Origin of the sequence: Streptomyces sp. NPDC088794, assembly GCF_044750545.1 — a bacterium.
Classification (GTDB): Bacteria; Actinomycetota; Actinomycetes; order Streptomycetales; family Streptomycetaceae; genus Streptomyces.
The window spans coordinates 1-56,941 of the sequence record NZ_JBIVKB010000018.1 but is presented as its reverse complement, the minus strand read 5'-3'; the positions used below and the strand labels follow the sequence as shown (position 1 = coordinate 56,941).

The following is a 56,941-nucleotide window of genomic DNA, read 5'->3' as shown; positions in this document are numbered from 1 at the left end:
GCCCGCCTGCGACGGCGGCGCCTCGCTCAGCATCGACTCGTACGCCCCGAAGAGCGTCGTCTCCAGACCGAACCCCAGCAACAGGAACCCGACCAGCAACAACCCCGTGTTGTCGGCGCGGCCCATCGCGGTCAGCAGCAGCACCGCCCCGGCGGTCGCGAGGAACCCGACACACACCATCCGACGCGGCCCGAACCGCCGTAGCATCCGCGCCCCCGCCAGCCCCGCCGCCATCGCGGCGAACGTCAGCGGCAGCAGTCGTAGACCGGTCTCCAACGGCGAAAGCCCCAGCACCAGTTGGAGATACTGCGCCGCGATCAGCTCAAGTCCCACCAGCGCCAGCATCGCCAGCACGATGCAGCCCACCGACGTACTGAACGCCGGCCGCGAGAACATCCCGAGGTCCACCAGCGGATGCGTACGCCGCCGTTGCCGTCGTACGAAAAGAACCAGCAGCACCGCGCCCAGGACCAGCGGCGCCACCGTGAACACGCTGTCCACCGGCTCCCCGCCACCCAGCCGCTTCACACCGAAGACCACGCCGAACAGCCCGGCCGCGGCCATCAACGCGCCGACCACGTCCCACGGCCCGTCGCCCGCGCCCCGCGACTCGGGCAGCAGCAGCCGGCCCACCGGCAGGCTGACCAGCATCAGCGGGATGTTGACGAGGAAGACCGAACCCCACCAGAAGTGTTCGAGGAGGAAGCCGCCGAGGAGCGGGCCGACCGCCGCACCCACCGCCGCGACCGCGCTCCAGATGCCGATCGCCAGCGCCCGCTCCCGCCGGTCGGGAAAGACCTGGCGCAGGATCGACAGCGTGGCCGGCATGATCATCGCCCCGCCGACACCGAGCAGCGCCCGCGCCAAGATCAGCACCTGCGCGTCGTGCGCGAGCGCCGCGAGGCCGGAGGCGATGCCGAACAGGCCGTACCCGAGCAGCAGGATCCGTCTGCGGCCGACCCGGTCGCCGAGCGTGCCGAAGAGGATCAGCAGCGAGGCGCAGACGAGGGGGTAGACGTCGACGATCCAGAGCAGCTCTATCGCGCCGGGCTTCAGATCCTCGGTGACCGCGGGAACCGCCACGTGCAGCACGGTCGCGTCGACCGCGACCAGCAGCAGGCTCACACAGAGGACGACGAGGACGACCCAGCGGTTTGCACCGGCCCCGGCCGCCCGACGGCGCAGCGCAGCGGCGGCCGTGGTCGTCCCGGACATGCACGTACCTCCCAGATGTTCCCTCGCGTTCGGCGGGCACACAGGGTGGGGACTCCCCGTGATCTCGGTCGGAGAGGAGCGGTGGTCTCCGACCCGCGCAACGAAGGCGAGTGACACGTCAGCGTACGCGAGTTCGCGCCACGGTCACGTGGCGGACCTCTCAGACTTGGCACCTAACCCGTGTGGCGTACGCCACTCCCCCTCCTTTCGTCCACGCCGCGCCGGGCTCCCCGGTTCCGGGGCCGTCGATAATCGAGCCCGTGACCGATCTTGAAACGCGCGCGACGAGCGCCGGCCCCGGGGCCGCCCTGCGCCGCGCGGCCCCGGCCCTCCTCGGGTACGCGGCCGTACGCGCCCTGGGCCTGCTCGTGCTGGCCCTGTGGAGCGCCGCGCGCGGCAAGAGCGCGTACACGCTGCTGACGGCCCGCTGGGACGCGCTGTGGTACGTCCGGGTCGCCGAGGGGGGCTACGGCTACGAGGTGCGCCTGCCGAACGGCGACGTCCACTCGAACCTGGCCTTCTTCCCGCTGCTGCCCTGGCTGGAAAGGGCGGTCGCCGCGGTGTCCCCGCTGTCGTACGCGGATGCCGGCTTCGTCGTCGCGCTGCTCGCCTCGCTGGCCGCGGCCTGGGGGATCTTCGCGGTCACCGACCACGTGTACGGCCCTCGGGCCGGCGTGTGCGCGGTCCTGGTGTGGGCCGTACTGCCGGTCGGGATCGTGCAGTCGATGGCGTACAGCGAGTCGCTGTTCACCGCGCTGGCCGCCTGGTCGCTGTACGCGGTCCTGACCGGCCGCTGGCTCACCGCGGGCACGCTGGCGCTGCTGTCCGGCCTGACCCGCCCGGTGGGGCTCGCGGTGGTCGCGGCGGTGTGGACGGCGGGAGTCGTCTCCTTCATGTCCTCCACGTCCTTCACGGCCTCCACGTTCTCCATGTCCTCGACGTCCTCCACGCGGGCACGGCACCCTTTCGGGCGGGAGCGAAGCACGTCCGCCGCGCACGGCGTGCGAGACGCGGCATGCGCCCTCTCCGCCGGGGACAGCCGTACCCACCCCGGCGCACCCGCCTGGCGACGCGCCCTCGCCATGCTCCTCGCGCCTCTGGGCGCCGCCGGTTACGTCCTGTGGGTCGGCCACCGCACCGGCAAAGGCCCCCTCGGCTATCTCGACGTCCAGGCGGGCTGGCGCAACGGATTCGACGGCGGTTACGCCTTCGCCCGCTTCGTCGCCGACAAGTTCACCTCGGTCCCGGGAGCGCTCGCCGGCGTGGGGCTGATCGTCGGAGTCGCCCTTGTGGGGTGGCTGTACGTCACCTGTGTGCGGCAGCGTCAACCGCTCCCCCTGCTGGTGTACGCGGGTGTCGTCACCGTGCTCGCCCTGTGCGCGTCGAGCTACTTCGGCTCGAAACCGCGCCTGCTGATGCCCGCCTTCCCCCTGCTGCTGCCCCTCGCCCTGGCCCTGGCCCGGCTGCGAACGCGCAGGTCGGCGCTGGTACTGGGCGGCATCGCGGCGGCCTCGGCCGTGTACGGAGCGTTGTGGCTGAACGGCTCGGGACCACCGTGATCGGCCGCGACGGCCGGTGAGAGCCAGGCCAAATCAACACCATCTCCAGGTGAACGAATTCATAAGTCCCTTTTAACCGAACCCTGGAATGATCAAAGGAATTGAAGGAACCGGTCATCCAACATTGCGGATTCCTCGGAAATAAACCCGCCCTTGAGAGGAATCCCACATCACATCGTCATCACAAAGCCGCTGATTCGCCCGGGAACTGAGCTCACTCGCTGTAACGTCGATTGGGTGCGTACCGAACGAACCCTCACCCGTCTGGACCGGGTGTTCGCCAGGCTCGACCGAGAGCCGGAACGCCCGGCCCACATCGATGTGCCGAAGATGAGCAGGCACAGGGTCGCCCTCCTCACCGGCACCCTGGCCTTCTATCTGGCGATCGTGTGGGCCGTGGTGACCACCTCGTGGCTGGTCCGCCTCGACTGGCAGGTCATGTTCTTCCGCCCGTACCAGCAGTGGCAGGGCATCCACTGGTTCGTCGACTACTACGTGGTGCTCGGCCAGCGCGGCCCGACCGCCGTGATGGTCGCGGCCTGGCTGGGCTGGCGCTCCTGGCGGCAGCACACGCTGCGCCCCATGCTCACCCTGGGCGCCTCGCTGCTGCTGCTGAACATCACCGTCGGCGCCGCCAAGCTCGGCATGGGCCGCCTCGGGCCGCACTACGCGACCACGATCGGCTCGAACGAGATGGGTCTGGGCGGCGATATATTTCCGAGCGGTCACACCGCGAACGCCGTGGTCACCTGGGGAATCCTGGCCTATCTGGCCTCCAGCCCGAGGACCCGCCGCTGGCTGTCGGCCGTCTCCGCGGTCACCTCGCTCGGCGTCGGCATGGCCACCGTCTACCTCGGTACGCACTGGCTGAGCGACGTCCTTCTCGGCTGGGCCGCCGGTCTGCTGGTCCTGCTCGCCCTGCCCTGGTGCGAGCCGCTGATCACCCGCGCCGAGACCGCGATCTTCGACCTGCGCGACCGCTGGCGTGCCCGCGCTCCCGCCGGGGTACCCGCACCGGCCCTCCCCGTGGGGGCACCCGTGCTGGTCAAGCCGCACTCGACGGCATCGGACGAGGCCGCGGCGCACGAGCCGGCCTCGGTCTCCCGCGCCGCCCGCGCGCCCGTCTATCTGGCCCCGGGCCCGCACACCACGCGCGCGGAGCGCACACCGGTCACCCCGATCGGCAGCCGCCGCCCACCGCACGCGGACCGGGTGCCGCGCGGCACCCCGACCCCGACTTCGGCCCGCCCGGCGACGGGCGGCTGACCGGCATCCGGTCGGCGACACGACCGGCGACACGGACTGCGGGGTCGGTACGCACCACCATCCCCGCACGGCGAAGGCCCCGGTTCCTGTCCAGGAACCGGGGCCTTCGCCGTGTCCGTATATCCGTGCGCCTGTCGGCCCTTGTGCCCGTCAGCCCTTCCAGGCGCGGGCCACGCTGCCGTTCCTGACCTCGAAGTTCAGCCGGCCCACGCGGTACTCCATGGTGATGATCGCCCCCGGTGGCAGCGAGCGCACCGTGGACCACCCCCGCTCGCGCGCACGCCGTTCGGCGTCCGTCGCGGCGAGGCCGACGTATCCGTCCGGACTGTCCTGGGGCTCCGCTGGAGGAGTCGGAATCGGTGCCATGCCGCCACGCTAGGCCCTGCCGGGCGGGCAGGGAAGCCGAGGCCGCGGCCACGGGTCCCGTATCCGCCTCCGGTCACGCTTCTGTCACAGGATCACGACACTCGTTTCGTCCGAACTCCGCCATCCGGACGAGCGGTTCGGTACGCCTTCCACCGGTAATCGAACGTAATTCCCGAGGGCCGTGAGGGCTCTTCTTATAGTCCGTCGGAAAGCGCCGCGAGAACCCCTCGCGACCGCCCCGCGGACACCGTCCGGAGCCGATTCCCGGTCGATTCCGCGCGGTCCGGCGGGAGCTGACGGCGCATAGGAAATACACGGCTCCGGCACACAATCGCCGCACCGCCGCACGGTGTCCGACCGGCTCAGGACCGGGCCAGCGAACGGGTCAGCCGGTCACGGGCCGTCCTGATCGCCTCGGTGAGCTCGACCGGCTCCAGCACCTCGAACTCGAAGCCCGTCAGCATCACGTGAATGACCATCACGTCCAGGCTCGCGGCCCCGGTACGCAGGATGCAGGCGTCGGGCCCGTCCGCCTCCAGCTGCCCGGACGAGGGCGAGATGCGCTCCGCCGCCTCCGCCAACGGCACCAGCAGCCGGACGACGGCGTGCGTGGCGTACGCGCGTGTGGAGACGCCCTTCGAGACGTACGCGGCGAGGTCCTCGGCAGGCGGGGTGCGCGGGGCGAAGCGCGGGCCGTGCGGCGGCTTCGGGGTGATGCGGTCGACGCGGAACGTACGCCAGTCCGCGCGGTCGAGGTCCCAGGCGACCAGGTACCAGCGGTGCTCGGTGCACACCAGGCGGTGCGGTTCGACGGTGCGGCGGGTGGGGGCGCCGTCGTGGCTGCGGTACTCGAAGCGCAGGCGTTCGGAGTCCCGGCAGAGGTGGGCGATCTCCGTCAGGACGGCCGGGTCCACGGCGGAGGGCCGGGGGCCGCGGAGCATCGGCACGGTGAACGCGTTCAGGGCGCCGACGCGGCGGCGCAGCCGGGTCGGCAGGACCTGCTCCAGCTTGGCGAGCGCCCGTACGGACGTCTCGCCGATGCCCTCGATGCCCTGCCCGGCGGCCGTGCGCAGGCCGACGGCGACCGCGACCGCCTCGTCGTCGTCCAGGAGCAGCGGCGGCAACTCGGCGCCCGCGCCCAGCTGGTAGCCACCGCCGGTGCCCGGGCTGGCGTTGACGGGGTAGCCCAGCTCACGCAGCCGGTCGACGTCCCGGCGCACGGTGCGCGGGGTGACACCGAGCCGGTCGGCCAGGTCGGCGCCGGACCACTCGCGGTGGGCCTGGAGGAGCGAGAGGAGGCGCAGGAGTCGTGCCGAGGTCTCCAACATGGTCGAAGTCTCTATCAAGGGCTGTACGGCAGTTGCGGCACCTCGAAACAAGTGCTGTTCATGTCCCCCTGCGCCACCCACCCCTCGCCGTCCTGCCAACGGGCCACCGACAGACACGTCCTGCGCGTCCTGGGCGGTTCGGCGAGCCGCTCGAAGGAGACGGGAACCAGGAGACCGCCTGCGGTGTAGTGCTCGCTCCGGTTCATGAAGCCGTCGACGCACGCGCGCGTGACGCCGGTCTTCGTCCTCGCGCAGGACGTCGCCGCGTCCGTGAACCACATCCCGGCGGCCCAGCCCTCCACCTGCCACTGGGAGTGCGTCTTCAGGCCCTTGGTGGCGTCCCGGAACTCCCGCACCGCCGCGTTCCCGGTGTCCTCGAAGTCACGGCTGGACCCGGTCGCCCACAGCGCGTTGCGGCAGCGCGGCGCGTCCTTGTAGTCGTCGTCGACCGTGGACGTCCAGTTCTGCACGTTGGTGACCTTGGCGATGACCTGCGCGCCGACCGCGTCCATGGCCTCGCACAGCTGCGCGTTGCCGTGCGTGTCGATGGCGTCGAAGACCAGGTCGGCGCCCTGCTGCTTCAGATCGGCCGCGGCGGCGCGGAAGTTGGGCAGCGCGAAGTCCACCTGCTCGGTGACGACCTTGTAGCCCTCGGCCCGCAGCCCCTGCTCGACCAGGCGCGCGTAGGAGGCGGACGCGGCCTGGTTGTACGACACGACGGCGGCCGTGCGGGCGCCCTTCTCGCGCTTGAAGTACCGGTAGACCTCCGTGCCGCCGTACAGCTTCCCGCCCCAGCCCGGGGTGCCGTTCCGGGGCGCGAGGCTGCCGTAGATGCCGTAGAGGTGCGGCCAGGTGTCGTAGGCGGCGCCGATGGGCTGGCCGCCGATGTCGGGCACGCGCGCGTGGGAGACGCGGGAGGCACCGGCGTAGTCCAGCGCGGTGGTGGCGACCAGGGCGACCACCTTGTCCTCGTCGATCAGCCGGTGCACGCAGGTGTTGTTGCCGACCCCGCTGCCGCCGTCGTCGCACACCCGCACCTCGACGGGACGGCCGTCGATGCCCCCGCGCGCGTTGAGGCGGTCGAACCAGGCCTTGGCGCCGTCGCGCGGGCCGGTGAAGGTGTCGCCGCCGACCGGGCTGGTGGCGCTGGTGATGATGCCGACCCGGATCGGCGCGGTGTCGGTGCGCGCGGGCCCGGGCGTACGCGTGCCGGACCCGAAGTCGCTCTCCGGCAGCCGGCTGCCGCACGCCGTGCCCAGCAGGAGCAGCGCCGCGGCAGCCGCCGCCTCAGCAGCCCGCCGCGGGCGACTGCGAGGCATCGCCGCTCAACGCCACCAGCGCGCACAGCGTGTTGACGGACACCTTCCAGGTGCCGTCCTGCTCGACCGAGGTCCCGGAGGCCTTCGGCAGGGCGGTGGCGCCGTTGAGGGTCAGGTTGTACGTCACGGTCGCCTCGTCCGCCTTGGTGAACTCGACCTTGGTGACCTCCGCCTGCACCTGTCCGCCGCGTTCGTCGCCGTTGAAGGCCCGCAGGACCGGTCCCATCTCGTCGCCGTTCTCGAGGACGGCCTGTTTGTCCTTCGTGGAGAACTTCGGGTCGAAGAACTTCTCCCAGTTGGCCTTGACCTCCGCCGTGGCCGCCGCCGGATCCGCGGGGGCCGTCGCCGGTGCGCTCGTGGTCCGCTCGACGGACGGAGTGGGCGGTGCGCTGGCGCTCCCGCCGCCGCTGTCGTCGCTGCACGCCGCCAGAACCGGAGCGAGCGCCAGGGCCAGGGCGACCGCACCCGCCCTCCAACGACCGTTCCCCCGCCTGAGGTCGCTCCCGAGAACCATCTGGCTCACCACCGGGTGTCGGTCCGGGCAAGGCGCGCCCGGTGCTTTCAGGGTCAGCTGACAGAAGGCATAGTGCAAGCCATTGGCTGACATGGACAGACTCATGACGTGTGGGAGCCAGAAATGCGGACAGCCCGACTGCGGAGTGTGCATCCCGTCCTGTGGGCCGGCTGGGCCGCGCTCGCCGCGGGCGCGGTGCTGTGCGTGATCGGCTGGTACGGCATCTCCGGCGAGCGCTACGCCGAGCGGCAGCTGCCCTATCTCGCGTCCTGCACGATTCCCGGCGCGGCCCTGCTCGTGGCCGCGGCGGTGCTGCTCACCCACGGCCGCACGACGGCCGCCGCCGCGCGCGTGGACGAGCTCCACGGCCTCCTGGTCGCCGCCGGTCCCGCCGACGCCGACGAGTCCGGGCCGGTGGTCACGGCGCCGCTCGCAGTCAGCGGGGATCTGCTGATGGTGCCGGGCGGCACGCTCTTCCACCGCGCGGACTGTCCGCTGGTGGCCGGGAAGGCGGAGGCGGTCCCGGTGGACGCCAAGCTCCTGGCGAGCGGCGAGCTGGGGCCCTGCCCCATCTGCGAGCCCGCCGAAGAGACCGACTGATGTCGTCACTGACGTACGACCTCACGCTGGCCGGACTCTCGGTCGGCAGCGCCGCCGCGCTCACCGGGATCGGCCTGATCGTGACGTACCGCGCGACCGGGGTGCTCAACTTCGCGCACGGGGCGATCGCCATGGTGTGCGCGTACGTGCTGCGGCAGTGCGTGGTCGAGTGGGGCTGGCCGCTGTGGTGGGGCGCGACGGTGACGCTGGTGGTGCTGGCGCCGGCGCTCGGGGTGGTGCTGGAACGGTTCGTCTTCCGCCCGCTGGCGATCCTGGGCGGCGACCCCGCGCAGACGCTGGTCGCCTCGATCGGGGTCTTCGTGCTGCTGGTCGGCGGGGCGGCGCTGGTGTGGGGCCAGGGTGCGCGGGACGACGCTCCGGAGCTGGTCTCGGCGGACCCGTGGGGGCAGTTGGCCGTCGTCGTGGTGCTGGCCGCCGGAGTCGGTACGGTCATCCGCTGGACGCGCTTCGGGCGGGAGCTGCGGGCCGTGGTGGACGACCGGCGGCTCGCGGTGCTCGGCGGGATCGACGCGGACCGGGTGGCCGCGGCGGGCTGGGCGTTCGGGGCGTTCACGGCGGGCCTGACGGGCGTCCTGCTGGCGCCGTACGTCCGCCTCGACCCGTACGGACTGCCGCTGCTCGTCATGGAGGTCGTGGCGGTGGCGGTGGCCGCGCGGATGCGGAGCCTGGCGGTCGCCGTCGTGGTGGCCCTCGGAATCGGCGTGGCGCAGAGCCAGTTGACGCGGCTGCATCCCTCCGGCTGGAGCGAGCAGCTGCTCCAGGCGGTCGGCGCGAACCTCTTCGTCGTCGCCCTGCTGGTGGCAGCCCTGGTGCTGCCCCGCATCGGCACCCGCGACGCCCTCCCCCGCACGGCCACCGCGCGCGTGTCCACCCCGCCGGGCGCGTGGATCGTGGCGGCGGTGCTCTTCCTCCTCCCGCTCGGCTTCGCGGGCTCGGATCTGCATACGTCCGTCCAGGTGCCGGCGCTGGGCGTGGTGCTGCTCTCCCTGGTGGTCGTCACCGGCCGCGGCGGCCAACTCTCCCTGGGGCAGGCGGCGTACGCGGGCCTGGGCGCCCTGTTCACGGCCCTGCTGGCGGCCGGCCGCTTCCCCGGCCTGCCCCGTCTGCCCGAACTGGCCGCGCTCGCGCTGGCGGTCGTCCTGGTCGCCCCGTTGGGCCTGCTGACCGGCTGGCCCGCGATCAGCCGCCAGGGCCTCGCGCTGGCGCTCGCGACGTTCGCGGTGGGCGTCGGCGTGAGCCGGTTCGTGTTCGCGCAGCCGTACGCCACGTCCGGACTCTCCCTGGACCGCCCGGCGGGCTTCGACGGGGACCGCGCGTACTACGTCCTGGAGTTGGCCCTGCTGGCGGCCGCCCTGCTGGCCACGCGCGCGTTGCGCAGGGGCCGTACCGGCCGGGCCCTCGCGGCCATGCGGGACCACGAGTCGGGCGCGTCGGCGGCGGGCGTAAGCGTCCCGTCCCTCAAACTCCTCGCGTTCGTCTCCGGCGCCGCCCTGGCCGCGCTCGGCGGCGGCATGCTCGGCATGGGCCTGCGCGCCTTCGACCCCGGCGCCTACGACCCCGTACGCGGCCTCCTCTGGTTCGCCGCGGTCGTGGTCCTGGGCGCGGACAGCACCCTGGGCGCCCTGGCCGCCGCGGCTCTCCTGGTCGGCCTGGACGCGGGCGCCCGGGGTGGCGTGGCGGCGGCCCTGATCGGCGTACTGGCGGTCCTGGTCGGCCGCTTCCCGGGGGGACCCTACGAGGCCCTGCGGACGGCTGCGGGGCGCCTGCGGCCGCGGCGGGAGGCGACGCTGACCGCGATGGGAGTGCGGGTACGGGCGAGGGTGCGGTCGGTGGGGCCGCAGGCGGACGACTCGCGCACCCCGGCCCCCGGCACCGCCGCCTCGGCCACGCTCACGACCCCCGACTCCCGGATCGTGCCCACCCTGCCCACCGCGTCCATCTCGACTCCCGCCGTCTCCACGCGCTCCCCCGTCCTCTCCGCCCCCACCCTCTCCGCCCGCGCCCTGCACGCCCGTTACGGCGGCTTCACCGCGCTCGACGGTGTCGATCTCGATGTGCGGCCCGGTCAGGTCACCGCGGTGGTCGGGCCCAACGGGGCCGGGAAGAGCACCCTGTTCCACTGTCTGGCCGGGACTGTGCGGCCCACGCGCGGGGAGGTGCGTTTCGGGGGGCTGGACATCACGCGGCTCGCGGCGCACGCCCGGACCCGGCTCGGTATCGCCCGGACGTTCCAACAGCTCGCCGTCTTCCCGTCGTTGACCGTCGCCGAGAACGTCCGCGTGGGCGCCGAGCAGGGTCGCCTCGCCGATCCGGACGCCGTGGAGCGGGCCCTGCGCCTGTTCGGGCTCGACGGGCCGGTACGGGCCCTTCCCGCCGCCGGACTGCCCACCGGCACCCTGCGCCGCGTCGAACTGGCCCGGGCCCTCGCCGGCAGCCCGCGCGTGCTGTTGCTCGACGAGCCCGCGGCCGGCCTCGACGACGCCGAAGTCGCCGCCATGGCCCGGGTGCTGAAGGCACTGGCCGCCGACGGCACCGCCCTCCTCGTGGTCGAGCACGACCTCGATCTCGTCGCCGACCTGGCCGACGTCGTCCACGTGATGGCGGCAGGCCGCATCGTCGCCTCGGGCCCCGCCGACCACGTCCTGGAGACACTTGGCACGCCCGGCATCCGTGAGGCCGGCGTATGACCGGCTCCCGCGCAGCCGCCACCGCCGTCTCGCTGCGCCACGCACGCGTGCGCTACGGCCCCCTGGAGGCCCTGCACGGCATCACCCTCGCCGCGCCCGGCCCCGGACTCACCGTCCTGCTGGGCCGCAACGGCTCCGGCCGTACGACCGTGCTGCGCGCGCTGGCCGGGACCGTGCCGTTGTCCGGCGGGGCGGTGGTGTGGGACGGCGTCGACGTGACACGGCTGCCGGCGTTCGAGCGGGCCCGCCGCGGGCTGTGCCTGGTCCCGGAGCGGCAGGCCGTGTTCGGCTCGCTCACCGTGCGCGAGAACCTGGAGCTGACCGCGAGCGACCACGCCCCCGCCCTCGACGCCTATCCGCAGCTGCGCCCCCTGCTCCGGCGCCGTGCCGGCACGCTCTCGGGCGGTGAGCAGCGCATGCTCGCCCTCTCCCGCGCCCTGCTGGCACGCGCACGCGTGGTGCTCGTCGACGAACCCGCGCAGGGCATGTCACCGACGGTCGCGGCCCGCACGTACGACCTGCTGGCCGCGCTGGACGCGTGCGTGGTCGTCGCCGAACAGCGGCTGCCGCCCGGGCTCCAGGACCGCGCGACCGTCTTCGTGCACGAACTGCGGCGCGGCACGGTCGTGTTCAGCGGCGAGGCGGGCGAACTGGAGCGACGGGCGAGGGGTCCTGCCCGGTCGGCCGACCGGGCAGGACCCCCTGATACCTGATACCTGACACCTGACACCTGATACGAGACGCGCGATCTGAGACCGGGTCGGATCGTTCAGAACGTGAGGCGCTGGCCGGGCACGATCAGATCGGGATCGGCCCCGATGACGGCCTTGTTGGTCGCGTACAGCCGCTGCCAGGTGGTGCCGTGCCGGGCGGCGATCTTGCTCAGCGTGTCGCCCTGGCGGACGGTGTAGTCACCGCGCGAGGTGCCGCGGGCCGGGTGGCTCGACGAACGGGCCGGCTTCTTCGACGGCTTCGCCGCGGTGGACTCGGTGGTGGAGCCGGAGGTGGACCTGGGTGTCGACTTCGGCGTCGACTTGGTGGCCGGTGAACCCGCGGCGGGTGCGCCGCCGTACGCTCCGGCCCGGGTCGAGCAGGTCGGCCAGGCGCCCCAGCCCTGGGCGCGCTGGACCTTGGTGGCGACGGCGATCTGCTGCTCCCTGGAGGCCTTGTCGGCGGTCGGCGCGTACGCCGTGCCGCCGTACGCGCGCCAGGTGCCGGCGGAGAACTGGAGCCCGCCGAAGTAGCCGTTGCCGGTGTTGATGTGCCAGTTGCCGCCGCTCTCGCACTGGGCGATGCGGTCCCACACTCCCCCGTCCGCCGCCACGGCGTTGCCGGTCGCTGCGAGCAGTCCGAGCGGGGCGAGCAGAGCCGCCCCGGCGAGGACCGCCGTCGTGCGCTTGCGGGTCGGACGGTTGGTATCAACACATTCGGACATGTGAATCCCTCTCCACAAACCCGAGGTCCCCCAAGGCGGGACGCGTGCCGTGCACTGGGGCGCGGTTGGCGCGTTCCACCCCGTCCGCCTCGGGGCTGGTGCTGGATTCTGCTGGCTTGGTGCGGTCGGCGGACGTACCCGAGCGGTGCTCTGTGCACACGGCCGAGGAATCTAGGGAGCCGGGCCGGTTGGTATCAACCAACTCCTTGTCATTCCAGGCCAGTTCGCCGTTACCGCGGGTATCGGCTATTTTCGGACACCCACTTCATTCGCCGATTTCATGATTTGTCGACCAGTGACCCGGACGTCCTGTGACTCAGTTCACCCAACCAACTTCCTTTGATTTCCAAGGAATTGACGATGAGTGCCCGATTCCGCACGTGCGGTGACCCTCCGCGCTGGATGGGTCGATTCCGTTCGCCCTGGGGCGTGACTCCCGCCACAGATCCTCCGTTGTCTTCTTCATGAGCCCGGGACCCACCGGGCACCACATCCTGAGGGAGCCACCCGTGCCGCGCATGCTCGACGTCAGCGACGAGGTACGCGCCGAGATCGGCGACGAAGAAGCCGACCGGCTGCTCGCCGGAGAGAACGCCCCCGGCAGCTACGACTGCACGTCCTGCCGCACCCCGGGCGACTCCGAACAGGAGCGCACCAGCACCGTCCTGTTCCTCGGCGACGAGACCGCCGTCCTCGCCTTCGCCCACTCCACCTGTCTGCCCTCGCAGGTCGTCCAGGTCACCGAGGAGCAGCTCCGCGGCGCCGTGAAGTCCATCTCCGGGGACACGGTGGACCTGGAGCCGGAGAAGATCGTGCCCGAGCAGGCCGTGCTCGGCATCACCAGCGGACTCGTCCTGATCGCCGGGGAGTTGCACCCCGCCCTGGTCGTCGAGCCGACCGCGCCCATCGCGCGCCCCGGCACGACCGGTTCCGGCGACGACTTCCTGCCGCTCCTCATCGAGCAGGGCTTCATGCCGCTCACGGAGCTGACCGAGGTGCCGCCGGTGCTGCACGGCTGGTCGGTGCTGCTCGCCGTGGGCCAGCTGCACGCGGTGCTCCAGCCCAACGCCAACGGCGGGCAGCCGGTCGCCTGGTGGCAGGCGCACCAGCCGCTTCAGGTGACGGAGAGCTGGCGGGCCGCCGCGAACAAGCACCAGCAGGTACTGATGTTCGCCGCGCCGGTCGGCTCGATCGGCCGCCAGCCCCGGGAGGACCTGCTGCGGGACGCGATCGACAAGGCCGCGGCGAACGGCAAGTTGGTCGCGGTGGCCATGCCGCTCGCGGGAACGTGAGGTCCCGCCCCTAAAAGGCCGACCGCGCAACCGCATCCCTGACCAGTCGGTGTCGTTTGGACATACGTGTACGCATACGACGTTCCACGCCGCCAGTCCTATCAGCCGATCCCGTCCGCGCGGTCGGCCCAGGACTACCTGAGCGGCCCATCGGCCACGCCGATCTACGACGCGCTCTATGCCGAGTACGTCAAGTCCTTCCGCACGCTGCCGGGCGACCGCAGCGGCGAGGAGGAGCTGGGCTTCACCGCCTTCGGGAACATCCCGCACAGTACGGGTGCGTACGGCGGCACGGGTACGTACGGCGGGCACCGGCCGGGGTCGTTCAGCAGCTCCTACAGCGCCTACAGCGCGGGGGCCTACAGCGCCCGGCAGCAGTCGCAGTGGCAGCGCGTGGGGCAGATCGGGCAGCAGGGCACGCGGATGCACCACGTGCCCGCGGCGCTGCCACCGGGTCACTGAGTTCGGCGGCAACGGAAAGGGCGACCCCGATCGGGGTCGCCCTTTCCGTTGCCGTGAGCCTGCCCGGCCGTGGGGCTACTTCTTCTTGCCGCGCTTCTCGCGCACCCGCACCGAGATGTGGATCGGCGTGCCGTCGAAGCCGAACTCCTCACGCAGACGGCGCTCGATGAAGCGCCGGTAGCCCGCCTCGATGAAGCCCGAGGCGAAGAACACGAACCGCGGGGGCTTGGTGCCGGCCTGGGTGCCGAAGAGGATGCGGGGCTGCTTGCCGCCGCGGACCGGGTGCGGGTGAGCGGCGACCAGCTCACCGAGGAAGGCGTTCAGCCGGCCCGTCGGGACGCGGGTCTCCCAGCCGGCCAGCGCGGCCTCGATGCCCGGGACCAGCTTCTCCATGTGCCGGCCGGTGCGCGCCGAGACGTTCACCCGGGGCGCCCAGGCGACCTGGCCGAGCTCGGTCTCGATCTCGCGCTCCAGGTAGTAGCGCCGCTCCTCGTCGAGGGTGTCCCACTTGTTGAAGGCGAGGACGATCGCGCGCCCCGAGTCCACGGCCATGGTGACGATGCGCTGGTCCTGGATCGAGATGGACTCGGAGGCGTCGATCAGGATGACCGCGACCTCGGCCTTCTCGACGGCGGCCGCGGTGCGCAGCGAGGCGTAGTAGTCGGCGCCCTGCTGGAGGTGGACGCGCTTGCGGATGCCCGCGGTGTCCACGAACTTCCAGGTGATACCGCCGAGTTCGATCAGCTCGTCGACCGGGTCGCGGGTGGTGCCCGCGATCTCGTTGACGACGACGCGCTCCTCGCCCGCCACCTTGTTCAGCAGCGAGGACTTGCCGACGTTCGGGCGGCCGATCAGGGCGATCCGGCGGGGACCGCCGACGGCGACGCCGAAGGTCTGCTCGGGCGCCTCCGGCAGCGCCTCCAGGACGGCGTCCAGCATGTCGCCGGTGCCGCGCCCGTGCAGCGCGGAGACGGGGTGCGGCTCGCCGAGGCCCAGGGACCAGAGGTAGGCCGCGTCGGACTCGCCGCTGAGGCCGTCGACCTTGTTGGCGGCCAGCACGACGGGCTTGCCGGCCTTGCGCAGCAGTCGTACGACCGCCTCGTCGGTGTCGGTCGCGCCGACCTTGGCGTCGACGACGAACACGACCGCGTCGGCGGCCTCGATCGCGTACTCGGCCTGCGCGGCCACGGACGCGTCGATGCCGAGGACGTCCTGCTCCCAGCCGCCGGTGTCGACGACCTTGAAGCGGCGCCCCGACCACTCGGCCTCGTACGTCACCCGGTCACGGGTGACACCGGGCTTGTCCTCCACGACGGCCTCGCGGCGGCCGATGATGCGGTTGACGAGCGTCGACTTGCCGACGTTCGGGCGGCCGACGACGGCGAGGACCGGGAGCGGGCCGTGTCCGGCCGCCTCGATCGCGCCCTCGACGTCCTCCGGGTCGAAGCCCTCGACGGCGGCGAGCTCCATGAACTCCGCGTACTCGGCCTCGCCGAGGGCTCCGTGCTCGTGCTCCTCGCCCGGGCCGTCGGAGGGGATGTGGTCGTTCATGAAGTCCGTACCTCGTTCATCGTGGTGATCGGTGGACCGACCGGTTTCGCCGGTTTGATCCACTACTCAGTGTCGCCTAGCGGCCGGTCAGCCGCCTGGCGTTTTCCAGGTGCGTGGTGAGCTGCTTCTGGATGCGCTCGGTCGCCTCGTCCAGCGCCCGGCGGGTACGTCGTCCGCTGCCGTCGCCCGCCTCGAAGGGGTCGCCGAAGACGACGTCGATACGGCTGCGCAGCGGAGGCAGCCCCTTTATCAACCGTCCGGACCGCTCCGAACTTCCCAGCACCGCGATGGGCACGATCGGGGCGTCGCCGCGCACCGCGAAGTAGGCGAGCCCGGCGCGCAGGGAGGCGAAGTCGCCCTCGCCCCGGCTGCCCTCCGGGAAGATGCCGAGCACCCCGCCGGCCGCCAGGACGTCCAGCGCCCGGGTGATCGCGGTGCGGTCGGCGGTCGTACGGTCCACCTTGAGCTGCCCGATGCCCGTCAGGAACGGGTCGAGCGGGCCGATGAACGCCTCCTGCTTGATCAGGAAGTGCGTCGGCCGGGGTGCCACGCCCATGACCATCGGGCCGTCGATGTTGTGCGAGTGGTTGACGGCGAAGATCACCGGGCCGGTCGCGGGCACCTTCCAGGCGCCGAGCACGCGCGGCTTGAACAGCCCGTACATCAGGCCGACGCCGATGCGCCGGCCGACCTCGGCTCCCCACTCGGAGGCGGCTGCGGGCCTGGTCACTTCCCGGCCCGCTTCTCCTCGACGAGGGTGACGACACACTCGATGACCTGCGCCAGCGTGAGCTCGGTGGTGTCCACCTCGACCGCGTCGTCCGCCTTGGCGAGCGGCGAGGTCTTCCGGCTGGAGTCCGCCGCGTCCCGCTTGATCAGGGCCTCACGGGTGGCGTTGACGTCGGCGCCCTTGAGCTCGCCGCTGCGCCGGGCGGCGCGCGCCTCCGGGGAGGCGGTGAGGAAGACCTTCACGTCGGCGTCGGGCAGCACGGTCGTCCCGATGTCCCGGCCCTCGACGACGATGCCCCGCTCCGCGCCCGCCGCCACGGCCCGCTGCAGCTCGGTGATCCTGGCCCGCACCTCGGGCACCGCGCTGACCGCGCTGACCTTGGAGGAGACCTCCTGGGTGCGGATCGGCCCGGCCACGTCGACGCCGTCGACCGTGATCGTCGGCTCCGCCGGGTCGGTGCCCGAGACGATCTCGGGCTTGCCGGTCACGGCGGCGATAGCCGACGGGTCGTCGATGTCGATCCCGTTGGTCACCATCCACCAGGTGATCGCCCGGTACTGGGCGCCGGTGTCCAGGTAGCTCAGGCCGAGCTGCGCGGCGACGGCCTTCGACGTGCTCGACTTGCCCGTGCCGGCGGGGCCGTCGATGGCGACAATCACGGCCTGGGCGGTCGGGGCGGCGCCGTTTTCCACAGGGGGACACCTTCCTGGTGCGGTGCGGTGAGTGGTGTGCGGAGCACGAAAGTGCCCCGCACAAGGTTACTGGCTTCCCGGGTCCCCTCTTACAGGCGGCCGATCGGCCTCTCAGGGGCGAACGATCGGCGCGGTCCCTGCCGGGTCATGGGGCACCAACCGGTCCGGGGTCACTGCCCGGTCCGGGGGGGTCACTGCCGGATCGCCCAGCCCCGCTCCCGCAGCGACGCGGTGAGGACCGGCGCCGCCTGCGGCTCCACCATCAGCTGCACCAGACCCGCCTGCTGCCCGGTCGCGTGCTCGATGCGTACGTCCTCGATGTTGACCCCGGCCCGTCCGGCGTCCGCGAAGATGCGGGCGAGCTGACCTGGCTGGTCGTCGATGAGGACGGCCACGACCTCGTAGGACCGCGGCGCCGTACCGTGCTTGCCGGGGACCCGGACCTGACCCGCGTTGCCGCGCCGCAGGACGTCCTGGATGCCGGAGGTGCCCTCGACGCGCTTGGCCTCGTCGGCGGACTGCAGGGCGCGCAGGGCCTGCACCGTCTCCTCCAGGTCGCCGGCCACGTCGGTGAGCAGGTCGGCGACAGGCCCGGGGTTCGCGGAGAGGATGTCGATCCACATCGCGGGGTCGGAGGCGGCGATCCGCGTCACGTCCCGGATGCCCTGCCCGCACAGCCGTACGGCCGCCTCCTCGGCGTTCTCCAGCCGCGCGGCGACCATGCTGGACACCAGGTGGGGCATGTGGGAGACGAGCGCGACGGCGCGGTCGTGGGCGTCGGCGTCCATGACGACCGGTACGGCACGGCAGTGCGAGACCAGTTCCAGCGCGAGGTTCAGCACCTCGGTGTCGGTGTCCCGGGTCGGGGTCAGCACCCAGGGGCGGCCCTCGAAGAGATCGCCGGTCGCGGCCAGCGGGCCCGACTTCTCCCGGCCGGACATGGGGTGCGTGCCGATGTACGCCGAGAGGTCCAGGCCCAGCGCCTCCAGCTCGCGGCGCGGGCCGCCCTTGACGCTGGCGACGTCGATGTAACCGCGGGCCACGCCCCGGCGCATGGCGTCGGCCAGCACGGTGGCGACATGGGCCGGCGGGGCGGCGACGATCGCGAGGTCGACGGGACGCTCAGGTGCCTGGTCGGTGCCGGCGCCCAGCGCGGCGGCCGTGCGGGCCTGCTCGGGGTCGTGGTCGGCGAGGTGGACGACGACACCCCGCTGGGACAGGGCGAGCGCGGCGGACGTACCGATGAGGCCGGTGCCGATGACGAGTGCGGTTCTCACTGGGCGATGTCCTTGCGCAGGGCGGCCGCGGCGCCGAGGTAGACGTGCGCGATGTCGGCACGGGCCCGGTCGGACTCGATGTGCGCCAGGATCCGGACCACGCGGGGCATGGCGCCCTGGATGTTGAGTTCCTGGGCGCAGATCAGCGGTACGTCGGTGATGCCGAGCTTGCGGGCGGCGGCGGCCGGGAAGTCGCTGTGCAGGTCGGGCGTGGCCGTGAACCAGATGCTTATCAGGTCCTCGGCGCTCAGGCCGTTGCGCTCCAGGACGGCGGTGAGCAGGGCGCCGACCTGCTCGTCCATGTGCCCGGCCTCGTCCCGCTCCAGTTGGACGGCGCCCCGGACCGCTCGTACCGCCACGGCTCAGCTCCTTGCTAACGGCTCGACTCTTCCCTCGTCCAGCGTAGTCAGCCCCACCGACACCGGTGCGCGGCGCCCGCCCGCTGAGACGGGCTCGGGGCCCGCACGCCGAGACGGGCGCCGTGCGCTCACCGCGTCACAGCCGCTGCTGCTTCACCAGGTCCTCCAGGGAGGCGGGCACCTGCCCGTTCGGGGTCAGCTTGTCGACGGCCGTCGGCAGTACCTGGGCCAGCTGGTCGGCGGCCTGGTCCCGGGTGACGCCGGACTGGCGGGCGACCTGGTCGAGGGTCTCGCCGGGCAGGGCCTGCTGGATCTGGGCGCCGGTCACGGACTCGTTGGTGCCGGTGCCGACCCAGGAGTCCTTCTGCTGGGCGAGCCCGGACTTCGTGAGCATGTCCAGGAGCCCGCCCAGCGGATTGGAGCCGCTGCCGCCGCCCTGGGCGCCGCCGAGGGCCGACAGGAGCGCCCCGAGGATGCCCGCGCCGGAGCCGGCGGAGCCGCCGCTGCCCTGGCCGCCGCCGAGGAGACCGCCCAGCAGACCGCCGAGATCGTTACCCGCCATGATCACGCCTTTCGCGAGGGGCCGGGCGCTGTTCGGGACCGGCCTCGAACTCTGCTCAATGTCACCGAATTGACCCAATTCCGCTACTTGGCGAGAGACGCCCCCGTGCGCCTCTTTACGCCGGGGCCGCCGGTCCGCTCTGATGGCAGGAAACTCGCCTCGGGGGAGGGCTTCGATGAAACGTCCAGGACCGCTGCTGACCATGCTCGCGGGACTCCTGCTCGCTGTGTTCATGCTGTCGCTCAACGCGACGACGGGGACGAAGAACGTCTCGTCCACGAAGAAGGAGACGCCCGCAGCCTCGGCGTCGCCGTCGTCGTCGCCCAGCAAGCCCGCGCAGTCGCCGAGCCCCTCGCCGACCCGGACCCGGGTGCCCGTGCCGAACGCCGACTACGCCGGCCGTACCGACGACGACTCGTCCGCCGTCGCCGTGGCGGTGCACGACGGCAAGGCGGTCGCGTACTTCTGCGACGGCCGCACCAAGGAGTCGTGGCTGAAGGGCGACGTCAAGGACGACGGGAGCATGCGGCTGACCGGGAAGAACGGCGACGCGCTGACCGGCACGCTCAAGGAGGGCAAGCGGATCCGCGGCACGGTCGACGTCGGCGGCGGGCACTACGCCTTCACCGCGGACAAGGCCAAGAAGCCGGGCGGTCTGTACCGGGCGACCGCCACGGTGCGCGGCGCCAAGGTCGACGGCGGCTGGATCGTCCTGCCGGGCGGCCGCCAGGTCGGCATCGTCACGCGCGACGAGGACCCCTCGGCCGCGCCCGCCATCGACCCGGAGACGGGTGCGGTGACGGTCGACGGACAGCAGCTCACGGCACTCCCCGTCATCCCCTGACACTCCGTCCGCGACACCATCGTCCGCCCAGGGAGCCGACCATGACCGTCGACCCGAACGCCGCCACGCAGTTTTTCCAGCCGGAACCGCCCCGCCGTGCCTCCGGCGCCGCCCGCTATCTGATCCCCGCCCTGGTCGCCGCCGCCGTGGCGGTCGGCCTCGGGGCGTACGGCAAGGTCCACGACCCGGCCGGGACCGCCTTCAACCTCGCCGGGTTCAGCAGCACCGCCGCGGTGAAGTCGTGGCTCGCGACGACCGCGTTCTTCTTCGCGCTCGTCCAGCTGGTCTCCGCGTTCATGGTGTACGGCAAGCTGCCGGGCCCGAGCTGGTCGGCCACCCTGCACCGCTGGTCGGGCCGGATCGCGTTCCTCGTGGCGGTCCCGGTCGCCGTGCACTGCCTGTACGCGCTCGGCTATCAGACGTACGAACCGCGTGTTCTGTGGCACTCCGTCCTGGGTTGCTTCTTCTTCGGTGCGTTCAGTGCCAAGATGCTGCTGCTTCGCTCGGAGCGGCTGCCCGGCTGGCTGCTGCCGCTCGTCGGCGGGCTGGTCTTCACCGCGCTGACCGTCCTCTGGCTGACGTCCGCCCTCTGGTTCTTCCGCACTTTCGGAGTGACGACATGACCCACCGCTCGACGCGCCGCACGGTCCTCCTCGCGACGGGCGCCTCGGCGCTCGCCGTGGGGTGCAGCAAGTACGGCGACGAAGGTGACTCCGGCTCCTCCGACGTGAAGGCCTCCAGCGGTCAGGAGCTGGCGAAGACGACCGACATCCCGGTCGGCGGCGGCAAGATCTTCAAGGACGAGAAGGTCGTGGTCACCCAGCCCACGAAGGACGAGTTCAAGGCCTTCTCGGCGATCTGCACGCACCAGGGCTGCACGGTGACCAAGGTCGCCGACGGGACCATCGACTGCCCTTGCCACGGCAGCAAGTTCAAGATCGCGGACGGTTCGGTGGCAGGGGGTCCGGCGCCGTCGCCGCTGCCCGCGGAGCAGATCAAGGTGGAGGGAAATTCGATCACCCTGGCGTGACGGTCCCCGTACTGTCCCGTCCATGACCAGCACGTCACCCGACCTGCCACCCGGCCTGTCACCCGCCCCCGCCCCGTCCCCCGAGGCCCTGGTCCGCGACCACACCGTCTACGCGTGCGTGATGGGGTCGCGGGCCTTCGGTCTGGCGACGGAGGGCAGCGACACCGACCGCCGGGGCGTCTTCCTCGCCCCCACCCCCCAGTTCTGGCGCTTCGAGAAGCCGCCGACCCATGTCGAGGGCCCGGCGCCCGAGCAGTTCAGCTGGGAGCTGGAGCGCTTCTGCGAGCTGGCCCTGCGCGCGAATCCGAACATCCTGGAGTGCCTGCACTCCCCGCTCGTCGAGTACGTCGACGACACGGGCCGTGAACTCCTCGCCCTGCGCGAGGCGTTCCTCTCCCGCCAGGTCCACGGGACGTTCACGCGCTACGCGCTCGGCCAGCGCAAGAAGCTGGAGGGCGACGTCCGTACGCACGGCGCCCCGCGCTGGAAGCACGCGATGCACCTTCTGCGCCTCCTGGTGAGCGCCCGCGACCTGCTGCGCACGGGCGCCCTCACGCTCGACGTGGGCGACGGACGCGAGCCGTTGCTCGCGGTCAAGCGCGGTGAGGTCTCCTGGCCCGAGGTCGAGGCGCGGATGAACCACCTGGCGGCCGAGGCCGACGAGGCCCTGCGCGGCAGCCCGCTCCCCGAGGAGCCGGACCGGGCCCGCGTCGAGGCCTTCCTGATCCGTGTGCGCCGCGCCTCAGCCCGCCAGCCGGACCCGTACGACGAAGTCGTGCAGGGCGTCGTGGGCGACGGGCGCGTCGGGTAGCGCGGACGCCTCCTGGGCCTGGTCGAGCACGCCGTGCAGCCGCTCCACGTCGGCCCGCACGCGCGCGTGGTCGACGTCGGCGTCCCCGTGCTCCCGCTCCGCCTTCGTCGCGATCAGCTCCGGCAGATAGGCGGGCGCGTCCACCTCGCCGAGCAGCGTGGGCAGATGGGCCTGCACCTCGCCGCTGCGCATGAGGTGCACGCCGGTCAGCAGGGCGCGGAAGGTGTAGAGCAGCGGCTTGAGTTCGCCGGTCTTCTCGAACAGCCGCCACTGGGTCACCGCGAACCCCCGGTAGTGGTGGGCGTGATGGCCGGTGAGGACATCGGGGGCGAGCGCGACCAGTTCGCGGTGCGCGTCGGTGGTGTGCACGACGAGGGGCGAGAGCAGCTGCTCCAGCACATAGCCGTTGCGCCGCAGCATCAGCCGTACGAACTTGCGCAGGTCGTGGGTGACCAGGTCCATCTCGACTCCGTCCCGGTCCCACATTCGGGAGCGGGTCTCCTCGGGCTCGCGCAGGCCCACCAGTGCGGCGGTGGGCAGCAGGTGGACGCCTCGCAGGTCCACGTCGGAGTCGCGGGACGGGAAGCCGTAGAGATGGGCGCCGGAGACGGTCGCGAACAGCACGGGGTCGGGCTGTTCGGCGACCACCGGTCCGAGGTCGATGTCCAGGGTGTCGATCATGTCTCAAGAATCACAGAAGGCCGGATCAGGAGTCCCAGAAGGGCGGGTCAGGAGTCCCAGAGGGCCCCGAGGGTCATCAGGTCGCTCTGGTACTCGATGCGGTCGGCCCACTCGGTCGGCCAGGCCTCGCTGCCGCGGTGCGCGCCCGCGAAGGCTCCGGCCAGGCAGGCGATCGAGTCGGAGTCGCCGGAGCTGTAGGCGGCCCGCCGGATGGCCGTGACCGGCTCGTCGGGGAAGCCGAGGAAGCACAACAGGCCGGTCGCCAGGGCCTCTTCGGCGATCCAGCCCGCCCCGGTGGCCAGACACGGGTCGGCCTCCGGATCGAAGGTGCGCACGGCGTCCTCGAGCCGGTCCAGGATCGCCAGGCACTCGCGCCAGCCGCGGGCGATGAACTCCTCGGGCCCGGCATCCTGGCTGCGCGTCCACAGGTCGCCGAGCCAGGACTGGTGGTAGTGGCCGCGGTTCTCCTCGGCGTACGACCGCAGTTGCTCCAGGAGTGCGGCCGGCTCGGTGCCCTGCGCGAGCAGGTGCACGGCACGGCCGGTGAGGTCGGAGGCGGCGAGCGCCGTGGGGTGGCCGTGGGTGAGGGCGGCCTGCAACTGGGCGGCGCCCGCGCGCTGTTCGTCGCTCAGCCCGGGGGCGAGCCCGACGGGCGCCACGCGCATGTTGGCACCGCAGCCCTTGGAGCCCAGCTGGCTGGCGTCCTGCCAGGGCAGGTCGGGGTTCTCCAGCAACTCGCAGGCCCGCAGGCAGGTGTTGCCCGGGGCGCGGTTGTTGTCCGGGGACCGGTTCCAGGCGATGAACTCCTGCCGCACGGTCACGGCCATGTCCTCGGGGCCGAGCGCCCCGCGGTCCATGGCGGTGCGCATTCCCCGGGCCACCGCCAGGGTCATCTGCGTGTCGTCGGAGACGATCGCGGGCTTGATCAGCGGCAGCTGCCGCCAGGGCCCGAACTTGGCGAGGATCGAGGGGATGTCGTTGAACTCGGTCGGGAATCCGAGGGCGTCCCCGAGGGCGAGGCCGATCAAAGCCCCTGTGGCTGCGCGTTTGTCGACGATGGTGCTGGTCATGCGGAACGTCCTTCCGGGTTCGGCCGGAGCAGAGGCGGCTGGAGGGTGGTCGCGGTGCCCGCGCGGTACAGCGCGGCCGGCTTGCCACGCCCGCCGGTCAGGCGCGCGGCGCCCGGCACCGGTTCGACGAAGCCGGGCGTGGCGAGCACCTTGCGGCGGAAGTTGGGCCGGTCGAGGGCGGTGCCCCACACCGTCTCGTAGACGTGCCGGAGCTCGCCGAGCGTGAACTCGGCCGGGCAGAAGGCGGTGGCCAGGCAGGTGAACTCCAGCTGCGTGCCGACGTGTTCGTGGGCGTCGGCCAGAATCCGGTCGTGATCGAAGGCGAGCGGCCAGGACTTGTCGTACGCCAGCCAGTCGGCCCGTGCCGCGTCGCTGCCCGCTTTCGGCTCGGGCGCGTCGGGCAGCAGCGCGGTGAAGGCGACGGACACCACCCGCATACGGGGGTCGCGGTCGGGCTCGCTGTAGGTCCGCAGCTGCTCCAGGTGCAGCCCGGTGACGTCGGCGAGCCCGGTCTCCTCGGCGAGTTCGCGCCGCGCGGCCGTCTCGGCCGACTCGCTCGGCTCCACGAAGCCGCCGGGCAGCGCCCAGTGACCGGCGTAGGGCTCCTGGCCGCGCTCGACGAGCAGGACGTGCAGGGCGCCGGAGCGGATGGTGAGGACGGCGAGGTCGACGGTGACGGCGAAAGGCTCGTGGGCGTACTTGTCGTAGCCGTGCGGCTGCTTGTGGCCCATCCACCCCGCCCCTTAATGGTCAGTACGACTATAAAGAGCGCGAGCGTTCTTCCACAAGCCCTCGGTCACCGCCCTGTGTCACAACTCCCGGGCGCCGAAGGCCTCCTGAGCCGCGGCTGCGCGAACGCCGTCACCGCCCCTCTACCCCCGCGCCCCGGACCGACACCCGCCCTCACCCCGTACGGACTTCGCGCCGCCCGAGGAACGCCAGCAGCCGGACGTCGAGCCCCGCCCGGGCCGGCACGGCGACCGGCGCGCCGAACCGCGCTCCCCGGTCCTCCCGCGCGACCACGGACCGCGCCACGGGCAGCAGTTCGGCCGCCAGCGGGACCGGGATGGGCCGTGGCCGCCCGCACGCCTGCGCCACGTCCCAGCCGTGCACGGCGATCTCCACGGCGCCCACGGCCCCCATCACCCGTACGTCCAGGGGCCGTTCGCCCACCAGGACCGACTCCCCCGACGGCCCCGCCGCCCACGCGCCCAGCACCGCGCACGCACGCGTACGGAACGCGCACGCCGGATCCGCCCCCGGCGCTCCGGGAAACAGCCCGATCCGCCCGCCGGTGAGCCCCTCGTGCAGCGCCTCCAGCGCGTCGTCGAGATGCCCGAGCAGCTCACCCAGGTCCCACTCCCCGCACGGCGTACCTCGCCCCAGGCTCCCGGGCGCGACCCCCGCCACGCTCCCCAGCGCGTAGGCGAGCGAACGCTCCAGCAGCTCCCCGGAGTTCACGACAGCCCCTCGGGGCACCCGGGACGCCCGAAGGCCCCCGCATCGGCCACAGCGGCCCCTGGGAGCCTCTCAGGCTCCGTCTTCGTGTCCATACCCGCTCCTCGTCTCGGCCGTCAGCCATACAGACCGCCGACAGGGCGAAAACACATCGGCCGGCCCCGGAGAAAATCCGGGACCGGCCGAAAGAGCAACCGAGGTCGTTCTAGAGATCGACTTCCTGCATCAGCATCCCGACCTCCGTGTTGGACAGCCGCCGCAGCCAGCCCGACTTCTGGTCGCCCAGCGTGATCGGCCCGAAGGACGTGCGCACCAGCCGCTCGACCGGGAAACCGGCCTCCGCGAGCATGCGGCGCACGATGTGCTTGCGGCCCTCGTGCAGGGTGACCTCGACCAGGTAGTTCTTGCCGGTCTGCTCGACCACCCGGAAGTGGTCCGCACGCGCGTACCCGTCCTCCAGCTGGATGCCGTCCTTGAGCTGCTTGCCCAGGTCGCGCGGGATCGGGCCCACGATGGCGGCGAGGTAGGTCTTCTTCACGCCGTACTTGGGGTGGGTCAGCCGGTGCGCCAGCTCGCCGTGGTTGGTGAGCAGGATCACGCCCTCGGTCTCGGTGTCGAGCCGCCCGACGTGGAAGAGCCGGGTCTCGCGGTTGGTGACGTAGTCGCCGAGGGACTGGCGACCCTCGGGGTCCTCCATGGTGGAGACGACCCCGGCCGGCTTGTTCAGCGAGAAGAACTGGTACGACTGCGTGGCGACGGTCAGCCCGTCGACCTTGACCTCGTCGTGCTCCGGGTCGACCCGCTTGCCCTGCTCGACGACGATCTCGCCGTTGACCTCGACACGGGACTGCTCGATCAGCTCCTCGCAGGCGCGCCGGGAGCCGTAGCCCGCGCGGGCGAGGACCTTCTGCAGCCGCTCGCCCTCCTGCTCGGCGCCCGGGAAGGTCTTGGGCGGCCTCACGTCCTTCTTGCCCGCGTACCGCTCCCGGTTGCGCTCCTCGGCCCGCGCGTCGTACTCACGCGAGGTCGCGGGCACCGAGCGCCCGCGTCCGGTGCCCTGGCCCTGCTTGGGGCCGCCCTTGGCACCACCGCGCGCGGAGGCGCCGCGCCCGGACTTCGGACCCTCGTGGGAAGCCCCGGGCCCTACGTCGTAGCGGCGCTCCTCGGGACGCGGCTTGCCGGGACGCTTCGGCTTGTCGTCGCGCCCGCCCGCGCCCCTGGGCTGGGAGCCGCCTCCACCGGAACCCCGGGAGCCGCCACCGCCGCCGGAACCGCGGGGATTGCCGCCCCCACCGGTCCCGCGGGGGTTGCCACGCCCGCCGCTCCTGCCACTACCGCCGCCACTGCCACTGCCACTGCTTCGCATCAAAGTTCCGTCGTCGTCGTGTCGTCTGCATCTGCATCCGGTGCATCCGGATCGAACGACGGGACCCCTTCCAGCGTCTCCGCCTCGATCGCCTCGGCCTCAGGGAGGAAGGGCGCGAGCTCCGGGAGCTCGTCCAGGCCGCGCAGGCCCATCCGCTCCAGAAAGTAGTTCGTCGTCGTGTACAGGATCGCACCTGTTTCGGGTTCCGTGCCCGCCTCCTCGACCAGACCCCGCTGGAGGAGGGTGCGCATCACACCGTCGCAGTTGACTCCGCGGACCGCCGAGACCCTGCTGCGGCTGACCGGCTGGCGGTACGCGACGACCGCGAGGGTCTCCAGGGCCGCCTGGGTGAGCCGGGCCTGCTGCCCGTCCAGGACGAAGCCCTCGACGGCCTGAGCGAACTCGGGCCGGGAGTAGAACCGCCATCCGCCGGCGATCAGCCGCAGCTCGAAACCGCGCCCCTGCACGGTGTACTCGTCGGCCAGCTCCCGCAGGGCGTCACGGATCCGCCGCTTGGGCCGCTGCAGTATCTTCGCGAGGTGCTCCTCGGTCGCGGGTTCGTCCACGACCATGAGGACGGCCTCCAGGGCGGGCTTGAGATCGAGGTCGGCGACAGTGCGCGGGGCCGCCGCCGGATCGATGGTCTCCTCACTCACGCCTTCTCCTCCTTGGCGGGCTCGTCCTTGGGCACCTCGGGCGGCCGGTCGAACTCGTCGGTGACCACGGGCTCGCTCCCGCCCTCCCCACCGGTCCACCGCACGATCAGATCCCCGAGCGCGATCTCCTGATCGAGCGCGACGGCCTTCTCCCGGTACAGCTCAAGCAGGGCCAGGAATCTGGCCACGACGGTCAGGGTGTCGTCGGTGTCCTCGACGAGCGTGCGGAAGCTGGCCTCGCCGAGTTCCCGCAGCCGCGCGACCACGATCCCGGCCTGCTCCTGCACGCTGACCAGCGGCGCGTGGATGTGATCGACGTACACCTGCGGCTTGGGCCTGGGCTGCATCGCCTTCACGGCGAGCTTCGCGAACCCCTCGGGCCCGATGCTGATGACCACCTCGGGCAGCAGCTCGGCATGGTGCGGTTCGAGCCCGACGGTACGGGGATAGCGGCGCGCTTCCTCTTCGAGCCGCCGGTTGAAGATATCGGCGATCTGCTTGTACGCGCGGTACTGGAGCAGCCGCGCGAAGAGCAGGTCCCGGGCCTCCAGCAGCGCCAGATCGGCCTCGTCCTCGACCTCGGCGGAGGGCAACAGCCGCGCGGCCTTGAGGTCCAGCAGCGTGGCGGCGACGACCAGGAACTCGGTCGTCTGGTCGAGGTCCCAGTCCGGCCCCATCGCCCTGATGTGCGCCATGAACTCGTCGGTGACCTTGGACAGCGCCACTTCGGTGACGTCCATCTTGTGCTTCGAGATCAACTGGAGCAGCAGATCGAAGGGCCCCTCGAAGTTGGCCAACCGAACCTTGAAGACGCCGTCATCGGCTTCGGCGACGTCCTCGGAGGGTCCGGTGACGTCCTCGGCGGCTTCGGGGACGATCTCCGGCGGTTCGGGAGCCGATTGTCCGATCTCGGGTTCGCCGCCACCGCTGTGCTCAGCCTGCGCCGCCGGAGGCTCGGCCTCGGATCCGGGGCCCCGCCCGAGCGCACGCCGACGACCGCCGGAGGCAGCGGCGGTCGTGGGAACGTCGTTCGAGGTCATCGCCCCGCACGTTACCGCCTACCGCCCACGCAATCGCCGTACGAGAATGCTCGCGTCCCCACGGGACTCCAGATCGGCCAGCACCACGGCGACAGCCTCGCGTACGATCCGCCCGCGGTCGACCGCGAGCCCGTGCTCACCCCGGAGCACCAGACGCGCGTGCTCCAGATCCATGAGCTCCTCGGCGGACACGTACACCGTGATCTTCTCGTCGTGCCGTTCCCGCCCGCTGGGCCGACGCGAAGGACTCCGCCCCCGCTTGCGCCCGGACGCCTCGGCGGCAGAACCTTCCTGCGCCCCCTGACGTCGCCCGGAGCCGGCCGCCCCGCGACTGCGGGACTCGCCGTCGTCGGCCTCCGACTCGGCGGCCACATGCTCGGCGCCCTCGCCGTCGCCGCCCTGTACGGGCACCGACTGCGGCGCGTCCTCACCGGCCGCGACCCCGTCGCTCTCCCCCGCGGGCGCGGGCACACGGGCTTCGCCGTTGGCCCCCCGCCGCGGAGTGGACGGCTGGAGCGCCATTCCCCCTGTCGTACGGAAGAGTTCGTCGGCCCCCGGCAGACTCACTCGGCGTGACACCGGGCGAGCACCTCCCTGGCGAGCTGGCGATAGGCGGCGGCACCGACGGAGTTGGAGGCGTACGTGGTGATCGGCTCACCGGCGACCGTGGTCTCCGGGAAGCGGACCGTGCGCCCGATGACCGTGTGGTAGACGTGGTCGTCGAACGCCTCGACGACACGCGCGAGCACCTCACGGCTGTGCACCGTGCGCGAGTCGTACATGGTGGCGAGGATCCCGTCGAGCTCCAGCTCCGGGTTGAGTCGCTCCTGGACCTTCTCGATCGTCTCCGTCAGCAGTGCGACACCGCGAAGAGCGAAGAACTCGCACTCCAGAGGCACTATCACCTTGTGCGCGGCCGTCAGAGCGTTGACCGTGAGCAGACCGAGCGAGGGCTGACAGTCGATCACGATGTAGTCGTAGTCGGCCATCAGGGGCTTCAGGGCCCGTTGCAATGTCGACTCGCGCGCGACCTCGGAGACCAGTTGGACCTCCGCCGCCGACAAGTCGATATTGCTCGGCAGCAGGTCCATGTTCGGGACCGCGGTCTTCAGGAGCACCTCGTCGGCCGCCATGCCCCGCTCCATGAGCAGGTTGTAGACGGTGAGGTCGAGCTCCATCGGGTTGACCCCGAGACCCACCGACAGCGCGCCCTGCGGGTCGAAGTCCACGAGCAGCACGCGCCGTCCGTACTCCGCGAGCGCGGCACCCAGGTTGATGGTCGACGTGGTCTTGCCGACGCCGCCCTTCTGGTTGCACATCGCGATGATCTTCGCGGGGCCGTGATCGGTCAGCGGGCCCGGGATCGGGAAGTACGGCAGCGGGCGTCCGGTCGGGCCCACGCGCTCGCGGCGCTGGCGGGCGGCGTCGGGCGCGAGCGTGGCCGCGTACTCGGGGTCGGGCTCGTACTCCGCGTCGGGGTCGTAGAAATGCCCCTCGGGCAGTTCGTCGTAGTCGGCGAAGTGGTTGTGGGGCGCGCCACTTCCGTCGCCGGCCATGGCGTTCACGTGATGGCCATCCATGCTCTGGTGTGCTGGCTGAGTCATCCCGGACATCTGAGACACCTGATGACTCCTCTGGGCTGCGAAGGTGCGCACAGCAACGGAGCCGACAGCCTCGAACCCCGCGGGACCCTGGCCCCGTACAGGCGTTCCTGGTTGACCACCCCCGGGAGAAAATGTCGACTCATTCACAAGTCGTCTTACCTCCTTGGTGACCAGGAAACTTCTAGACAGGTCAGCGTGGCACCATGCCGACGGTTGGCGACTCTATGGCGTGTCGGGCGTTCGCAGCAACACAATCCGCCGGACCCGGCAGGATGTGTCGGCAATGAAACATCCCTCTGTCAAGGGCGTACGGGCGTCGCACGGCAGGTTTCACCGGTGCACGAATCGGTTCAAGGGTTACGTTCGACGCGAGTTGACCGAGAGTCGCAAAGTGACCATACACACATCCGGCCGGACCTTGTGGTGCAAGGTCCGGCCGTGTGTACGTCGTTGACGCGCCTTGTTGACGTATCGCCTTTACGAAAAGGTGACTTAGCCTCTGAGCTGGTCGGAAGCCGCCATCAGGTCGCCGTTCATGTCGACTTGGGGCTCAGCCGAGCAGCGCGTCGAGCTCCACGTGCTCCAGGCCGTGCGCCTCGGCGACCTCCTTGTAAACGACCTTGCCGTCATGGGTGTTGAGGCCCTTGGCCAGCGCGGGATCGCGGCGCAGCGCCTCCACCCAGCCGTGGTTGGCGAGTTCGACGATGTAGGGCAGCGTCGCGTTGGTCAGCGCGTAGGTCGAGGTGTTGGGCACCGCGCCCGGCATGTTGGCGACGCAGTAGAAGACCGAGTTGTGCACCATGAAGGTCGGCTCGGCGTGCGTGGTCGGACGGGAGTCCTCGAAGCAGCCGCCCTGGTCGATCGCGATGTCGACAAGGACACTTCCGGGCTTCATCCGCGACACCAGTTCGTTGGTGACCAGCTTCGGCGCCTTGGCGCCCGGGATGAGGACCGCGCCGATGACGAGGTCGGCGTCCAGGACGGCCTTCTCCAGCTCGAAGGAGTTGGACATGATCGCCCGGACCTTGGTGCCGAAGACCTTGTCGGCCTCGCGCAGCTTGTTGATGTCGCGGTCGAGCAGGGTGACGTGGAAGCCCATGCCGACGGCGATCTGCGTCGCGTTCCAGCCGGAGACCCCGCCGCCGATGACGACGGCCCGCGCGGGCTGCGTGCCGGGGACACCGCCGGGGAGCACACCGCGGCCGCCGACCGAGCGCATCAGGTGGTAGGCGCCGACCTGCGGGGCGAGGCGGCCCGCGACCTCGGACATCGGGGCGAGCAGCGGGAGCGCGCGGCTCGGCAGCTCGACGGTCTCGTAGGCGATCGCCGTGGTGCCGGACTCGACGAGCGCGTCGGTGCACTCCTTGGAGGCCGCCAGGTGCAGGTACGTGAACAGCGTCTGGTCCTTGCGGAGGCGGTGGTACTCCTCGGCGATGGGCTCCTTGACCTTGAGCAGCAGGTCGGCGGTGGCCCAGACCTCGTCGGCGGTCTCCAGGATGCCGGCGCCGGCGGAGACGTACTCGCTGTCCGTGATCGAGGAGCCGAGACCGGCGCCGCGCTCGATGACCACCTGGTGGCCGGCGCGCACCAGCTCGTGCACACCGGCGGGGGTGATGGCCACCCGGAACTCGTTGTTCTTGACCTCGCGGGGGATGCCGACCTTCACGTGGATCACGGTCCTTGGCTCAGGGGAATGTGGTGCATTACTTGACATACCCAGGCACGAAGGCGCACACCGGGGTACACCGCAGGAGAAGGTGCGGCAGACCCAGTTTAATGAAGGTGTTCCCGCTGTCTAGCCTTTCATTGCATCAATCTTCTGCGGATGTACTACGGATTTCGCAGGCGTCAGGGTCTTGTTTCGGGAGATCGGCCTGCTCCGGCGCCTCTTCGGCCCGTCGTGGCCCGTCCTGGGCGGGCTCCGGTTCCCCGTCCGCCCACTCCGCCTCCTGCGCCTCCTCCTCGCCCAGCAGCCGCTCGGCGGTCCCCCGGTGCAGCCCCGCCGCGGCGGGATCGCCCAGCCGCTCCAGCGTGTCGGCGAGCCGCAGCTGAAGCGCCGCCTGGAGCCGTACGTCGTCGGCACGGCGCGCCCACTCCACCGCCTCGTGACAGGTCGCCAGCGACTCCTCGGGCCGCCCCGCGTACTCCTGGACGCGCGCGAGTTCGCTCAACGCCCGTGCGTGGGCGCCCACATCGCCGTTCCTGCGGTGTCCCGCGACCGCGGCCCGCCAGGACCGCTGCGCCTCACCGTAGCGGCCCGCGTAGGTCTGGGCCGCGCCGATGCGGCCGTACAGCCGGGCGGCCTCCGCGCGGTCGTCCCGGGCGAGCCGCTGGGCCAGCGCCCGGCCGAACCAGTCGGCGGCCCGGTCGAAGTCCCCGAGCTCCAGATGCGCCCCGCCTACGGATTCCGTCGCGCGGCCCGTCGCGTACGGGTCGTTCGCCTCGCGTCCGGCGTCCAGCGCGGCCCGGTAACGCGCCAGCGCGTCCTCGGTCCGCCCGGTCTGCGCGTCCAGGTCGCCGAGGTTCAGCAGCGCGGCGGCCCGCTCGCGAGGCAGCCCGCGGCGCTCGGCCACGTCCAGGACGAGCCGGTGGATGCCGTACAGGTCGGCCGCGGCCGCCTGGGTGCCGAAGTGCGCGACCATCGCCCTGACCAGCTGGGACATCAGTCGGCGGGCCAGCGTGTCGAGTTCCCCGTCGGCGACGGCGAGCCGGGCCGCGGCCAGCAGGGCGGGCCGGCGGATGCGCAGCCAGTCCTCGGCGGCCCGGGGGCTGGGGAAGCGCAGGGAACGCGGCATGCCCTGGAGCTTCTCGCGCGCCTCGGGGTTGTCCGTCTCGGTGATGGCCCGGCAGGACTGCAGCAGCCGTACCGTCCGCTCCAGCATCCGGGCCCGGGCCAGCTGGAGCTCTCCCGGGCGGTCCTGGGTCTCCGTGAGGGCCTTCAGGAGGGGGTGCAGGCTGCCGGGGACCTCGTACTGCGGCAGCGGCGACTCCACGGCCCGCAGCAGGCCGAGGGCGACGAAGTCGTCCAGGGTGGTGCGGGCGCCGCTGACCGAGCAGCCGGCCAGCGCGGAGGCGGTGTGCGGGTCGACCAGGCCGGCCGGGGCGAGGGCGAGCAGACGCAGTATCCGGGCGGCCGGCGTGGGCAGCGAGGTGTACACGAGCCGGAAGACCCGGCTCAGCGGCGTGCCCTCGTCGTTCTCGGCGCGCAGGTGCTTGGCGAAGTCGGCGACGGCCGCCTTGGGGCGGGCGGCGAGCCAGCCGCCGGCCAGGGTGAGCGCCTCGGGGTGCGCCTGGCACTCCTCGGCGAGGTCCTCGGCGGCGCGCGGGTCGACGGTGATGCGGACCGAGCCGGTGTAGCGGGTGAGCAGCTCCAGGGCGGACTTGGTGTCGAGGCCGCCGAGGGTGCAGGGGCGGACGTCGGAGATGCCGGTGAGCGGGCCGCCCGAGACGGCGACGACCAGGCAGTCCGGGGTGTCCGGGAGCAGTGCGTCGACCTGCTCGGCGTCGGCCGCGTCGTCCAGCAGGAGCAGCGCCCGGCGGTCGGCCAGGGCGGTGCGCAGTGCCTCGGTGAGGTCGTCCTCGGCGGCTCCGGCGGGCGCCGGCCGGTCCAGGGCGGCGAGCAGCACGCGAGCCACGCGTTCGACCGGCACGGGGGTCCCGTCGGGCTCGGTCAGCCGGGCCCGGAGCACCCCGTCGTCGTAACCGTCCGCGACCTGCCGTACGAGCTCCTCGGCGAGCGCCGTGCGTCCCGAACCGGGACGGCCCGCGATCAGCAGAACGCGCGCGCGGGGCGCCTTCTTACCGGTCAGGGTGTCCAGGCCGGTGCGCTCGATGTCGGCGCGGAGTTCCTTCAACTCCCGCGTACGGCCCAGGAACTGACGCTCCGCCGGTTCGCGCCCGGACAGCCGGACGCCGCCTGTGTCCACCGCCTGATCCGTCACGGGCCACGCTCCCGTCCCACCGCACGCGCAAGCCCGCCGGGACTCCGGTATCGGGCGTTAACAGAGCCTAGTTCACGCTCTGCTACGTTCCGGGCGGAGCGCGGCGGGCACGTCCCCCGATCGGATCAGCCGATCGTCACACCGGACGAGGTCACTGTGGGTCGCGACGTGTCCGCGGTGTCTTCGCGGACCCGTGCGGGTTCTGCGCGGTTTCTCTGTGGAGTCCCTGTGGGTTCAGGACTCGAACGGGCGGGCCGGCCAGGGCGCTTCCGCGGGGCGCAGCGCGTCGAGGCCGTCGCCGGCGCGTGCGGCGGCCAGCGCGAGGACGCCCACGACGAGACAGCTGCTGTGCAGGTCGCCGGCGAGCACGCCCCGTACGAGTTCGTCGAGGGGCACGCGTGCGTGCTCCATGTCGGTCTCCTCGTCCTCGGCCTCGAAGCGCTGTCCCTCGGCCTCGGACAGGTCGCGGGCGAGGAAGACGCGCACGGCCTCGTCGCAGCCGCCCGCGGTGGTGTAGAGGTCCGTCAGCACCCGCCAGTCCTCGGCCTTGACGTGCGCCTCCTCGTACAGCTCACGCTGGGCGGCGTGCAGCGGGTTCTCACCGGGCACGTCGAGCAGGCCGGCCGGGATCTCCCACAGCCGCTGGCGCACGGGGTGGCGGTACTGGCGGATCAGCAGGACGCGGTCCTGGTCGTCGAGGGCGAGGATGCCGACCGAGCCGGGGTGGACCTGGTAGTCGCGGCGGGCCACCGAGCCGTCGGGCATGACCACCTCGTCCGTGCGGACCGAGGTCTTGTTGCCCACGAAAGGGGTCTCCGTGGCCCGGATCTCCCACTCCTCCGGGGTGTCCTTCAGCGTCATGCCCTGTCCTTCCACGAACTCCGCCACCACCGGCCACGGACCGGCCGGCGACCGGCCACAAGAAAACCGGGGTGCCCACCTTTTGAAGGTATGCACCCCGGCCACCGTACAACTGGTGTGTTACTTGGAATTCTTGCGCTCGACCGAGGCCTTCACGAGCCCGGCGAACAGCGGGTGCGGCCGGGTCGGCCGCGAGCGCAGCTCGGGGTGCGCCTGCGTGGCGACCAGGTAGGGGTGCGTCTCGCGCGCGTACTCGACGTACTCCACGAGCTTGCCGTCGGGCGAGGTGCCCGAGAACAGGATGCCGGCCTTCTTCTCCAGCTCCGCGCGGTAGGCGTTGTTCACCTCGTAGCGGTGCCGGTGCCGCTCCTCGACGTACTCCTTGCCGTCGTAGACCTCGCGCACGATGGAGCCCTCGGCCAGCTTGGCCGGGTACATGCCCAGCCGCATCGTGCCGCCCATGTCGCCGTCGCCGGCCACGATGTCCAGCTGCTCGGCCATCGTGGAGATGACCGGGTGGGCGGTGCACGAGTCGAACTCGGTGGAGTTGGCGTCGGCGATGTCGGCCAGGTTGCGCGCGGCCTCGATCACGATGCACTGCAGGCCCAGGCAGAGGCCGAGCAGCGGGATCCTGTTCTCGCGGGCGTACCGGATGGCGCCCACCTTGCCGAGCACACCGCGGTCGCCGAAGCCGCCCGGGATGCAGACGCCGTCGACGTCGGCGAGCTGCGCCGCGGCGCCGGCCGGGGTCTTGCAGTCGTCCGAGGTGACCCACTTGATCTTCACGCGGGCCTTGTTGGCGAAGCCGCCCGCGCGCAGCGCCTCGGTGACCGAGAGGTAGGCGTCGGGCAGGTCGATGTACTTGCCGACCAGCGCGAGGGTGATCTCGTGGTCCGGCTTGTGGACGCGGTCGAGCAGGTCGTCCCAGGTCGTCCAGTCCACGTCGCGGAACGGCAGGTCCAGCTTGCGGACGACGTAGGCGTCCAGGCCCTCGCTGTGGATGGTCTTCGGGATGTCGTAGATCGAGCGGGCGTCGGGACAGGCCACCACCGCGGCCTCGTCGACGTCGCACATTAGCGAGATCTTGCGCTTGATCGCGGTCGGCACCTCGCGGTCGGACCGCAGCACGATCGCGTCCGGCTGGATACCGATGTTCCGCAGGGCCGCAACCGAGTGCTGGGTCGGCTTCGTCTTCAGCTCCCCCGACGGGCCGATGTACGGCAGGAGGGAAATGTGGACGACGAAGACGTTGTCACGGCCGACCTCGTGCCGGACCTGGCGGACCGTCTCCAGGAACGGCAGGGACTCGATGTCGCCGACCGTGCCGCCGACCTCGGTGATCACGACGTCGACCTCGTCCGTCGCCATGCGGCGGATGCGGTGCTTGATCTCGTTGGTGATGTGCGGGATGACCTGCACGGTGTCGCCGAGGTACTCGCCGCGCCGCTCCTTGGCGATCACCGTCGAGTAGACCTGGCCCGTGGTGACATTGGCGGTGCCGTCCAGGTCCCGGTCCAGGAAACGCTCGTAGTGGCCGATGTCCAGGTCGGTCTCGGCGCCGTCGTTGGTGACGAACACCTCACCGTGCTGGAAGGGGTTCATGGTGCCGGGGTCGACGTTCAGATACGGGTCGAGCTTCTGCATGACGACGCGCAGGCCCCGTGCCTTGAGCAGCATCCCCAGGCTGGAGGCCGTGAGGCCCTTGCCGAGCGAGGAGGCGACACCCCCGGTGACGAAGATGTGCTTGGTCGTCGTGGATTTCCGAGGCATGGCCAAGAGGGGGCTCCCGTGGTCGCGGTCTGGGGTGCGGTACGGCTGCCGTCCGGGATTCTCCGGGGGCGCCGTCGCTGCGGTTCGGGGGTTTTCTCCCACCGGTCCACGGGCTACCAGGGTATCAGCGCCTCGGCGCGATGGCTTCCGGCCACGCTCCGCACGCAGGTCGACACGTGTCGGCACGCCGTCACGCGTTTCTCACCCGCCGCTCACCCGATCGGCCGATCCGGGTTGCCCGGAGCGGCACGCAGATCATCTACGTGCGTCGTATCCTGCTCGGACACTCGCTGCCGAGCCCGGCCGGAAACACGGCACCACCCCCGCCCGTCCCTCCCGGAACAACGAGAGCTCGTCAGTCCGTTGAGCTGAGATCGTCGTTTTGCCACATGGCCGGAACGACTGCTTTGCTTCACCGCTCAACGACGCATTACAACGACCCCTTGACCGCACCAGCGACAACCCCCTGTCGGGGGTGACGTGGCCGTTCGACTGGAGTTGCACGTGGCCGGGCGCATCGAAGACTACGCACTCATCGGAGACATGCAGACCGCCGCCTTGGTCTGCCGGGACGGCACAGTGGACTGGCTGTGCCTGCCCCGCTTCGACTCCCATGCCGTCTTCGCCGGCTTGCTGGGCACAGAGGAACACGGCTTCTGGCGGCTGGGCCCCGCGCACGCCTCGGACGCGCCGCCGCCGACGGCGGCCCGGCGCACCTACCGCGGCGACTCGCTGATCCTGGAGTCCGAGTGGGACACCCCGCGCGGCACGGTCCGGGTGACGGATTTCATGCCCCCGCGTGACGGCGCGCCGCAGCTGATCCGCATCGTCGAAGGCGTCTCGGGCCGCGTCCCGATGCGCTCGGCCCTGCGGATGCGTTTCTCGTACGGCCGTGTCGTGCCGTGGGTGCACAAGCACGAGGGCCGCACGGTCGCCGTCGCCGGACCGGACTCGGTGTGGTTCGACACGGAGGCCGAGACCTACGGCAAGTCGCTGACCACGTACGCCGACTTCACGGTCGCCCCGGGTGACCGGATCGCGTTCACGATCTCGTGGGAGCCCTCGCACAAGAAGCCGCCGGCGCTGCCGGAGCCGGAGGCCTCGCTGCAGGCGACGGAGGACTTCTGGCGCGAGTGGGTGGAGCACTGCACGTACCACGGCCCCTACCGCGAGGCCGTCGTCCGCTCGCTGATCACCCTCAAGGCGCTGACCTACGGGCCGACCGGCGGCATCGTCGCCGCGCCGACCACCTCCCTGCCCGAGGACATCGGCGGGGTCCGCAACTGGGACTACCGCTACACCTGGCTGCGCGACGCCGCGATCACCCTCTCCTCGCTGCTGCGCACCGGCTACCGCGAGGAGGCCAGCGCCTGGCGCGAGTGGCTGCTGCGGGCGGTCGCCGGCGACCCGGAGAACCTGCAGATCATGTACGGCATCGCCGGCGAGCGCGAGTTGGGCGAGGCGGAGCTGGACTGGCTGCCGGGCTACGAGAACTCGGCGCCGGTGCGCGTCGGCAACGGCGCCGCGCACCAGCTCCAGTTGGACGTGTACGGCGAGGTCACCGAGGCCCTGCACCTGGGCCACATGACCGGCCTGGCGCGCAGCGACTACGCCTCCCTGCTCCAGCTCAAGCTGATCCGCTACCTGGAGCAGCACTGGGACGAGCCGGACGAGGGCATCTGGGAAGTCCGCGGCCCGCGCCGCCACTTCGTGCACTCCAAGGTCATGGCCTGGGTCGCCGTGGACCGCACGATCAAGCTGATCGAGTCCGGCGACGCGGACGGCCCGCTGGAGCGCTGGCGCGAACTGCGCGACGACATCCACCGGGACGTCTGCGAGAAGGGCTATGACAAGGAACGCAACACGTTCACGCAGTCCTACGGTTCGAAGGAACTGGACGCCTCCCTGCTGCTGATCCCGCAGATGGGCTTCCTGCCGCCGGACGACAAGCGCGTGATCGGCACCATCGAGGCGATCCAGCGCGAGCTCTCCACCGCGGACGGCTTCATCCTGCGCTACCCCACCGAGGGCGACAGCGAGGGCGTCGACGGCCTGCCCGGTGACGAAGGGGCCTTCCTGGCCTGCTCGTTCTGGATGGCCGACGACCTCGCGATGATCGGCCGCGTGGACGAGGCCCGCAAGCTGTTCGAGAAGCTCCTGGCCTTGCGCAACGACCTCGGCCTCCTCGCCGAGGAATGGGACCCGCGCCTGAAGCGCCAGGTCGGCAACTTCCCGCAGGCCTTCAGCCACGTCCCGCTCATCGACACGGCGCTGCGCCTGACGGCGTCGGGGGCCTACGGCGGCTGATCACCCGACGGCTTCCCCGCACGGCCGCCGATTCCTTACCGAGTGGTGACGGCGGGCGGTTGAACAGGACCGCCCGCCGAAGCACGCCTAGGGTGGAACCCAACAGCCCCTTCAGGAAGGGGGCGCCCCCATGGCCTCCCCATCTACGGCGGGCGCGGCTCTCACCGCGCTGCGCGAGGATCTGGTCGGCGACGTGTTCGCCCCGCAGGACCCGGGCTACGACGAGGCCCGGACCGTCTTCAACTCGATGATCGACCGGCGTCCCGCGGTCATCGCGCAGTGCGTCACCGGGGACGACGTCGTACGGGCCGTGCGCTTCGGCAGAGAGCTGGATCTGCCGATCGCGGTGCGCGGCGGCGGACACAGCGTGGCCGGCATGGCACTCAACGACGGCGGACTCGTCGTCGACCTGCGCCACCTGCGCGCGGTGAGCGTCGATCCCGTGGCCGGGGCGGTACAGATCGCCGGCGGCGCCACGATGAGCGACCTGGACCGCGCCTGCCAACCGCACGCCCTGGCCACCACCGGCGGCCGGGTGTCGACGACCGGCGTCGGCGGTTTCGTCCTGGGCGGCGGCTCCGGCTGGCTGGACCGCTGGTGCGGACTGGCCGTCGACAACCTGCTCGCCGCCGACCTCGTCACCGCGGACGGCGAGCGGGCGCACGCGAGCGCCGACGAGAACCCGGAGCTGTTCTGGGGCCTGCACGGCGGCGGGGGCAACTTCGGCATCGCCACCTCGCTCACCCTCAAGCTGCACGCGCTGCCCGAGTTCTCCATCGCGATGGTCCTGTACCTCCCGGAGTTCGGTCCCGAGGCCGTGCGCACCTACCGCGACCTGATCGCCAATGGCCCGGACGAGGCGAGCGGCGGCGCGCTGTTCATCACGGGCCCGCCCGAGGAGTTCGTACCGCCGCACCTGGTCGGCACGCTCCTGTGCGCGGTGCTGCTGACGTACGCGGGGCCCGAGGAGGACATGCTCAAGCTGGCCGAGCCGCTGCTGGCGCTGCCGCACGAGTCGCAGGTCGTCGGGGCGATGCCGTACGCCGATGTCCAGTGCATGCTCGACGATCCGCCCGGGATGCGGAACTACTGGTCGGCCGAGTACCTCACGGGCGCGCCCGACGACTATCTCCAGGTCTTCTGCGCCGGAGCCCGGTCCATGCCCGTGCCGACCGGGACCATGCACGTGCTGTTCCCGCTGGGCGGGGCGATCGCCGCCGGGCCGCACGAGTACCCGGTGCCCTACCGGGACGCGCCCTGGGCCACCCACCCCTTCGCGATGTGGGAGGACCCGGCGGACGACGAACGGTGTGCCCAGTGGGTCCGGGACATGCGCGCCGCCGCGCGGCCGTGGAGCACGGGTGACGTCTACCTCAACTTCATCGGCGACGAGGGCACCGAGCGGGTGGTGGCCGGGGTGGGCGCGGAGAACGCGGGGCGGCTGGCCGCGCTGAAACGGCAGTACGACCCGGACAACGTCTTCCGCTTCAACCACAACATCAGGCCGGCCTGAGGGCCGTACGTGTGCGCGGTGGCAGGTCAGGTGGGACGGAGAGCCGTCAGTGTCCGCTCCCCGGCCGGGTCGCCCGCCGTCGCCGGCACGAGAGCGATCTCGTCCAGGCCGGCCTCGGCATAGGCGTGGATCCGGGCGCGTACGGCGTCGAGGTCGCCGATCAGGCCGAGGGTCGCGGCGGCTCTCGGCGGGAGGGCCCGCAGCAGGGTCTCCCGGTCGGCGCCGGTCGCGGCCAGCATCACCGCCTCGCCGAAGCCGGCTTCGACGAAGACCTCGCTGTAGCCCGGCACGGTGAGGTATCCCGCGATGCCGCCCAGCACCTGGGCGAGGGACGCGGGGTCGGGATCGACGGCGGCGGGCAGCCAGGCGGCGAGCACGGGCCGCGCCCGCCCCGCCTTCTCCGCGGCCGCGTCCAGCTTCGTCCGCAGCACGCCGACCTGCGCCGGGGAGACCACGTCGAGGAGCATCCGGTCGGCGTGCGCGGCGGCGGTGGCGATCGCGCGGTCGCCGAACGCGGCCACGGTGAGCGGACCGCCGGGCGGCGGAAGACGTCGCAAGAAGGTGCTGCCGGGTACGACCGGCTCGCCCGGAGTGCCGTGCAGCAGACGGCGTACGGCGACCGCGCTCTCCTCCAGTACGGCCGCGGGCCGCTCGCGCACCCGGCCGTGCACACCCTCGACGACCCGCTTGCTGGAGGTGCCGAGCGCCACGCCGACCGCGCGGCCCGTCACGGCCGCGACCGAGGCGGCGCCCCGGGCGATCGTGTACGGGTCCCGCACGTTCACCGGCACCGGCCCTGCCGTCACCGCCACCCGCTCGGTGGCCGCCCCGACGGCCGCCGCGAGCACGAACGCGTCCCATGTCGGCCCCTCCCCGGCCCATACCTCCCCGTATCCGAGCCGGTCGGCGAGTCGTGCCACCCGCACCGGCTCGTCCACCGCGCTGTCGTCCTCCCGGGCCACGGCCACCACGCTGAAGTCCATGCCCCGTCGCTACCCCACTGCCCATGGCCCACTCCCGGCCGGCTGACCCGGAGGCATCCGCGCAGGTAGCGTCCGCTTCATGAACAGCGGCACGGACAGCAGCGCGGGCACGGGCACCGACAGCGCATACGACTCCCACGGCGCCGGGATCACCGTTCAGCGGGCCCTGGAGCTCCCCGGTCTGCGCAGCGGACTCCCCGAGGTCCTGGCGGGAGCCGACCGGCTCCAGCGGACCGTGCGCTGGGTGCACGCGGGCGAGGTGCCGAACATCGCCTCCCTCCTCAAGGGCGGCGAGTTGCTGCTGACCACGGGCTACGGCCTCGGCACCCGTCCGGCCGATCAGCGGGCGTTCGTGCGCACCCTGGCCGAGCGCGGTATCGCGGCCCTCGTGATGGAGCTGGGCCCGCGCTTCACGCGCCTGCCCGCCGCCCTCGTCGACACCGCACGGGCGGCCGGCCTGCCACTGGTCCAGCTGCACCGCGAGGTGCCGTTCGTGGCGGTCACCGAGGAGATCCACACCGAGATCGTCAACGGCCACTACGCGCTGCTCCAGCAGGCCGAGGAGGTGCACCGGCGCTGTACCGAGGCCCTGCTGGGCGGCGGCGGGATCCCCCAGGTGCTGGGCATCCTGGCGGACTTCAGCGGCAACCCGGTCTTCCTCGAGACACCGGACGGGCAGCTGCTGTACGCCGCCGGAGCCGGTCCCGAGGGCGCGGAACCGCTCCAGGTGTGGGAGGGGCTGCGCGGCCAGCACAAGGACACCCCGCCGGCCGGTTCGGCCCTGGTGGACGTGCCCGGGGGCGGCCCCGGTACGGGTTCGGTGCGTGCGCGACTGGTCCTGCTCCCCGTCCGCGCTCCCCTGACCGCGGTGCACCGGATGGCCGCCGAGCGGGCCGCGGGCATCCTCGCCGTCGTCCTGATGCAGGCGCGTCAGGAGGAGGAACTGGCGGCACGGGGGCGCGGGGACTTCCTGACCGACCTCGCCGAGGGCCGTATCGCCGCCGAGGACGCGCCCGCGCAGGCGCGCGTGCTGGGCTTCAAGCCGGGCAGCGGCCCGCTGCTTCCGGTCGTCATGCGGATCGGCGACACGCTCGCCCCGGGCGGGGGCTGGGCGGTGCTCGCACGGGCGGTCGCGGAGGAACTGGCCGCGGTGGGGGTGCCGGTCCTGTTGGGCGTACGACCTGTGGAGGGCCGCGTTCCGCTGCTGCTGGGCCTGCGCTCCGAGTCGGAGCGGTCGGCGGTCGCGGACCGGGTCGCGGCGGCGCTGCGGGCCGGGGTGGAGCGCGCCGGGATGCAGCGGCCCGGGGCGCAGCCGCCCGTCGTGGTGGTCGGCGTGGCCGGCAGTTGGGCGGCGGCCTCGGCGGGGCTGCGGCACGCGGCGGAGACGGCCACCGCGGCACAGGGCCTGACGGACCGGCCCTGGTACGACGCCCGCCGCCTCGACATCGACCTCCTGCTGTGGCGACTGCGCGAGCACCCGGACCTGGCGGCCTTCGTGGACCGCGCGATCGGCCCGCTGCGCGACCACGACAACCGCTCCCGCCCGCCGCTCCTGCCCACCCTGGAGACGTACCTGGCGCACGCGGGCCGCAAGGCGGAGACGGCCCGCGAGCTGCACCTCAACCGGCAGACGCTCTACAACCGGCTGGCCCGGATCGGCGAGTTGCTCGGCACCGACCTCGACGACCCGCAGACGGTACTGGCGTTGAGCCTGGCCCTGCGCGCCCGCAGGCTCGTGACCTGAACCGGAACGTCAGATGAGCGGCCGGGGCTGCGTCAACTCGTCGTACACACTCAGCACTTGCGCGACCGTCTCGTCCTCGGTCGGCCAGGTCGCCGCCTGGAGGGCACCCTTGTCCTTCAGGAGTTCGCAGCGCTCGGGGTCGGAGAGCAGACGCACGACGGCGTCGGCGAGGGCCTTCGCGTTGTCGGCCGGGACGAGTTCGGCGGCGTCGCCGACGAGTTCGGGAATGCCACCGACCCGGGTCGCGACCAGCGGCACGCGTGCGTGGAGGGCTTCCTGGGCGAGCACGGAGCGCGCTTCCCGACTGCTCGGCAGGAGCACGAGGTCGGCGGCCGCGAGGAGTTCGGAGACGTCGTCACGGCGTCCGACCAGGCGGACCGGCAGTTCCTCGTCCTCGATCCGGCGCTGCAGCTCCGCCCGCAACGGACCCTCCCCCGCGACCGCGACGAGCGGCACGGGGTCCAGCCGGCTCCATCCGCGTGCGGCGTCCAGGAGGGTGTCGTAGCCCCGATGCCGTTCGAGAGAACCGACGGCCATCAGCAACGGGCGGCCGATGGCGCCGAGTTCGGCCCGCACCTTGGCGCGCAGCCGGTCGGGGTCGTCCTGCTCGGCGGAGTGCCGCGGTCCGGGCAGGGAGACGGCGGCGAGCCGGGCGTCCCGTGCTCCGGTGCGGCGCGCCCGGTCCACGAGGTCCGAGGTGGTGCCGAGCACCACCGTGGCGGCCTTGACGACCCTCCGCTCCAGCAGGCGCAGCAGATGGGCGCGGGCGCCCTCCGCGTACGCGCGGTCGTGCCAGGTGACGACGAGCGGGGTACGCCGGCCGCTGAGCGCCAGCACGGCACGGAAGGAGGCGTGCAGACCGTGCGCGTGCACCAGGTCGGCGTCCCGGCACGCCTCCCGGAGGGCGGCCACGGAGGCGGGGTCGCTGCTGCGGGGCACGTGCACGTGTTCGGCACCCGCACCGGTGAAGTCGTAGGTGTGATCGGCCTCTACGGGGGCGCACACCGTGACGCGTACGCCCCGTGCGGCGAGCCCCGAGGCCAGTGCACGCACGTGTGCGCTACTGCCGGCGTTGCCTCCGCCGAGCACCTGGACGGTGCGCAGCGGCGACTGGCCGGTCGCTGAGTGGCTGCTCACGTGGGTCACGTGGCCGGGGCTCCTGGTTCGGCGTCGGGCGGTCACGAAGAAAGTACAGAAGGATCGAGCGGAGGGGGTGTACCGCGCGGCTTCCTCCACGTACACGCCCAAGGATGCCAGCACGCACGGGTGTTCCGGGAACGCCGAGGGCGCGAGGAGTCGGCGGGCCGGGGTGCCGGGTCACTCACACGGGTGAGGGAAGCGGTGGTTCCGGGGGCGGGACGGTGAAGGAACGGTGAGCGAGCGGACAGGCCCGCGGACCTGGTTTCCCATGTCCTGTCCCACGCGCGGACACCCTCGCTCGGGAAGGTCCGCACCCCGCGGCCTGCGCGACCCCGCTCCCCACGTGCCGTTGCGCTCACACGCGGGCGCGCCCGCCCCACACGCCGTCACGCGCCGTCCTGACCCGCGAAACCGCCCCGGCGCGGCAACACACCGACACGCAGCGTCCGCCCGTTCTGCGCCGAGTTGAGCCGAGCCCGGCCGAACCGCCGACCGTCGAGCCGTCAACCGTCGAGCCGCTACCCGTCGGCCCGCGCCGTCGCCAGCAGCTCCTCCGCATGCGCCCGAGCCGTCTCCGAGTCCTCCTGGCCCGCCAGCATCCGGGACAACTCCCGGATCCGGTCCTCGCCTTCGAGGACCTTCACGCCGGACCGGGTCACCGATCCGTCGTTCGTCTTCTCGACCAGCAGCTGCCGGTCGGCGAACGCGGCGACCTGGGGAAGGTGGGTGACGACGACCACCTGCGCCGACTTGGCGAGTTTGGCGAGCCGGCGGCCGATCTCGACCGCCGCCTTGCCGCCGACGCCGGCGTCGACCTCGTCGAAGAGGTACGTCGGCACGGGGTCCGTGCCCGCGAACACGACCTCGACGGCGAGCATCACGCGCGAGAGCTCACCGCCGGACGCGCCCTTGGCGATGGGCCGTGGGGGCGCTCCCGGGTGCGGGGCGAGGAGCAGTTCGACCTCGTCGACGCCGGAGGGGCCGTAGGCGACCGCGCGTCCGCCGACCTCCACGCCCTCCGGGTCCTCGGTCTGCCGGATCTCGAACGAGATGCGCGCGTGCGGCATGGCGAGCGAGGCCAGCTCGGCGGTCACGGCGGCCGCGAACCGCTCCGCCGCCTCCGCCCGCGCATCGGTCAACGCCTGCGCGAGCCCGCCCAGTTCGACCCGCAGCGCGTCCCGCTCGACGGTCAGTTCGCCGATCCGCTCGTCGTCGCCGTCCAGCTCGGTCAGCCGCCCGGCGCTCGATTCGGCCCAGGCGAGCACGGAGTTGACGTCCTCGCCGTACTTCCGGGTCAGCGCGGTGAGCGCGGCCCGCCGCTCCTCGACGGCCGACAGCCGCAGCGGATCGGCGTCGAGGTCGTCGGCGTACCCCGCCAACTCCCCTGCCACATCGCCGAGAAGGATCCCGATCTCGCCGATCCGGTCGGCCAGCGCGGACAGCGCGGGGTCGTGCGACCGCACCGCGTCCAGGGCCCGGTGCGCGCCCGCGACCAGCGTGGCCGCGTCGATGCCCTCCGGGTCCTCGGGGTTGCCCGCGAGGGCCGCGTGGGCGGCCGTGGCGGCGGACGACAGGGCCTCGGCATGCCCGAGCCGGTTCGCCTCCTCCGCGAGCTCCACGTCCTCACCGGCGCGCGGCTCGACGCCGGCGATCTCGTCGAGGCCGTAGCGCAGCCGGTCGGCTTCCTGGGCCCGTTCACGCGCGCGGGTGACGATCTCGTCCAGCTCGACGGACACGGCCCGCAGCCGCCGGTAGGCCTCACCGTACTTGGCGAGCGGGCCGGCCACGGCCTCACCGGCGTACCGGTCGAGCGCCGCTCGCTGCCGGGACAGTTTCAGCAGCCCCTGCTGGTCGGTCTGCCCGTGCACGGCCACGAGGTCGTCGGCGAGTTCCGCCAGCAGCCCCACGGGCACACTGCGTCCGCCCACGTGCGCCCGCGACCGCCCTTCGGCGGAAACGGTACGGCTGATGAGCAGCGCCCCGTCGTCGAGTTCGGCCCCCGCCTCCTCGGCGCGCACGATGGCCGAGGCGCCCGGGGGCACGGAGATCCGCCCCTCCACGACCGCCTTCTCGGCGCCGATCCGCACCAGCGCGGGATCCGCCCGTCCGCCCAGCAGCAGCCCCAGGCTGGTGACCACCATGGTCTTGCCCGCGCCCGTCTCACCGGTGACGGCGGTGAACCCGGGCGACAGCTCGACGACCGCGTCGTCGATGACTCCGAGCGACCGTATCCGCATTTCTTCCAGCACGATGAAGACCTTACGAGGTCCGACCGGGCGAGTGCGAGGTGCCCTTGTCACCCGGGGGAGTGTCAGGGCCCGCAGGGGCCGGGGAACTGCGCGAGCGACCACAAACCGTCCACAGTCGCCCGCGCTTCCGCACATCTGTCCCGAGCGGCTAGTGGTGCGGCGCCCCGCGCCACCCGGAGACCGGCAACGCGAACTTCGCGACCAGCCGGTCCGTGAAGGAGGCGTGATGCAGCCGGGCCAGCCGCACCGGCACGGCACCCCGCCGCACCTCCACCCGCGCCCCCGGCGGCAGCTCGAAGGTCCGCCGCCCGTCGCACCACAGGACACCCGGCGGGATGTGCGGCAGCAGCTCCACGGCGAGCACCGAGTTCGGGGAGGTCACCAGCGGCTTCGCGAACAGCGCGTGCGCGCTGATCGGCACCATCAGCAGGGCCTCGACCTCGGGCCACACCACCGGTCCCCCGGCGGAGAAGGCGTACGCGGTGGACCCGGTGGGCGTCGACAGCACGATCCCGTCGCATCCGAACCCGGTGACCGGCCGGCCGTCGATCTCCAGCACCACTTCGAGCAGCTTCTCGGCGCCGGCCTTCTGCACCGCCGCCTCGTTCAGCGCCCAGTCCGTGTGCACGATGTCGCCGTTGCGGTGGACGACGACGTCGACCGTCATCCGCTCCTCGACCTCGTAGGACTTGGAGACCACGCGGTCGACGACCTTGTCGAGGTCGTCGCGCTCGGCCTCGGCGAGGAAGCCGACGCTGCCGAGGTTGACGCCGAGCATCGGCACCCCGGACGCGCGGGCGAACTCGGCGCCGCGCAGCAGCGTCCCGTCACCGCCCAGCACCATCAGCAGCTCGCACCCTTCGAGGCACTGCGCGGTCGCCTCCTTGACCAGCTCCACCTCTTCGGGCAGCGGCAGGTCGGCGGCCTCGTACTCCAGGACGCGCACGCCGATGCCCTCGCGCACCAGGCCCTTCACCACCAGTTCGGCGCTGCGGATGGCCGCGGGCCGCCCGGTGTGGGCGAGCAGGAAAACAGTACGAGCTCGGTTCGGTGTCAACGGGGCCCCTCCGCCACTGCACGGTCGACATCGGCCGGGTCCAGTTGGGGTGCCCCGGCGCGCAGCCACAGAAAATACTCGACATTCCCGGAGGGTCCGGGCAGCGGGCTGGCGGTGACGCCCCTGACCCCGAGCCCCAGTTCCCACGCTTTCCCGGCCACGCCCCGCACGGCCTCCGCCCGCAGCTGCGTACTGCGGACGACACCGCCGCTGCCCAGTCGTTCCTTCCCCACCTCGAACTGCGGCTTGACCATCATCACCAGGTCGGCATCCGCCTTCACACACCGCGCGAGGGCCGGCAGCACCAGCCCGAGCGGGATGAAGGACAGATCACCCACGACAAGATCCACAGGTTCCCCATCGATCGCTTCAAGCGTCAACTCGCGTACGTTCGTACGGTCCTTGACGGTGACGCGTTCATCGCTTTGGAGAGACCAAGCGAGTTGTCCGTATCCGACATCCACCGCCACGACATGTGCGGCACCTGCCCGCAACAGGACGTCGGTGAAACCGCCGGTGGACGCGCCGGCGTCCAGCGCCCGCCGCCCCTCGACCACGAGCCCCTGCGGTACGAACGCCGCCAGCGCGCCCGCGAGTTTGTGCCCGCCCCGGGAGACGTAGTCGGGATCGCTGTCGTCGGTCTGGACGACGATCGCCGCCGCGGTCTCCACCTGCGTGGCGGACTTGGTCGCGACGGTCTTGCCGACGGTGACCCGGCCGGCCGCGATCAGCTGCCCGGCATGCTCGCGCGAGCGCGCCAGCTTCCGGCGCACCAGCTCCGCGTCCAGCCGACGGCGTGCGACTCCTGCCACGTTCGGTTCAGCTCCTGCTTTCGTACGGCGATTGATAGGTGTGACCCGAAGGGTCTCGTTGAGGGGTGGTGGTCGGGTGGCGGGCGGGAACCGGAGGTCCCGGGCGGGCGTCGAGCGCGGTGAGCGCGTCGCGCAGCCCCCGGTGTACATCCTCGTACACCTCGATGTGTCCGTCCGTGGCGAGGTGGTCGGCGTCGGCCAGCCGCTCCAGCTTCCCGTCGACCTCGGCGTTGCCGGTCGGTGTGCGGGCCACGTCCAGCGGGGCGGGAGCGGCGGGGTCGTACTCGGCCTCGACCTCGGCCGGCTCCTCCTGCGCTGTGGCCTCGGGCACTGTGTCGCTCATGCCCAGACGCTACCCCGAAGAGCTGGGGTACCGTCGATCACGATGGCCACGATCGAGGAGTGCCGCGCCGCACTCGAAAAGCTCTCGGACAACATGCAGCGCGCCGAGGGGGACACCGCCGCGGCGGCGGCCCTGGACCGCTCGGTGAGCTGCCGCATCACGGACCTGGACGTCACGTTCGTCGGCCGCATGACGGGCGGCCGGATCGTGGTGCAGGACACCCTTCAGGGCCCTCCCAAGGAGAAGGCCCAGATCAGGCTGACCATGTCCGGCGACGACCTGGTGGCGCTGGTGAACGGCGAGCTGAACTTCGCGAAGGCCTGGGGCTCGGGCCGGGTGCGCCTGGAGGCGGGCCTGCGCGACCTGTTCCAGCTCAGGAAGCTTCTGTAGCGACGACCTTCTCCTCCGCGGCGGCCTCCGCCTCGGAGTCCTCGGCGGCCTTCTTGAGGTCGGCGCGCGCCTTCGTACGCGCCTTCCGCGCGGCCGGCACCACCAGCGGGGTCCCCGTCTCCGGGTCGTCGATGACCTGGCAGCGCAGCCCGAACACGTCCTCGACCAGCTCGGCCGTGACGATGTCCTTCGGCGCCCCCTCGGCGATGATCCGCCCCTCCTTCAACGCGATGAGGTGCGTGGCGTACCGAGCCGCGTGGTTGAGGTCGTGCAGCACGGCGACCAGCGTGCGCCCCTGCTCCTCGTGCAGCTCGGCACAGAGGTCCAGGACGTCGATCTGGTGCTGGATGTCGAGATACGTCGTCGGCTCGTCGAGCAGCAGCAGCGGGGTCTGCTGGGCGAGCGCCATGGCGATCCACACGCGCTGCCGCTGACCGCCGGACAATTCGTCGACATAGCGATCGGCGAGCTCGGCTACCCCGGTCTGCGCCATGGACTCCTGTACGACCTTCTCGTCCTCGGTCGACCACTGGCGCAGGATGCCCTGGTGCGGGTAACGGCCGCGCCCGACGAGGTCGGCGACGGTGATCCCGTCGGGCGCGATGGACGTCTGCGGAAGCAGGCCCAGGGTGCGCGCGACCTTCTTGGCCGGCATCGACTGGATGACCTGGCCGTCCAGCAGCACCCGGCCGACGTTCGGCTTGAGCATCCGGGACAGGGCCCGCAGCAGTGTCGACTTGCCGCACGCGTTCGGTCCGACGATCACGGTGAAGGAGTTGTCGGGGATCTCCACCGAGAGCTGCTCGGCGATGACCCGCTGGTCGTAGGCGAGGGTGACGTTCTCGGCGGACAGGCGGTTCACGGTGCTCCTTCGGTTGTCCAGCCCGCGGCTGGGGATGCTCTGGTCGCTCATATCCGGCCCGCCCTGCGCTCGCTGACGAGCAGCCACAACAGATAGACACCGCCGAGGACGCCGGTCACCACGCCCACGGGAATCTGGTCGGCGCCGAAGATCTTCTGCGAGAGCCAGTCGGCGGTGACCAGCAGGGCGGCGCCCATGCACAGGGACGGCAGCAGGTTGGGGCCGGGCGAGCGGGTCAGCCGGCGCGCGAGCTGGGGCGCGGTGAGCGCCACGAAGCCGACGGGTCCCGCGGCGGCGGTCGCGGTCGCGGTGAGCAGGACGGCGGCCACCAGCAGCAGCGCGCGCACCCGTTCGACGCGTACCCCGAGGGCGTTCGAGACGTCGTCGCCCATCTCCATCATCCGCAGGCCGCGCCCGTTGGCGAGGACCAGCGGCACGAGCACCGCGCACAGCGCGAGCAGCGGCCAGACCTGGTCCCAGTCCCGGCCGCTGAGGGACCCGGTCATCCAGACAACCGCCCGAGTCGCGTCGACGATGTCGGAGATGGTGAGGAGATAGCCGTTGACGGCGGTGACGATCGCGGAGACGCCGATGCCGACCAGGACAAGGCGGTATCCGTGCACGCCCCGCTTCCAGGCGAGCAGGTAGATGGCGATCCCGGTCGCCAGGCCGCCCACGAGCGCGCCCATGGTGACCTGCGCGGCGCTGCCGGAGAACAGCACGATCATCACGAGCGCCCCGGCCGTCGCCCCCTGGCTGAGGCCGAGCACGTCCGGGCTGCCCAGCGGATTGCGGGTGACGGCCTGGAAGAGGGCGCCGCCGAGTCCGAGCGAGGCGCCGACCAGCAGGCCCACCAGGACCCGGGGCAGCCGCAGTTCGTTGACGATGAACTCCTGGCCCGCGTCCCCGTTCCCGGCCAGCGTCTTGAGCACGTCCCCCGCCGGGATGGGGAAGTCACCGGTGCCGATCAGCACGACGCTCGCGGCGAGCGCGGTGAGCAGCAGCAGGGATACGACGGTGACGGCACGGACGTCCAGACGCAGGGAGAGGCCACCCGGCGTCCTCATGACACGGTTGGTCCTCACAGCTGCGTCGTCCTCCGGCGTCGTACGAGATAGATGAAGACCGGGCCGCCGATGATCGCGGTGACGATGCCGACCTGAACCTCCGAGGGCCGCGCCACGACCCGGCCGACGACATCGGAGCCGAGCAGCATCACGGGCGACAGGATCGTGGCGTACGGCAGGATCCAGCGCAGGTCGGGGCCGGTGAAGGACCGTACGACGTGCGGGACCATCAGGCCGACGAACACGATCGGGCCGCAGGCCGCGGTCGCCGCCCCGCACAGCACGGTGGCGGCGAGCATGGCCAGCGCCCGGGTGCGGTTGAGGTTGGCGCCGAGGGCCTTGGCGGTGTCGTCGCCCATGGCCAGGGCGTTGAGCGGCCGGGCGAGACCGAGGGCGAGGACCGTGCCGACCGCGATGAACGGCAGCACTTGCAGGACCGTCTCGTCGGTCGCCGTCGTCAGTGAACCGACAGTCCAGAAGCGCATCTTGCCGAGCGCGGCCTGGTCGCTGATCATCACGGCCTGGAGATAGCCGTAGAGCGCGGCGCTGATCGCGGTGCCGGCGAGCGCGAGCCGCACGGGCGTCGCACCCCGGCTGCCGCCCAGGAACCAGACGAGCGCACCGACGGCCGCCGCGCCGAGGAAGGCGAACCACACGTACCCGGTCAGCGAGGTGACGCCGAAGTACGTCATCGCGGTGACGACCGCGGCGGACGCGCCCGCATTGATGCCGAGCAGTCCGGGGTCGGCCAGCGGATTGCGGGTGAGCGCCTGGAGCACGGCTCCGGAGAGCCCGAGCGCGGCGCCGGCGAGCAGTCCGAGCAGCGTGCGTGAGACGCGCTCCGCGACGACGACGTCCCCGTAGGTCCCCGAGTCCTCGAACAGGCCGTGCCAGACCTGCCCCATGGACAGCTCTTTCGCGCCGATCGCGATGCTCGCCACCGCGACGAGCGCCAGGATCAGGACGGAGACGAGGAGCCCAAAGGCCCGTATCGCCCGGCGATTCGGGGGCGCGGGGGCGGTTTCCGCGCGCTGTTCGGGAGGACTGTCGACCAACACGCAGTTAGGTTAGCCTACCCTCGCATCCCTCTTCGATCCCTGGTCGCGCCCGCCTTCCGATCCACCGCCCCGCCACCAAGTGACCCGGCTCACAACGCCAGTCGGGCCAGGGCCTTCTCCGCGTCCAGCTCGCACCTGCCGTCGCCGGCCGCCGTCCAGGCCGCCGCGCACAGCGCCCGCAGACCGTCCAAGTCCTCGCCGTCACCGTCGAGTTCCAGCCGCTCCGCACCGGCCCTCGCGGTCCAGCCACCGCACCGGAACCCGTCACCCGCCTCGGCGACCTCCGGCTGTCCCGTCAGCATCCCGCGCAGATCGGCGTCGACATACGTCGGCCGGTGCTGCGGCGGGGCCGCGAGGAGCTGGGGTCCGTCGGTGACACCGGTGAGGACGAGCAGGGAGTCCACCTCGCCGTTGAACGCGCCCTCGATGTCCGTGTCCAGCCGGTCCCCGACCACCAACGGCCGCTTCGCGCCGGTGCGCAGGATCGTCTCCCGGTGCATCGGAGGCAGCGGCTTGCCGGCGATCTGCGGCTCGGCACCGGTCGTGATCCGGACGACCTCCACGGCCGCCCCGTTGCCCGGCGCGATCCCGCGCGCGCCCGGGATCGTCAGGTCGGTGTTGGACGCGTACCAGGGCACCCCGCGCGCGATGGCGTATCCGGCCTCCGCGAACCGCGCCCAGGCCAGATCGGGCCCGCCGTACCCCTGCACCACGGCCGCCGGATCGTCCTCCGCCGACTCGACCGGCTCGAGACCGCGCTCGCGCAGCGCGACCCGCAGCCCCTCCCCGCCGATCACCAGCACCCGCGACTTCGCCGGCACCTGCTCGCTGATCAGCCGCGCGACCGCCTGCGCGGAGGTGATGACGTCCTCGGCACCCGTCGGTATCCCCAGCGCAGTGAGATGCGCGGCCACGACATCCGGGGTCCGCAGCGCGTTGTTGGTGACGTAGGCGAGCCGCATCCCGCCCTCCCGCGCGGTGGCGAGCGAGTCGACCGCGTACGCGATCGCGTTCCCGCCCGCGTACACCACCCCGTCCAGGTCGAGGAGCGCCGTGTCGTACGCCTCGCTCAGGGCCTGGTCACTGCCCTCGGGCTGCCTCCTGGCGCTCTGGCTCATTCCACATCGCTCCTCGTTCGACGGCTTTCCCCGATCATCCCGCACGCCACTGACACACGTACGATGCCGGGATGAACACTGCAGGTCACTCGGAAGCAACGCTGCCCCGAGGCCTGGAACTCACCCCGTTCCGAGGCCTACGGTACGACCCCGACCGGGTCGGCAGCCTGGCCGCCGTGACATCTCCGCCGTACGACGTCGTCGTACGCCCCGACGGCCTGCACCATCTCCAGGACTCCGACCCGCACAACATCGTCCGTCTGATCCTCCCGCAGGCCACCACCCCGAGCGCCCGCAACGAACAGGCCGCCGACACCCTGCGCCGCTGGGTCGCCGAGGGCGTCCTGACGACCGACGCGGAACCGGGCCTGTACGTCTACGAACAGCGTCACGACGACGGCATGCTCCAACGCGGCGTCATCGGCGCCCTGCGGGTCTCGGACCCCTCCGAAGGCGTGGTCCTGCCCCACGAGGACGTCATGCCGCACGTGGTCGCCGACCGCGCGGCCCTGATGCGCGCCACCTCCGCGAACCTGGAGCCCCTGCTCCTGACCTACCGCGGCAACGGCTCGACCCCCACGTCGAAGGTCGTCGAACGCACCGCCCAGCAGCCCCCGTTGCTCGCCACCACCACGGAGGACGGCTACAGCCACCGCCTGTGGGCGGTCACCGACCCGGACGACCTGGCCGACGTCCGCTCCGACCTGGCCCACCACCAGGCCCTGATCGCCGACGGCCACCACCGCTGGGCGACTTATCGACTTCTACGCGCGGAGCATCCCTCCCCCAGCGACTGGGACCACGGCCTCGTCCTCCTTGTCGACACGGCCCGCTACCCCCTGCGGGTCCGCGCCATCCACCGCCTCCTGCACGGCCTGCCGGTCGCCGACGCCCTGGCCGCCCTCGACGGCCTCTTCCGCGTCCAGCGCCTGGACGTACCTCTGCCGGAGGCCCTCACGGCCCTGGCCGACGCGGCCTGCGCGGGCAACGCCTTCCTGCTGGCCGGCGACGGCGCCTTCCACCTCGTCGACCACCCGGACCCGGCCCTCCTCGCCCGCACGATCCCCGCCGACCACCCGACGGCCTGGCGCACCCTGGACGCGACCGTCCTGCACGCCACGCTCCTCGACCATGTCTGGCACATCCCCGAGGACTCCCCCGCCCATATCGCCTACATCCACGACACGGCCGCGACGGTGGAGAAGGCCGAACGCGACGGCGGCACGGCGGTCCTGATGCACCCCGTCCGCGAGGAGGTCGTCCGCGACCTGGCCCGCCAGGGCGTCACGATGCCCCGCAAGTCCACGTCCTTCGGCCCGAAACCCGCGTCGGGCCTGGTACTGCGCGCGCTGGAGCTCTGACGAGCGAACGGGACATGAAAAAGGGCGGAACCTCACGGCCCCGCCCTCTTCCTGCGCAGATCAGTTCTTACGGTCCTCGAGGTCGTCGCCCTCGACGTCCTCGACGTCCTCGTCTTCCACGTCGTCCTCGACCCGGACCTCGTCCTCGACCGGAACCTCGTCTTCGACCGGGACCTCGATCGGAGCCTCGACTTCGGTCTCGGCCTCAACCGTGACCTCGGTGTCGACCTCTGCCTCGGCGTCGGACTCGACCTCGGCCTGCTCACCGTCACTGTCGCCCTCGTCGTCCTCGACGAACGCGTCGACGAACTCGACACCGTCCAACTCGGCAAGCCGGTCCGACGCGTCCGTGCTGCCGTCCCGGTCGGCCTCGATCGCCTTCCCGAACCACTCCCGCGCCTCGGCCTCACGACCGGCGGCGAGCAGCGCGTCCGCGTACGCGTACCGCAGCCGCGCGGTCCACGGCTGAACGGAGTTGGAGGCGAGCTCGGGGCTCTGCAGCGTCACGATGGCCGCGTCGAGCTGGTCCATGTCACGCCGGGCACCGGCCACGACGAGCCGCATCTCGACCTGCCCGGCCTTGTCGAGCTTGTTCACCTCGGGCGCACCGGCCATGTCCAGCGCCTTCTCCGGCCGCCCGAGCCCACGCTCGCAGTCCGCCATCACAGGCCACAGGTCCACGGACCCGGTCATCCGCCGCGCCGCCCGGAACTCACCGAGCGCCTCGGAGTACTTCTGGGTCGCGTACGCCGCGAACCCGGCCGCCTCTCGTACGGCAGCGACACGCGACGCCAGCCGCAACGCCACCTTGGAGTAGCCGTACGCGCCCTCGGGGTCCTCGTCGATGAGCCGGGCAACCATCACCAGGTTCTTCGCGACGTCCTCGGCAAGCGTCTTGGGCAAGCTCTGCAGCTCCTGTCGTACGTCCTTGTCGATCTCCTCGCCGGTGACGTCCTCGGGGATCGGCAGCCGCTTGATCGGCTCGCGGTCCCTGTCCCTGTCCCGGTCGTCACGGCCGCGGTAGCCGCCGCCACCCTGCCGGTCATCGCGACCCCGGAAGCCACCGGGACGCCCACCGCGGTCGTCCCTACGGTCGTCACGCCGGGGCGCAGATCCACCACGGTCGTCCCGACCCCGGAAGCCACCGCTGCGCTCGCCCCGGTTGTCGTCCCGTCGGAAGCCACCACGATCGTCCCGCTGGCCGGCCGGACGAGGACCACGGTCACCCCGGTCATCGCGACGGAAGGGCGGACGGTCGCCGCCACGGTCGTCCCGACGGGGACCACGGTCACGGTCATCTCGCTGGAAGGACGGACGCGAACCACGATCCCGGTCATCCCGCTGGAACGAAGGGCGGGAACCCCGGTCACCGCGGTCATCGCGCTGGAACGACGGACGCGAACCACGATCCCGGTCGTCCCTACGGTCATCACGGCGGGGGGCGCTGCCTCGGTCGCCGTCACGGCGGTCATCGCGACGATCGTCACGCCGGAAGCCACCGCGGTCGTCACGCTGGCCGGTCGGACGGGGACCACGGTCGCCTCGGTCGTCACGACGGAAGGGCGGACGGTCGCCGCCACGGTCGTCCCGACGCGGCCCACGGTCACGGTCATCCCGCTGGAAGGACGGACGAGAACCACGATCCCGATCGTCACGCTGGAACGACGGACGAGAACCACGGTCATCGCGCTGGAAGGAGGGACGCGAACCACGGTCACGGTCATCGCGCTGCCCCGCCGGACGGGAACCACGGTCACCGCGGTCGTCACGCTGGAACGACGGGCGCGAGCCACGGTCGCCATCGCGTCGGTCGTCGCGACGACCCGCGTAGCCGCCTCCTCGGTTGTCATCCCGACGGAAACCGCCGCGGTCACCGCGGTCATCGCCTCGGCGGTCGCCGGAGCCACCCCGATTGTCATCGCGTCGGCCGGACACAGGCCGGTTGTCGTCGCGACGCCCATAGCCGCCGCCACGGTTGGCACCACCGGAACCACCAGAGCTACCGGAACCACCGGTGGCTCCGGAGCCACCGCGGTCGCTGCGACCTCCGCGGTAACCACCACGGTCGCCGCGGTCACCACTTTCCCGGCGCCGCTGGTCGCGCTCCGGTCGATCCTCGGGAGAGTTGGTGGACATCGGTGACTCCTGTCTTCGGTACCGCAAGTCATTCTCGCGCAGCCGGGTAGCCGGCGCGCTCCGGGTGGAGCTTGATTCAAAACACAAAAGGACCCCTGGTCCCAGCTTGACGCTGGGACCAGGGGTCCTCCAAAGATTGTTCGGCGGCGTCCTACTCTCCCACAGGGTCCCCCCTGCAGTACCATCGGCGCTGTAAGGCTTAGCTTCCGGGTTCGAAATGTAACCGGGCGTTTCCCTCACGCTATGGCCACCGAAACCCTAATGGTTTCGAGCGAACAAGCACACTTTTCTGTTGTGTGGTTCAAGCTCTAGCCGACAACCGTTCGTTGTCTCAGAACTAACACAGTGGACGCGAGCAACTGAGGACAAGCCCTCGGCCTATTAGTACCGGTCACCTCCACCCATTACTGGGCTTCCAGATCCGGCCTATCAAC

General features: G+C 71.8%; 53 protein-coding genes and 2 rRNA genes (1 of these 55 cut by a window edge). 16 read left to right on the top strand and 39 right to left on the bottom strand.

The features are described from left to right. Positions 1-1,215, bottom strand: partial view of an MFS transporter gene (locus ACIP6U_RS39170; RefSeq protein ID WP_401727489.1) — the 5' portion only. The gene continues 393 nt to the left of window position 1, outside the view; the window shows 1,215 of its 1,608 coding nt (coding positions 1-1,215); the start codon lies at positions 1,213-1,215; its stop codon lies off the left edge, out of view. A gap of 260 nt (positions 1,216-1,475) precedes the next feature. Here ACIP6U_RS39170 and ACIP6U_RS39165 point away from each other — a divergent pair, with 260 nt between their 5' ends. Beyond that, positions 1,476-2,774, top strand: a complete 1,299-nt coding sequence (locus ACIP6U_RS39165) for a hypothetical protein (RefSeq protein WP_401727488.1) — start codon at positions 1,476-1,478, stop codon at positions 2,772-2,774. A gap of 237 nt (positions 2,775-3,011) precedes the next feature. After that, positions 3,012-4,040, top strand: a complete 1,029-nt coding sequence (locus ACIP6U_RS39160) for a phosphatase PAP2 family protein (protein WP_401727487.1) — start codon at positions 3,012-3,014, stop codon at positions 4,038-4,040. A 150-nt stretch (positions 4,041-4,190) separates the two neighbouring features. Here the strand turns inward: ACIP6U_RS39160 and ACIP6U_RS39155 are convergent, their stop codons facing one another. From ACIP6U_RS39155 to ACIP6U_RS39140, 4 genes are all read right to left on the bottom strand, one after another. After that, a complete protein-coding gene (locus ACIP6U_RS39155; RefSeq protein WP_124002505.1) occupies positions 4,191-4,406 on the bottom strand; it encodes an I78 family peptidase inhibitor in 216 nt (71 codons plus the stop codon). Between the two features lie 362 nt (positions 4,407-4,768). Beyond that, on the bottom strand, positions 4,769-5,734 hold the full coding sequence (locus ACIP6U_RS39150) for a helix-turn-helix transcriptional regulator (protein WP_401727486.1): 966 nt from the start codon (positions 5,732-5,734) through the stop codon (positions 4,769-4,771). Positions 5,735-5,748: 14 nt separating this feature from the next. Then, positions 5,749-7,053 carry an ABC transporter substrate-binding protein gene (locus tag ACIP6U_RS39145; protein ID WP_401727485.1) on the bottom strand — a complete coding sequence of 435 codons (1,305 nt, stop codon included), beginning with the start codon at positions 7,051-7,053 and terminating at the stop codon, positions 5,749-5,751. Next, positions 7,022-7,567 (bottom strand): hypothetical protein, encoded by a 546-nt coding sequence (locus ACIP6U_RS39140; protein WP_401727484.1) that lies wholly within the window; start codon positions 7,565-7,567, stop codon positions 7,022-7,024. The genes ACIP6U_RS39145 and ACIP6U_RS39140 overlap by 32 nt, the downstream gene beginning before the upstream one ends. A 123-nt stretch (positions 7,568-7,690) precedes the next feature. Between ACIP6U_RS39140 and ACIP6U_RS39135 the strand changes: the two genes are divergently transcribed. From ACIP6U_RS39135 to ACIP6U_RS39125, 3 genes are read left to right on the top strand one after another with little or no spacing between them, the layout of a single operon-like run. Then, entirely contained in the window at positions 7,691-8,167 is a 477-nt protein-coding gene (locus ACIP6U_RS39135; RefSeq protein ID WP_401727483.1) for a hypothetical protein, read from the top strand. Next, the gene (locus tag ACIP6U_RS39130) at positions 8,167-10,875 is read left to right on the top strand and encodes an ATP-binding cassette domain-containing protein (protein WP_401727481.1); all 2,709 of its coding nucleotides are present in this window, start codon (positions 8,167-8,169) and stop codon (positions 10,873-10,875) included. Before ACIP6U_RS39135 ends, ACIP6U_RS39130 begins: the two co-directional genes overlap by 1 nt. Further along, complete coding sequence (locus tag ACIP6U_RS39125) at positions 10,872-11,588, top strand: ATP-binding cassette domain-containing protein (RefSeq protein ID WP_401727480.1); 717 nt, start codon at positions 10,872-10,874, stop codon at positions 11,586-11,588. The genes ACIP6U_RS39130 and ACIP6U_RS39125 overlap by 4 nt, the downstream gene beginning before the upstream one ends. A gap of 56 nt (positions 11,589-11,644) precedes the next feature. On the opposite strand, the gene ACIP6U_RS39120 is transcribed toward ACIP6U_RS39125, so the two are convergent. Beyond that, positions 11,645-12,310, bottom strand: coding sequence for a transglycosylase family protein (locus ACIP6U_RS39120; RefSeq protein WP_401727479.1), 666 nt, complete (start codon positions 12,308-12,310; stop codon positions 11,645-11,647). Positions 12,311-12,819: 509 nt separating this feature from the next. Here ACIP6U_RS39120 and ACIP6U_RS39115 point away from each other — a divergent pair. Continuing rightward, entirely contained in the window at positions 12,820-13,602 is a 783-nt protein-coding gene (locus tag ACIP6U_RS39115; RefSeq protein ID WP_401727478.1) for a hypothetical protein, read from the top strand. Between the two features lie 66 nt (positions 13,603-13,668). Beyond that, the gene (locus ACIP6U_RS39110; protein WP_401727477.1) at positions 13,669-14,064 is read left to right on the top strand and encodes a hypothetical protein; all 396 of its coding nucleotides are present in this window, start codon (positions 13,669-13,671) and stop codon (positions 14,062-14,064) included. Between the two features lie 75 nt (positions 14,065-14,139). Here ACIP6U_RS39110 and der read toward each other — a convergent pair whose 3' ends face one another. The 6 genes from der to ACIP6U_RS39080 form a co-directional block, all read right to left on the bottom strand. Continuing rightward, positions 14,140-15,615: a ribosome biogenesis GTPase Der gene (gene der, locus ACIP6U_RS39105; protein WP_401727476.1), complete on the bottom strand. Its 1,476-nt coding sequence runs from the start codon at positions 15,613-15,615 to the stop codon at positions 14,140-14,142. Positions 15,616-15,691: 76 nt separating this feature from the next. After that, the gene (locus ACIP6U_RS39100) at positions 15,692-16,384 is read right to left on the bottom strand and encodes a lysophospholipid acyltransferase family protein (RefSeq protein WP_401727475.1); all 693 of its coding nucleotides are present in this window, start codon (positions 16,382-16,384) and stop codon (positions 15,692-15,694) included. After that, positions 16,342-17,037 carry a (d)CMP kinase gene (gene cmk / locus ACIP6U_RS39095; RefSeq protein WP_401727474.1) on the bottom strand — a complete coding sequence of 232 codons (696 nt, stop codon included), beginning with the start codon at positions 17,035-17,037 and terminating at the stop codon, positions 16,342-16,344. Before cmk ends, ACIP6U_RS39100 begins: the two co-directional genes overlap by 43 nt. Before the next feature lie 191 nt (positions 17,038-17,228). Next, positions 17,229-18,314, bottom strand: a complete 1,086-nt coding sequence (locus ACIP6U_RS39090) for a prephenate dehydrogenase (protein WP_401727473.1) — start codon at positions 18,312-18,314, stop codon at positions 17,229-17,231. Then, complete coding sequence (gene aroH / locus ACIP6U_RS39085) at positions 18,311-18,673, bottom strand: chorismate mutase (RefSeq protein WP_401727472.1); 363 nt, start codon at positions 18,671-18,673, stop codon at positions 18,311-18,313. The genes ACIP6U_RS39090 and aroH overlap by 4 nt, the downstream gene beginning before the upstream one ends. 136 nt (positions 18,674-18,809) lie before the next feature. Next, positions 18,810-19,241, bottom strand: a complete 432-nt coding sequence (locus ACIP6U_RS39080) for a YidB family protein (RefSeq protein WP_401727471.1) — start codon at positions 19,239-19,241, stop codon at positions 18,810-18,812. Positions 19,242-19,410: 169 nt separating this feature from the next. Here ACIP6U_RS39080 and ACIP6U_RS39075 point away from each other — a divergent pair, with 169 nt between their 5' ends. From ACIP6U_RS39075 to ACIP6U_RS39060, 4 genes are read left to right on the top strand one after another with little or no spacing between them, the layout of a single operon-like run. Next, positions 19,411-20,079 carry a hypothetical protein gene (locus ACIP6U_RS39075; protein ID WP_401727470.1) on the top strand — a complete coding sequence of 223 codons (669 nt, stop codon included), beginning with the start codon at positions 19,411-19,413 and terminating at the stop codon, positions 20,077-20,079. Between the two features lie 41 nt (positions 20,080-20,120). Next, positions 20,121-20,702, top strand: a complete 582-nt coding sequence (locus ACIP6U_RS39070; protein WP_401727469.1) for a DUF6529 family protein — start codon at positions 20,121-20,123, stop codon at positions 20,700-20,702. Further along, positions 20,699-21,109: a Rieske (2Fe-2S) protein gene (locus ACIP6U_RS39065; RefSeq protein ID WP_401727468.1), complete on the top strand. Its 411-nt coding sequence runs from the start codon at positions 20,699-20,701 to the stop codon at positions 21,107-21,109. The genes ACIP6U_RS39070 and ACIP6U_RS39065 overlap by 4 nt, the downstream gene beginning before the upstream one ends. Positions 21,110-21,131: 22 nt before the next feature. Further along, positions 21,132-21,920 (top strand): DNA polymerase beta superfamily protein, encoded by a 789-nt coding sequence (locus ACIP6U_RS39060; protein ID WP_401727467.1) that lies wholly within the window; start codon positions 21,132-21,134, stop codon positions 21,918-21,920. On the opposite strand, the gene ACIP6U_RS39055 is transcribed toward ACIP6U_RS39060, so the two are convergent. The 13 genes from ACIP6U_RS39055 to ACIP6U_RS38995 all read right to left on the bottom strand — a co-directional run bounded on the left by ACIP6U_RS39055 (position 21,852) and on the right by ACIP6U_RS38995 (position 36,367). Then, positions 21,852-22,601 (bottom strand): DNA polymerase beta superfamily protein, encoded by a 750-nt coding sequence (locus ACIP6U_RS39055; protein WP_401727466.1) that lies wholly within the window; start codon positions 22,599-22,601, stop codon positions 21,852-21,854. The genes ACIP6U_RS39060 and ACIP6U_RS39055 overlap by 69 nt on opposite strands. Positions 22,602-22,648: 47 nt before the next feature. After that, positions 22,649-23,671: an ADP-ribosylglycohydrolase family protein gene (locus ACIP6U_RS39050; RefSeq protein WP_401727465.1), complete on the bottom strand. Its 1,023-nt coding sequence runs from the start codon at positions 23,669-23,671 to the stop codon at positions 22,649-22,651. After that, entirely contained in the window at positions 23,668-24,402 is a 735-nt protein-coding gene (locus ACIP6U_RS39045; protein WP_401727464.1) for an NUDIX hydrolase, read from the bottom strand. The genes ACIP6U_RS39050 and ACIP6U_RS39045 overlap by 4 nt, the downstream gene beginning before the upstream one ends. Positions 24,403-24,574: 172 nt before the next feature. Beyond that, positions 24,575-25,132, bottom strand: coding sequence for a TIGR03086 family metal-binding protein (locus ACIP6U_RS39040; RefSeq protein WP_401727463.1), 558 nt, complete (start codon positions 25,130-25,132; stop codon positions 24,575-24,577). 202 nt (positions 25,133-25,334) lie between these two features. Further along, the gene (locus ACIP6U_RS39035; protein ID WP_401727462.1) at positions 25,335-26,495 is read right to left on the bottom strand and encodes a pseudouridine synthase; all 1,161 of its coding nucleotides are present in this window, start codon (positions 26,493-26,495) and stop codon (positions 25,335-25,337) included. Further along, entirely contained in the window at positions 26,495-27,151 is a 657-nt protein-coding gene (scpB, locus tag ACIP6U_RS39030; RefSeq protein WP_401727461.1) for an SMC-Scp complex subunit ScpB, read from the bottom strand. Before scpB ends, ACIP6U_RS39035 begins: the two co-directional genes overlap by 1 nt. After that, positions 27,148-28,191: a segregation and condensation protein A gene (locus ACIP6U_RS39025; protein ID WP_401727460.1), complete on the bottom strand. Its 1,044-nt coding sequence runs from the start codon at positions 28,189-28,191 to the stop codon at positions 27,148-27,150. Before ACIP6U_RS39025 ends, scpB begins: the two co-directional genes overlap by 4 nt. Before the next feature lie 18 nt (positions 28,192-28,209). Beyond that, positions 28,210-28,770 (bottom strand): hypothetical protein, encoded by a 561-nt coding sequence (locus tag ACIP6U_RS39020; protein ID WP_401727459.1) that lies wholly within the window; start codon positions 28,768-28,770, stop codon positions 28,210-28,212. Next, positions 28,755-29,942, bottom strand: coding sequence for a ParA family protein (locus ACIP6U_RS39015; protein ID WP_401727458.1), 1,188 nt, complete (start codon positions 29,940-29,942; stop codon positions 28,755-28,757). Before ACIP6U_RS39015 ends, ACIP6U_RS39020 begins: the two co-directional genes overlap by 16 nt. Before the next feature lie 403 nt (positions 29,943-30,345). After that, the gene (gene ald, locus ACIP6U_RS39010; protein ID WP_401727667.1) at positions 30,346-31,461 is read right to left on the bottom strand and encodes an alanine dehydrogenase; all 1,116 of its coding nucleotides are present in this window, start codon (positions 31,459-31,461) and stop codon (positions 30,346-30,348) included. 145 nt (positions 31,462-31,606) lie between these two features. Further along, the gene (locus ACIP6U_RS39005; protein WP_401727457.1) at positions 31,607-33,736 is read right to left on the bottom strand and encodes a tetratricopeptide repeat protein; all 2,130 of its coding nucleotides are present in this window, start codon (positions 33,734-33,736) and stop codon (positions 31,607-31,609) included. Positions 33,737-33,970: 234 nt separating this feature from the next. Next, positions 33,971-34,597, bottom strand: a complete 627-nt coding sequence (locus tag ACIP6U_RS39000; protein WP_401727456.1) for an NUDIX domain-containing protein — start codon at positions 34,595-34,597, stop codon at positions 33,971-33,973. A 120-nt stretch (positions 34,598-34,717) separates the two neighbouring features. After that, positions 34,718-36,367, bottom strand: coding sequence for a CTP synthase (locus ACIP6U_RS38995; RefSeq protein ID WP_401727455.1), 1,650 nt, complete (start codon positions 36,365-36,367; stop codon positions 34,718-34,720). A 504-nt stretch (positions 36,368-36,871) separates the two neighbouring features. Here ACIP6U_RS38995 and ACIP6U_RS38990 point away from each other — a divergent pair. After that, a complete protein-coding gene (locus tag ACIP6U_RS38990) occupies positions 36,872-38,674 on the top strand; it encodes a glycoside hydrolase family 15 protein (protein ID WP_401727666.1) in 1,803 nt (600 codons plus the stop codon). A 130-nt stretch (positions 38,675-38,804) separates the two neighbouring features. Then, positions 38,805-40,187, top strand: a complete 1,383-nt coding sequence (locus ACIP6U_RS38985; protein ID WP_401727454.1) for an FAD-binding oxidoreductase — start codon at positions 38,805-38,807, stop codon at positions 40,185-40,187. A 26-nt stretch (positions 40,188-40,213) separates the two neighbouring features. Here ACIP6U_RS38985 and ACIP6U_RS38980 read toward each other — a convergent pair whose 3' ends face one another. Further along, positions 40,214-41,170: an LLM class F420-dependent oxidoreductase gene (locus ACIP6U_RS38980; RefSeq protein ID WP_401727453.1), complete on the bottom strand. Its 957-nt coding sequence runs from the start codon at positions 41,168-41,170 to the stop codon at positions 40,214-40,216. A 79-nt stretch (positions 41,171-41,249) separates the two neighbouring features. On the opposite strand from ACIP6U_RS38980, the gene ACIP6U_RS38975 reads away from it, so the two are divergent. Continuing rightward, positions 41,250-42,914 carry a PucR family transcriptional regulator gene (locus ACIP6U_RS38975; protein WP_401727452.1) on the top strand — a complete coding sequence of 555 codons (1,665 nt, stop codon included), beginning with the start codon at positions 41,250-41,252 and terminating at the stop codon, positions 42,912-42,914. A gap of 9 nt (positions 42,915-42,923) precedes the next feature. On the opposite strand, the gene ACIP6U_RS38970 is transcribed toward ACIP6U_RS38975, so the two are convergent. The 5 genes from ACIP6U_RS38970 to ACIP6U_RS38950 all read right to left on the bottom strand — a co-directional run bounded on the left by ACIP6U_RS38970 (position 42,924) and on the right by ACIP6U_RS38950 (position 48,515). Further along, positions 42,924-44,060, bottom strand: coding sequence for a glycosyltransferase family 4 protein (locus ACIP6U_RS38970; protein WP_401727451.1), 1,137 nt, complete (start codon positions 44,058-44,060; stop codon positions 42,924-42,926). A 512-nt stretch (positions 44,061-44,572) separates the two neighbouring features. Beyond that, on the bottom strand, positions 44,573-46,291 hold the full coding sequence (recN, locus tag ACIP6U_RS38965) for a DNA repair protein RecN (protein ID WP_401727665.1): 1,719 nt from the start codon (positions 46,289-46,291) through the stop codon (positions 44,573-44,575). A 160-nt stretch (positions 46,292-46,451) separates the two neighbouring features. Next, positions 46,452-47,360 (bottom strand): NAD kinase, encoded by a 909-nt coding sequence (locus ACIP6U_RS38960; RefSeq protein WP_401727450.1) that lies wholly within the window; start codon positions 47,358-47,360, stop codon positions 46,452-46,454. Next, positions 47,357-48,172, bottom strand: a complete 816-nt coding sequence (locus tag ACIP6U_RS38955; RefSeq protein ID WP_401727449.1) for a TlyA family RNA methyltransferase — start codon at positions 48,170-48,172, stop codon at positions 47,357-47,359. Before ACIP6U_RS38955 ends, ACIP6U_RS38960 begins: the two co-directional genes overlap by 4 nt. A gap of 7 nt (positions 48,173-48,179) precedes the next feature. Further along, positions 48,180-48,515 carry a hypothetical protein gene (locus ACIP6U_RS38950; protein WP_401727448.1) on the bottom strand — a complete coding sequence of 112 codons (336 nt, stop codon included), beginning with the start codon at positions 48,513-48,515 and terminating at the stop codon, positions 48,180-48,182. A 42-nt stretch (positions 48,516-48,557) separates the two neighbouring features. On the opposite strand from ACIP6U_RS38950, the gene ACIP6U_RS38945 reads away from it, so the two are divergent. Then, positions 48,558-48,905: an SCP2 sterol-binding domain-containing protein gene (locus ACIP6U_RS38945; protein ID WP_401727447.1), complete on the top strand. Its 348-nt coding sequence runs from the start codon at positions 48,558-48,560 to the stop codon at positions 48,903-48,905. Here ACIP6U_RS38945 and ACIP6U_RS38940 read toward each other — a convergent pair. From ACIP6U_RS38940 to ACIP6U_RS38925, 4 genes are all read right to left on the bottom strand, one after another. Next, the gene (locus tag ACIP6U_RS38940; protein WP_401727446.1) at positions 48,889-49,818 is read right to left on the bottom strand and encodes an ABC transporter ATP-binding protein; all 930 of its coding nucleotides are present in this window, start codon (positions 49,816-49,818) and stop codon (positions 48,889-48,891) included. The genes ACIP6U_RS38945 and ACIP6U_RS38940 overlap by 17 nt on opposite strands. Then, on the bottom strand, positions 49,815-50,834 hold the full coding sequence (locus ACIP6U_RS38935) for a FecCD family ABC transporter permease (protein WP_401727445.1): 1,020 nt from the start codon (positions 50,832-50,834) through the stop codon (positions 49,815-49,817). The genes ACIP6U_RS38940 and ACIP6U_RS38935 overlap by 4 nt, the downstream gene beginning before the upstream one ends. Positions 50,835-50,848: 14 nt before the next feature. Next, positions 50,849-51,892 (bottom strand): FecCD family ABC transporter permease, encoded by a 1,044-nt coding sequence (locus tag ACIP6U_RS38930; RefSeq protein WP_401727444.1) that lies wholly within the window; start codon positions 51,890-51,892, stop codon positions 50,849-50,851. A gap of 89 nt (positions 51,893-51,981) precedes the next feature. Further along, positions 51,982-53,010 (bottom strand): HAD hydrolase-like protein, encoded by a 1,029-nt coding sequence (locus ACIP6U_RS38925; RefSeq protein WP_401727443.1) that lies wholly within the window; start codon positions 53,008-53,010, stop codon positions 51,982-51,984. A 71-nt stretch (positions 53,011-53,081) separates the two neighbouring features. On the opposite strand from ACIP6U_RS38925, the gene ACIP6U_RS38920 reads away from it, so the two are divergent. Beyond that, entirely contained in the window at positions 53,082-54,371 is a 1,290-nt protein-coding gene (locus ACIP6U_RS38920; protein ID WP_401727442.1) for a DUF1015 family protein, read from the top strand. A 60-nt stretch (positions 54,372-54,431) separates the two neighbouring features. Here ACIP6U_RS38920 and ACIP6U_RS38915 read toward each other — a convergent pair whose 3' ends face one another. From ACIP6U_RS38915 to ACIP6U_RS38900, 4 genes are all read right to left on the bottom strand, one after another. Continuing rightward, on the bottom strand, positions 54,432-55,340 hold the full coding sequence (locus ACIP6U_RS38915; protein WP_401727663.1) for a hypothetical protein: 909 nt from the start codon (positions 55,338-55,340) through the stop codon (positions 54,432-54,434). Beyond that, positions 55,232-56,449: a hypothetical protein gene (locus tag ACIP6U_RS38910; protein ID WP_401727662.1), complete on the bottom strand. Its 1,218-nt coding sequence runs from the start codon at positions 56,447-56,449 to the stop codon at positions 55,232-55,234. The genes ACIP6U_RS38915 and ACIP6U_RS38910 overlap by 109 nt, the downstream gene beginning before the upstream one ends. A 196-nt stretch (positions 56,450-56,645) precedes the next feature. Beyond that, positions 56,646-56,762, bottom strand: a 5S ribosomal RNA gene (gene rrf, locus ACIP6U_RS38905). Positions 56,763-56,868: 106 nt separating this feature from the next. After that, a 23S ribosomal RNA gene (locus ACIP6U_RS38900) occupies positions 56,869-56,941 on the bottom strand; the annotation flags it as partial.

Coding starts and splice junctions, on each gene's coding strand:
- ACIP6U_RS39050 (WP_401727465.1), bottom strand. CDS start 23,671: ATGACCAGCACCATCGTCGACAAACGCGCAGCCACAGGGGCTTTGATC.
- ACIP6U_RS39155 (WP_124002505.1), bottom strand. CDS start 4,406: ATGGCACCGATTCCGACTCCTCCAGCGGAGCCCCAGGACAGTCCGGAC.
- ACIP6U_RS39045 (WP_401727464.1), bottom strand. CDS start 24,402: ATGGGCCACAAGCAGCCGCACGGCTACGACAAGTACGCCCACGAGCCT.
- ACIP6U_RS38935 (WP_401727445.1), bottom strand. CDS start 50,834: ATGAGGACGCCGGGTGGCCTCTCCCTGCGTCTGGACGTCCGTGCCGTC.
- ACIP6U_RS39035 (WP_401727462.1), bottom strand. CDS start 26,495: ATGCGAAGCAGTGGCAGTGGCAGTGGCGGCGGTAGTGGCAGGAGCGGC.
- ACIP6U_RS39125 (WP_401727480.1), top strand. CDS start 10,872: ATGACCGGCTCCCGCGCAGCCGCCACCGCCGTCTCGCTGCGCCACGCA.
- ACIP6U_RS38940 (WP_401727446.1), bottom strand. CDS start 49,818: ATGAGCGACCAGAGCATCCCCAGCCGCGGGCTGGACAACCGAAGGAGC.
- ACIP6U_RS39150 (WP_401727486.1), bottom strand. CDS start 5,734: ATGTTGGAGACCTCGGCACGACTCCTGCGCCTCCTCTCGCTCCTCCAG.
- ACIP6U_RS38920 (WP_401727442.1), top strand. CDS start 53,082: ATGAACACTGCAGGTCACTCGGAAGCAACGCTGCCCCGAGGCCTGGAA.
- ACIP6U_RS39070 (WP_401727469.1), top strand. CDS start 20,121: ATGACCGTCGACCCGAACGCCGCCACGCAGTTTTTCCAGCCGGAACCG.
- ACIP6U_RS39060 (WP_401727467.1), top strand. CDS start 21,132: ATGACCAGCACGTCACCCGACCTGCCACCCGGCCTGTCACCCGCCCCC.
- ACIP6U_RS39120 (WP_401727479.1), bottom strand. CDS start 12,310: ATGTCCGAATGTGTTGATACCAACCGTCCGACCCGCAAGCGCACGACG.
- ACIP6U_RS38950 (WP_401727448.1), bottom strand. CDS start 48,515: ATGAGCGACACAGTGCCCGAGGCCACAGCGCAGGAGGAGCCGGCCGAG.
- ACIP6U_RS39000 (WP_401727456.1), bottom strand. CDS start 34,597: ATGACGCTGAAGGACACCCCGGAGGAGTGGGAGATCCGGGCCACGGAG.
- ACIP6U_RS39025 (WP_401727460.1), bottom strand. CDS start 28,191: ATGACCTCGAACGACGTTCCCACGACCGCCGCTGCCTCCGGCGGTCGT.
- ACIP6U_RS38945 (WP_401727447.1), top strand. CDS start 48,558: ATGGCCACGATCGAGGAGTGCCGCGCCGCACTCGAAAAGCTCTCGGAC.
- recN (WP_401727665.1), bottom strand. CDS start 46,291: ATGCGGATACGGTCGCTCGGAGTCATCGACGACGCGGTCGTCGAGCTG.
- ACIP6U_RS39140 (WP_401727484.1), bottom strand. CDS start 7,567: ATGGTTCTCGGGAGCGACCTCAGGCGGGGGAACGGTCGTTGGAGGGCG.
- ACIP6U_RS38975 (WP_401727452.1), top strand. CDS start 41,250: ATGAACAGCGGCACGGACAGCAGCGCGGGCACGGGCACCGACAGCGCA.
- ACIP6U_RS39135 (WP_401727483.1), top strand. CDS start 7,691: ATGCGGACAGCCCGACTGCGGAGTGTGCATCCCGTCCTGTGGGCCGGC.
- ACIP6U_RS38925 (WP_401727443.1), bottom strand. CDS start 53,010: ATGAGCCAGAGCGCCAGGAGGCAGCCCGAGGGCAGTGACCAGGCCCTG.
- ACIP6U_RS39065 (WP_401727468.1), top strand. CDS start 20,699: ATGACCCACCGCTCGACGCGCCGCACGGTCCTCCTCGCGACGGGCGCC.
- ACIP6U_RS39145 (WP_401727485.1), bottom strand. CDS start 7,053: ATGCCTCGCAGTCGCCCGCGGCGGGCTGCTGAGGCGGCGGCTGCCGCG.
- ACIP6U_RS39055 (WP_401727466.1), bottom strand. CDS start 22,601: ATGATCGACACCCTGGACATCGACCTCGGACCGGTGGTCGCCGAACAG.
- ACIP6U_RS38985 (WP_401727454.1), top strand. CDS start 38,805: ATGGCCTCCCCATCTACGGCGGGCGCGGCTCTCACCGCGCTGCGCGAG.
- ACIP6U_RS39075 (WP_401727470.1), top strand. CDS start 19,411: ATGAAACGTCCAGGACCGCTGCTGACCATGCTCGCGGGACTCCTGCTC.
- ACIP6U_RS39130 (WP_401727481.1), top strand. CDS start 8,167: ATGTCGTCACTGACGTACGACCTCACGCTGGCCGGACTCTCGGTCGGC.
- ACIP6U_RS38995 (WP_401727455.1), bottom strand. CDS start 36,367: ATGCCTCGGAAATCCACGACGACCAAGCACATCTTCGTCACCGGGGGT.
- der (WP_401727476.1), bottom strand. CDS start 15,615: ATGAACGACCACATCCCCTCCGACGGCCCGGGCGAGGAGCACGAGCAC.
- ACIP6U_RS38980 (WP_401727453.1), bottom strand. CDS start 41,170: ATGGACTTCAGCGTGGTGGCCGTGGCCCGGGAGGACGACAGCGCGGTG.